The organism is Shewanella sp. S23-S33 (assembly GCF_043359565.1).
GTDB classification, from domain to species: Bacteria; Pseudomonadota; Gammaproteobacteria; order Enterobacterales; family Shewanellaceae; genus Shewanella; species Shewanella oncorhynchi.
Genome location: NZ_JBHFFD010000077.1, coordinates 1 through 57,671, shown reverse-complemented (window position 1 = coordinate 57,671; position 57,671 = coordinate 1). Strand labels below are relative to the sequence as shown.

The 57,671-nt window shown below is 45.0% G+C and carries 54 protein-coding genes, 2 pseudogenes and 1 riboswitch (1 of these 57 running past the window's edge); of the genes and pseudogenes, 30 read left to right on the top strand and 26 right to left on the bottom strand.

The genetic code is table 11. The features are described 5' to 3' along the window. Nucleotides 1-43, bottom strand: the start of a protein-coding gene (locus ACHA99_RS22380) for a response regulator (protein ID WP_105251061.1). The gene continues 644 nt to the left of window position 1, outside the view; 43 of the gene's 687 nt are visible here — the first part of the coding sequence; the start codon lies at nt 41-43; its stop codon lies off the left edge, out of view. Nucleotides 44-327: 284 nt separating this feature from the next. On the opposite strand from ACHA99_RS22380, the gene ACHA99_RS22375 reads away from it, so the two are divergent. From ACHA99_RS22375 to ACHA99_RS22360, 4 genes and pseudogenes are all read left to right on the top strand, one after another. Then, complete coding sequence (locus ACHA99_RS22375; protein WP_113941370.1) at nt 328-837, top strand: Spy/CpxP family protein refolding chaperone; 510 nt, start codon at nt 328-330, stop codon at nt 835-837. Nucleotides 838-888: 51 nt separating this feature from the next. Beyond that, on the top strand, nt 889-1,779 hold the full coding sequence (locus tag ACHA99_RS22370) for a cation diffusion facilitator family transporter (protein WP_131525141.1): 891 nt from the start codon (nt 889-891) through the stop codon (nt 1,777-1,779). 14 nt (nt 1,780-1,793) lie between these two features. Beyond that, nucleotides 1,794-2,246 (top strand): annotated as a pseudogene (locus ACHA99_RS22365) (hypothetical protein). 207 nt (nt 2,247-2,453) lie between these two features. Next, nucleotides 2,454-3,011 carry a porin family protein gene (locus ACHA99_RS22360; RefSeq protein WP_131525140.1) on the top strand — a complete coding sequence of 186 codons (558 nt, stop codon included), beginning with the start codon at nt 2,454-2,456 and terminating at the stop codon, nt 3,009-3,011. Between the two features lie 144 nt (nt 3,012-3,155). On the opposite strand, the gene glnG is transcribed toward ACHA99_RS22360, so the two are convergent. From glnG to ACHA99_RS22320, 8 genes are all read right to left on the bottom strand, one after another. Then, on the bottom strand, nt 3,156-4,568 hold the full coding sequence (gene glnG, locus ACHA99_RS22355; RefSeq protein ID WP_131525139.1) for a nitrogen regulation protein NR(I): 1,413 nt from the start codon (nt 4,566-4,568) through the stop codon (nt 3,156-3,158). 38 nt (nt 4,569-4,606) lie between these two features. Beyond that, nucleotides 4,607-5,653 carry a nitrogen regulation protein NR(II) gene (gene glnL, locus ACHA99_RS22350; RefSeq protein ID WP_393945055.1) on the bottom strand — a complete coding sequence of 349 codons (1,047 nt, stop codon included), beginning with the start codon at nt 5,651-5,653 and terminating at the stop codon, nt 4,607-4,609. A gap of 153 nt (nt 5,654-5,806) precedes the next feature. Next, on the bottom strand, nt 5,807-6,313 hold the full coding sequence (locus tag ACHA99_RS22345; protein WP_393945053.1) for a DUF4124 domain-containing protein: 507 nt from the start codon (nt 6,311-6,313) through the stop codon (nt 5,807-5,809). Nucleotides 6,314-6,517: 204 nt separating this feature from the next. Continuing rightward, nucleotides 6,518-7,144: a glutathione S-transferase family protein gene (locus tag ACHA99_RS22340; protein ID WP_168826402.1), complete on the bottom strand. Its 627-nt coding sequence runs from the start codon at nt 7,142-7,144 to the stop codon at nt 6,518-6,520. 133 nt (nt 7,145-7,277) lie between these two features. Then, the gene (locus ACHA99_RS22335) at nt 7,278-7,970 is read right to left on the bottom strand and encodes a type 1 glutamine amidotransferase domain-containing protein (protein ID WP_173242660.1); all 693 of its coding nucleotides are present in this window, start codon (nt 7,968-7,970) and stop codon (nt 7,278-7,280) included. Nucleotides 7,971-8,029: 59 nt separating this feature from the next. Further along, nucleotides 8,030-9,187: an iron-containing alcohol dehydrogenase gene (locus ACHA99_RS22330; RefSeq protein ID WP_173242662.1), complete on the bottom strand. Its 1,158-nt coding sequence runs from the start codon at nt 9,185-9,187 to the stop codon at nt 8,030-8,032. 172 nt (nt 9,188-9,359) lie between these two features. Then, on the bottom strand, nt 9,360-9,956 hold the full coding sequence (locus tag ACHA99_RS22325) for a TetR/AcrR family transcriptional regulator (protein WP_105251071.1): 597 nt from the start codon (nt 9,954-9,956) through the stop codon (nt 9,360-9,362). A 320-nt stretch (nt 9,957-10,276) separates the two neighbouring features. Next, nucleotides 10,277-10,588 carry a pyrimidine/purine nucleoside phosphorylase gene (locus tag ACHA99_RS22320; RefSeq protein WP_173242664.1) on the bottom strand — a complete coding sequence of 104 codons (312 nt, stop codon included), beginning with the start codon at nt 10,586-10,588 and terminating at the stop codon, nt 10,277-10,279. Between the two features lie 358 nt (nt 10,589-10,946). Between ACHA99_RS22320 and ACHA99_RS22315 the strand changes: the two genes are divergently transcribed. Continuing rightward, nucleotides 10,947-12,902 carry a methyl-accepting chemotaxis protein gene (locus ACHA99_RS22315; protein ID WP_113941358.1) on the top strand — a complete coding sequence of 652 codons (1,956 nt, stop codon included), beginning with the start codon at nt 10,947-10,949 and terminating at the stop codon, nt 12,900-12,902. A gap of 141 nt (nt 12,903-13,043) precedes the next feature. On the opposite strand, the gene ovoA is transcribed toward ACHA99_RS22315, so the two are convergent. Then, a complete protein-coding gene (gene ovoA, locus ACHA99_RS22310; protein ID WP_393945049.1) occupies nt 13,044-15,158 on the bottom strand; it encodes a 5-histidylcysteine sulfoxide synthase in 2,115 nt (704 codons plus the stop codon). Nucleotides 15,159-15,523: 365 nt separating this feature from the next. On the opposite strand from ovoA, the gene ACHA99_RS22305 reads away from it, so the two are divergent. After that, the gene (locus ACHA99_RS22305) at nt 15,524-15,919 is read left to right on the top strand and encodes a hypothetical protein (RefSeq protein WP_219234738.1); all 396 of its coding nucleotides are present in this window, start codon (nt 15,524-15,526) and stop codon (nt 15,917-15,919) included. Nucleotides 15,920-15,958: 39 nt separating this feature from the next. Here ACHA99_RS22305 and ACHA99_RS22300 read toward each other — a convergent pair whose 3' ends face one another. Then, nucleotides 15,959-16,141, bottom strand: coding sequence for a hypothetical protein (locus ACHA99_RS22300; RefSeq protein WP_105251075.1), 183 nt, complete (start codon nt 16,139-16,141; stop codon nt 15,959-15,961). A 361-nt stretch (nt 16,142-16,502) separates the two neighbouring features. Between ACHA99_RS22300 and ACHA99_RS22295 the strand changes: the two genes are divergently transcribed. From ACHA99_RS22295 to ACHA99_RS22280, 4 genes are all read left to right on the top strand, one after another. Further along, nucleotides 16,503-17,354 (top strand): PfkB family carbohydrate kinase, encoded by an 852-nt coding sequence (locus ACHA99_RS22295; RefSeq protein WP_393945047.1) that lies wholly within the window; start codon nt 16,503-16,505, stop codon nt 17,352-17,354. 315 nt (nt 17,355-17,669) lie between these two features. Next, entirely contained in the window at nt 17,670-19,130 is a 1,461-nt protein-coding gene (locus ACHA99_RS22290) for a diguanylate cyclase (protein ID WP_105251077.1), read from the top strand. Between the two features lie 135 nt (nt 19,131-19,265). After that, nucleotides 19,266-19,961 carry an MOSC domain-containing protein gene (locus ACHA99_RS22285; RefSeq protein ID WP_393945044.1) on the top strand — a complete coding sequence of 232 codons (696 nt, stop codon included), beginning with the start codon at nt 19,266-19,268 and terminating at the stop codon, nt 19,959-19,961. Nucleotides 19,962-19,997: 36 nt separating this feature from the next. After that, on the top strand, nt 19,998-20,354 hold the full coding sequence (locus ACHA99_RS22280; RefSeq protein ID WP_105251079.1) for a DUF4870 domain-containing protein: 357 nt from the start codon (nt 19,998-20,000) through the stop codon (nt 20,352-20,354). A gap of 76 nt (nt 20,355-20,430) precedes the next feature. Here the strand turns inward: ACHA99_RS22280 and ACHA99_RS22275 are convergent, their stop codons facing one another. Next, complete coding sequence (locus tag ACHA99_RS22275) at nt 20,431-22,347, bottom strand: methyl-accepting chemotaxis protein (RefSeq protein WP_393945042.1); 1,917 nt, start codon at nt 22,345-22,347, stop codon at nt 20,431-20,433. A 348-nt stretch (nt 22,348-22,695) separates the two neighbouring features. Further along, complete coding sequence (locus ACHA99_RS22270; RefSeq protein ID WP_393945040.1) at nt 22,696-24,345, bottom strand: electron transfer flavoprotein-ubiquinone oxidoreductase; 1,650 nt, start codon at nt 24,343-24,345, stop codon at nt 22,696-22,698. Between the two features lie 247 nt (nt 24,346-24,592). After that, a riboswitch (molybdenum cofactor riboswitch) is annotated at nt 24,593-24,726 on the top strand. Between ACHA99_RS22270 and moaA the strand changes: the two genes are divergently transcribed. The 7 genes from moaA to ACHA99_RS22235 all read left to right on the top strand — a co-directional run bounded on the left by moaA (nt 24,714) and on the right by ACHA99_RS22235 (nt 29,658). Next, nucleotides 24,714-25,694 (top strand): GTP 3',8-cyclase MoaA, encoded by a 981-nt coding sequence (gene moaA / locus ACHA99_RS22265; protein WP_105251082.1) that lies wholly within the window; start codon nt 24,714-24,716, stop codon nt 25,692-25,694. It overlaps the preceding riboswitch by 13 nt. 96 nt (nt 25,695-25,790) lie before the next feature. Then, nucleotides 25,791-26,267: a cyclic pyranopterin monophosphate synthase MoaC gene (gene moaC / locus ACHA99_RS22260; RefSeq protein WP_006079755.1), complete on the top strand. Its 477-nt coding sequence runs from the start codon at nt 25,791-25,793 to the stop codon at nt 26,265-26,267. Between the two features lie 23 nt (nt 26,268-26,290). Beyond that, nucleotides 26,291-26,542, top strand: coding sequence for a molybdopterin synthase sulfur carrier subunit (moaD, locus tag ACHA99_RS22255; RefSeq protein ID WP_105251084.1), 252 nt, complete (start codon nt 26,291-26,293; stop codon nt 26,540-26,542). A 1-nt stretch (nt 26,543) separates the two neighbouring features. Then, nucleotides 26,544-27,011 (top strand): molybdopterin synthase catalytic subunit MoaE, encoded by a 468-nt coding sequence (gene moaE, locus ACHA99_RS22250; protein WP_105251085.1) that lies wholly within the window; start codon nt 26,544-26,546, stop codon nt 27,009-27,011. 79 nt (nt 27,012-27,090) lie between these two features. Further along, entirely contained in the window at nt 27,091-27,894 is an 804-nt protein-coding gene (modA, locus tag ACHA99_RS22245) for a molybdate ABC transporter substrate-binding protein (protein WP_263196894.1), read from the top strand. Next, nucleotides 27,894-28,574: a molybdate ABC transporter permease subunit gene (gene modB / locus ACHA99_RS22240; protein WP_106648406.1), complete on the top strand. Its 681-nt coding sequence runs from the start codon at nt 27,894-27,896 to the stop codon at nt 28,572-28,574. Before modA ends, modB begins: the two co-directional genes overlap by 1 nt. Further along, on the top strand, nt 28,555-29,658 hold the full coding sequence (locus ACHA99_RS22235; RefSeq protein ID WP_393945036.1) for an ABC transporter ATP-binding protein: 1,104 nt from the start codon (nt 28,555-28,557) through the stop codon (nt 29,656-29,658). The genes modB and ACHA99_RS22235 overlap by 20 nt, the downstream gene beginning before the upstream one ends. Before the next feature lie 41 nt (nt 29,659-29,699). On the opposite strand, the gene ACHA99_RS22230 is transcribed toward ACHA99_RS22235, so the two are convergent. Continuing rightward, entirely contained in the window at nt 29,700-33,059 is a 3,360-nt protein-coding gene (locus ACHA99_RS22230) for a response regulator (protein ID WP_393945034.1), read from the bottom strand. A gap of 163 nt (nt 33,060-33,222) precedes the next feature. Between ACHA99_RS22230 and ACHA99_RS22225 the strand changes: the two genes are divergently transcribed. Beyond that, nucleotides 33,223-33,861 carry a response regulator gene (locus tag ACHA99_RS22225; RefSeq protein ID WP_393945032.1) on the top strand — a complete coding sequence of 213 codons (639 nt, stop codon included), beginning with the start codon at nt 33,223-33,225 and terminating at the stop codon, nt 33,859-33,861. Between the two features lie 2 nt (nt 33,862-33,863). On the opposite strand, the gene ACHA99_RS22220 is transcribed toward ACHA99_RS22225, so the two are convergent. From ACHA99_RS22220 to ACHA99_RS22205, 4 genes are all read right to left on the bottom strand, one after another. Then, nucleotides 33,864-35,111, bottom strand: coding sequence for a hypothetical protein (locus tag ACHA99_RS22220; protein WP_393945030.1), 1,248 nt, complete (start codon nt 35,109-35,111; stop codon nt 33,864-33,866). Continuing rightward, nucleotides 35,072-37,540, bottom strand: a complete 2,469-nt coding sequence (locus tag ACHA99_RS22215) for a CS1-pili formation C-terminal domain-containing protein (protein WP_393945028.1) — start codon at nt 37,538-37,540, stop codon at nt 35,072-35,074. The genes ACHA99_RS22220 and ACHA99_RS22215 overlap by 40 nt, the downstream gene beginning before the upstream one ends. A 104-nt stretch (nt 37,541-37,644) precedes the next feature. Further along, nucleotides 37,645-38,133, bottom strand: a complete 489-nt coding sequence (locus ACHA99_RS22210) for a CS1 type fimbrial major subunit (RefSeq protein WP_168826436.1) — start codon at nt 38,131-38,133, stop codon at nt 37,645-37,647. A gap of 21 nt (nt 38,134-38,154) precedes the next feature. After that, nucleotides 38,155-38,874, bottom strand: a complete 720-nt coding sequence (locus ACHA99_RS22205; RefSeq protein WP_393945026.1) for a hypothetical protein — start codon at nt 38,872-38,874, stop codon at nt 38,155-38,157. Between the two features lie 226 nt (nt 38,875-39,100). Between ACHA99_RS22205 and ACHA99_RS22200 the strand changes: the two genes are divergently transcribed. Then, nucleotides 39,101-39,838 (top strand): EAL domain-containing protein, encoded by a 738-nt coding sequence (locus tag ACHA99_RS22200; protein WP_393945024.1) that lies wholly within the window; start codon nt 39,101-39,103, stop codon nt 39,836-39,838. A gap of 42 nt (nt 39,839-39,880) precedes the next feature. Here ACHA99_RS22200 and ACHA99_RS22195 read toward each other — a convergent pair whose 3' ends face one another. Next, nucleotides 39,881-40,045, bottom strand: coding sequence for a hypothetical protein (locus tag ACHA99_RS22195; protein WP_105251095.1), 165 nt, complete (start codon nt 40,043-40,045; stop codon nt 39,881-39,883). A gap of 484 nt (nt 40,046-40,529) precedes the next feature. On the opposite strand from ACHA99_RS22195, the gene ACHA99_RS22190 reads away from it, so the two are divergent. The 4 genes from ACHA99_RS22190 to ACHA99_RS22175 are packed head-to-tail and all read left to right on the top strand — an operon-like array spanning nt 40,530 to nt 43,821. Then, nucleotides 40,530-41,051, top strand: coding sequence for a hypothetical protein (locus ACHA99_RS22190; protein ID WP_131524044.1), 522 nt, complete (start codon nt 40,530-40,532; stop codon nt 41,049-41,051). A gap of 60 nt (nt 41,052-41,111) precedes the next feature. Then, entirely contained in the window at nt 41,112-41,789 is a 678-nt protein-coding gene (locus ACHA99_RS22185) for a response regulator transcription factor (RefSeq protein WP_006079763.1), read from the top strand. 49 nt (nt 41,790-41,838) lie between these two features. Beyond that, complete coding sequence (locus ACHA99_RS22180; protein WP_263196907.1) at nt 41,839-43,095, top strand: HAMP domain-containing sensor histidine kinase; 1,257 nt, start codon at nt 41,839-41,841, stop codon at nt 43,093-43,095. 33 nt (nt 43,096-43,128) lie between these two features. Further along, a complete protein-coding gene (locus ACHA99_RS22175; protein WP_393945021.1) occupies nt 43,129-43,821 on the top strand; it encodes a TIGR01621 family pseudouridine synthase in 693 nt (230 codons plus the stop codon). A 26-nt stretch (nt 43,822-43,847) separates the two neighbouring features. Here the strand turns inward: ACHA99_RS22175 and ACHA99_RS22170 are convergent, their stop codons facing one another. Next, a complete protein-coding gene (locus ACHA99_RS22170; RefSeq protein ID WP_393945019.1) occupies nt 43,848-45,017 on the bottom strand; it encodes a GGDEF domain-containing protein in 1,170 nt (389 codons plus the stop codon). 259 nt (nt 45,018-45,276) lie between these two features. Here ACHA99_RS22170 and ACHA99_RS22165 point away from each other — a divergent pair, with 259 nt between their 5' ends. Next, entirely contained in the window at nt 45,277-45,444 is a 168-nt protein-coding gene (locus ACHA99_RS22165; RefSeq protein ID WP_006079767.1) for a YqaE/Pmp3 family membrane protein, read from the top strand. Between the two features lie 72 nt (nt 45,445-45,516). On the opposite strand, the gene ACHA99_RS22160 is transcribed toward ACHA99_RS22165, so the two are convergent. Further along, nucleotides 45,517-47,694 (bottom strand): TonB-dependent receptor, encoded by a 2,178-nt coding sequence (locus tag ACHA99_RS22160; RefSeq protein ID WP_168826443.1) that lies wholly within the window; start codon nt 47,692-47,694, stop codon nt 45,517-45,519. A 423-nt stretch (nt 47,695-48,117) separates the two neighbouring features. Between ACHA99_RS22160 and ACHA99_RS22155 the strand changes: the two genes are divergently transcribed. Further along, entirely contained in the window at nt 48,118-48,309 is a 192-nt protein-coding gene (locus ACHA99_RS22155) for a DUF2986 domain-containing protein (RefSeq protein WP_219234725.1), read from the top strand. Nucleotides 48,310-48,328: 19 nt separating this feature from the next. Here the strand turns inward: ACHA99_RS22155 and ACHA99_RS22150 are convergent, their stop codons facing one another. The 4 genes from ACHA99_RS22150 to ACHA99_RS22135 all read right to left on the bottom strand — a co-directional run bounded on the left by ACHA99_RS22150 (nt 48,329) and on the right by ACHA99_RS22135 (nt 51,680). Further along, nucleotides 48,329-48,841, bottom strand: coding sequence for a M23 family metallopeptidase (locus tag ACHA99_RS22150; RefSeq protein WP_168826445.1), 513 nt, complete (start codon nt 48,839-48,841; stop codon nt 48,329-48,331). A gap of 36 nt (nt 48,842-48,877) precedes the next feature. Next, on the bottom strand, nt 48,878-49,468 hold the full coding sequence (locus tag ACHA99_RS22145) for a hypothetical protein (protein WP_393945015.1): 591 nt from the start codon (nt 49,466-49,468) through the stop codon (nt 48,878-48,880). Nucleotides 49,469-49,480: 12 nt separating this feature from the next. After that, on the bottom strand, nt 49,481-50,101 hold the full coding sequence (locus ACHA99_RS22140) for a CHAP domain-containing protein (protein WP_393945013.1): 621 nt from the start codon (nt 50,099-50,101) through the stop codon (nt 49,481-49,483). 235 nt (nt 50,102-50,336) lie between these two features. Next, a complete protein-coding gene (locus ACHA99_RS22135) occupies nt 50,337-51,680 on the bottom strand; it encodes an anaerobic C4-dicarboxylate transporter (RefSeq protein ID WP_105251110.1) in 1,344 nt (447 codons plus the stop codon). A 264-nt stretch (nt 51,681-51,944) separates the two neighbouring features. Between ACHA99_RS22135 and ACHA99_RS22130 the strand changes: the two genes are divergently transcribed. Together ACHA99_RS22130 and ACHA99_RS22125 are read left to right on the top strand one after the other, a co-directional pair. Beyond that, on the top strand, nt 51,945-53,123 hold the full coding sequence (locus ACHA99_RS22130) for a monodechloroaminopyrrolnitrin synthase PrnB family protein (protein WP_105251111.1): 1,179 nt from the start codon (nt 51,945-51,947) through the stop codon (nt 53,121-53,123). Nucleotides 53,124-53,127: 4 nt separating this feature from the next. After that, entirely contained in the window at nt 53,128-54,249 is a 1,122-nt protein-coding gene (locus tag ACHA99_RS22125) for an aminotransferase class V-fold PLP-dependent enzyme (protein ID WP_263179382.1), read from the top strand. A gap of 165 nt (nt 54,250-54,414) precedes the next feature. On the opposite strand, the gene ACHA99_RS22120 is transcribed toward ACHA99_RS22125, so the two are convergent. Further along, nucleotides 54,415-54,672 (bottom strand): YceK/YidQ family lipoprotein, encoded by a 258-nt coding sequence (locus tag ACHA99_RS22120; RefSeq protein WP_251068942.1) that lies wholly within the window; start codon nt 54,670-54,672, stop codon nt 54,415-54,417. A gap of 558 nt (nt 54,673-55,230) precedes the next feature. Between ACHA99_RS22120 and ACHA99_RS22115 the strand changes: the two genes are divergently transcribed. The 3 genes and pseudogenes from ACHA99_RS22115 to ACHA99_RS22105 form a co-directional block, all read left to right on the top strand. After that, nucleotides 55,231-56,103 carry a hypothetical protein gene (locus ACHA99_RS22115; RefSeq protein WP_393945010.1) on the top strand — a complete coding sequence of 291 codons (873 nt, stop codon included), beginning with the start codon at nt 55,231-55,233 and terminating at the stop codon, nt 56,101-56,103. A 182-nt stretch (nt 56,104-56,285) separates the two neighbouring features. Continuing rightward, nucleotides 56,286-57,155 (top strand): hypothetical protein, encoded by an 870-nt coding sequence (locus ACHA99_RS22110; RefSeq protein ID WP_393945008.1) that lies wholly within the window; start codon nt 56,286-56,288, stop codon nt 57,153-57,155. A 160-nt stretch (nt 57,156-57,315) separates the two neighbouring features. Then, nucleotides 57,316-57,671 (top strand): annotated as a pseudogene (locus ACHA99_RS22105) (hypothetical protein); the annotation flags it as partial.

Sequence of the window (57,671 nt, the reverse complement as noted above, 5' to 3'; positions counted from 1 at the left end):
CAGATAACCCCAGATCGTCATCGATTAATAATATCCGACTCATACTGTTCCTTAATCTCAGTAATGTGGCCTCATGTGCCTGTTTATCATAGGCACTTTTAGCGCTTTGGCTGAGTATACCTGTTTTGATGTCAATTGCTGTGTAGCAATGTAAGCCAAAGTAAAGAATAGAGTTATTGCCGCAACTTTACAGTGATTTACTCAGGCAACGCCCTCACTTACATATAGGGGTTTAGACTGGAAGGGTCGAAAGTGACTCGGCTTAAAAGGGTCGTCACTGTGTCTTATTACTTGCCATATTAAAGTTGAACCATCGAGGTTAACACTATGAAAACATTATCACCTTTGAAAGCGAGCCTGTTTGCCATTCTAGCGAGTTCTGCGGTTTTCGCGACGGCAGTTAATGCTGCACCTAAGGATGCTGGCTGCGACTTCTCTAAATCTGAATTCCATAAAGGCGACCGCATGGAACATGGCGGCCGACATATGGACCACGGTGGCATGCATCGTATGTTTGAAGGGCTCGATTTAACGGATGCCCAGAAAGCTGACGTCAAAAAGTTGTTTGCCGATCAGAAAGCCACGCGCGCTGATAATCGTCCAACGAAAGAGGAACGCTTGGCACATCGCACTGAGATGCAGGCCTTAATTACCGCGCCTAGTTTTGATGAAACACAAGCAAAGGCACTGATGAGTGCGCAGCAAGAGCAGCGTCAAACTCAAGCCATTGAACGTATGAAGCTGCATAATCAAATATTTAATCTGCTGACACCAGAGCAGCAAGCTAAGTTTAAAGCGCGATTTGAAGCACAAGCTGGTAAAGAACCTCGCGGTTAAGCGTCTTAGCTGATATACAATAGGGTCATAGCTTCCCAAGATAGATCCCTTATGACTCAAACTTCCCAATACGATTTTTGGGTCAAACTGGCTAGCCGCGCTTCCGTGGCTACCGCTTTGATCCTTATTCTTATCAAGATGTTCGCTTGGCTTTATTCCGGCTCTGCCAGTATGTTGGCATCTTTGACGGATTCCTTTGCCGATGCTCTCGCTTCTATTATCAATTTTATTGCCATTCGTTACGCGCTTGTGCCGCCGGATCATGACCACAGATATGGCCATGGTAAGGCTGAGCCGTTAGCGTCTCTAGCGCAATCTGCCTTTATTATGGGCTCCGCATTTTTATTACTTTTCTATGGTGGCGAGCGTCTATTAACACCTGTTCCGGTTGAAAATGCCACCATAGGTGTAGTTGTTTCTATCATAGCGATTGTGATGACGTTAGCTTTAGTCATGTTGCAGAAACGCGCATTAGCGGCGACAAAAAGTACTGTGGTTGAAGCTGATTCGCTGCACTATAAATCAGATTTATTCCTTAATGGTGCGGTATTGTTGGCATTAGTATTAGCGCAATACGGTTGGTGGTGGGCTGACGGTTTATTTGCGGTAATGATTGCATTTTATATTGGTCATCAAGCCTTTGGCTTAGGTTATCGCTCAATTCAAGCCTTGTTAGACAGAGAGCTAGACGAAGAAACTCGCCAGCAAATCACGCAAATCGCGATGGAAGATCCACGGGTGCAAGGATTGCATGATTTACGCACTCGTCAAGCAGGCAAAACTGTTTTTATTCAATTTCATTTAGAACTCGATGGCAATTTGAGTTTGAATGAAGCCCACAGTATTGCCGATACAACAGGGATAAGAGTCAAAGCCGCCTTCGAAGATGCTGAGGTGATTATTCACCAAGATCCAGTCAAACCTGAAGTCAACGAAACATAAATTAAGGGCAAGCTATGGCATGGATGCAGAAGCAAAGTCACAGATGGGATCATTCCACTCGATTGATATGTCGCTATCATAGGCTATCGACTCGCTTTGAGTTGATAGCCGAATCTGTGATTTCTGACATTAGCATCCCTATGAGTACAGAAATCACGCTCCTGATGGAACAGAAACCTTCGATAGTAAATCAAGCGGATAGTACCGTATCTCCTGTGATAGCGGGGGCTTGGAGTCAGTTAGTCCTGCGTAAACATCTTTATTACTTACCGCAGAAAATTGATCTCGACATTGCTAACCAAGCTTATCGAGTCCATGTCTGGCCATTATTTCTTTAGCGTACACGTATTACTTGTGTGGCGTCTGGCAGAGTTGTCGTATCCGAATATTTGGATGTGAGAAGGCGTCGTTCCCTCATCCGTTGGCTATATGCGAGTTTTATAGGGCTGTTGCGGGTGTTAGGTTAAAGTTATTAATAGTTTCAATTTAAAAATAATACTTACAGTAAATATTATTTAGCCACATAACGAATAACAATAACTTCCATTTTCCGACTCAAGCTGAATCAATGCTGTATGATTTGTATTTTGATAATTTAAACCATGACACTTCTGAATTGCTTATTGTAATATCCGCGCCGTCTAATACTTTCGTTAAATCATTAGGGAATTATGATGAATAAATTATCAATTGTTGCTATCTCTTTACTATCAGCATTAGCGGCCACTCAAGTCTCTGCAGCAACCGACACTACTGGATTTTATGTGGGTGGTGCATTAAATAGAGTCACAGCTGATGCTTTTGATGGTTCAGAAACCGGTACTGGTGTAGGCGTATACGGTGGCTATAACTTCAATGAATGGTTTGGTTTAGAAGCTAACCTGTTTGCCACTGGTGACTTAGGCGATAAGGATGTTGATATTAGTGCAGGTGCATTAAGCTTCACACCTAAATTTACTGCACAAATTAATGATATTTTTTCTGCCTATGCCAAAGTGGGTATAGCATCTATGGCGGCGAATGTTGATGGCTATGGTTACGATGAAGACTTTACTGGTTTTGGTTGGACTTATGGTGTAGGTGTTAATGCCGCCGTAACAGAGCACTTAAATATCCGTGTAAGCTATGATGTCACTACAGGTGATTTAGATGCCGACCGTAGCTATTTAGGATTAAAAGATATTGACACTGATATTAAGCAATTCGCTGTAGGTATGCATTATCAATTCTAATTTTTTTAGATTTGGCATATTTAATTCATGCCAATGAAAATGAAATGAATTTCAAATAGAAAGGGATGTGAAGATATCCCTTTTTATTGTTTGATATGAATAAGCTTGTATTGATATAACGAGTAGTAACGTTATTTTATCTACTCAATCCATCGACAGTTCTTTTAATTTCCGCGTTAAAGTATTTCGTCCCCAGCCTAAACGTTTCGCCGCTTCCTGTTTATGGCCTTGAGTATGGCGCAGCGCAGTTTCTAGCAGTATGCGCTCGAATGCGGGCTGCACCTCAGTTAACAGATCGCTGTTTCCTTCCGAGAGTTTTTGGTCTATCCACTCAGTCAGTGCCGATTGCCAATCTTGGCTGCCTTTCGCCGTGTGGGTGACACTCACAGGGTCTTTCAGTAATTCTGGCGGTAAGTCTTGGGGTAAAATTTCTTGCCCCGATGCCATTACGGTTAACCAACGACAGGTGTTTTCGAGTTGTCGGACATTACCGGGCCAAGGTAATTGGGAGAGTTTTACCGCAGTCTCCTTGGCCATGATCTTAGTTTCCACGCCAATTTCCTTTGCTGCAGAGGCGAGGAAATGGGTAGCGAGCTGGGGAATGTCCTCCCGTCTTTGTGATAGTGGCGGCAAGTGCACGCGGATCACGTTGAGGCGATGGAACAAGTCCTCTCTAAAGCCACCTTTTTGTACTAATAATTCAAGATCTTGGTGGGTCGCCGCTATGATACGCACATCGACTTGTACCGCATTATGACCTCCGACGCGGTAGAATTGGCCATCGGCGAGCACTCTGAGTAACCGTGTTTGTACGTCTAACGGCATATCGCCGATTTCATCTAAAAAGAGCGTGCCACCGTTTGCTTGTTCGAAGCGACCTTGGCGCACATTGGCTGCGCCAGTGAAGGCACCTTTTTCGTGGCCGAATAGCTCAGATTCGATTAAATCCTTAGGGATCGCTGCCATGTTCAGCGCGATAAACGGCTTATCTTTACGTGGGCTGTGCTTGTGTAACGCGCCAGCCACTAACTCTTTTCCCGTACCCGATTGACCATTGATCAGCACGCTGATCGATGAGCGTGAAAGTCTGCCTATGGCGCGAAACACTTCCTGCATCGCTGGCGCTTCACCTATGATTTCGGGTGTTTTGACTTGGGCTTCCTGCGCGGGTGCAGGGCTCTGTTCAGTGGCATGGGTAAGTGCGCGCTCAACCAGAGAGATAGCCTCATCGATGTCGAAGGGTTTAGGCAGATACTCAAATGCGCCCGCTTGATAGGCACTCACTGCACTGTCTAAGTCTGAGTGCGCTGTCATAATGATCACGGGAATATGGGGATAATGCACCTGCAATCGTTCGAGCAGGCTTAAACCATCCGTGCCGGGCATACGGATGTCCGACACTATCACGTGCGGTTGCGATATTTCTAATGCCTGCCACAGGGATTCGGCGGCGGCAAAGCTGGCGGTGCTGAGCTTAGCACCTTGCAGTGCCTTTTCGAGTACCCAGCGTATCGAGCTGTCATCGTCGAGGATCCACACTTGTTCACTAATTCGCATCTTGCTTCCTCATACGGTAGGGGTAGGTACTCTCGAAATTATTTAGCGCTTAAAATCGGTAATGAAATGATAAATTCTGTGTGCCCAGCGCTGGAGAGGCAATCGATCCTTCCCGAGTGTAAACGGGCAATATTATGGGCAATCGAGAGGCCTAAACCTGAACCTTGCTCACGGCTTGTCACCATGGGATAAAATAATGTGTCCATTAGCTCAGGCGGTATACCGGGGCCGTTGTCGATAATCGATAGGGTTAACACTAGCTTGTGGCGCTGTGAACCTATGGTGACTTGGTGTTGAGTGCGAGTGCGGATCAAAATCTCGCCCCCCGTATGCTCAAGTGCTTGCACCGCATTTTGTAAAATGTTCAGCACAGCTTGCTGCATTTGGTCCGGATCCATCTCGATATCGGGAATGGATGGATCGTAATCCCGTTTGAGCAGGATGTTAGCGGGCAGCGCCATTTCAACTAACTTATAGACCTTTTGCACCACTTGATGGATGTTGTGCAGACTGTGCTGTGTCGGTCTTTGGGGGCCGAGCAGGCGGTCCACTAAATTACGCAGCCGATCGGCCTGCTCTATGATGAGCGTAGTGAATTCCTTCAGCGCCGGATCATCCAGCTCCCGCGATAATAGCTGCGCCGCACCGCGAAGGCCGCCTAAAGGATTCTTGATTTCATGGGCTAAGTTGCGCACTAAAAACTGTGCCGCTTGTTGCTGTGCATCTTGGCTCAGCTGCTGATGAATGCGTCTTTGTTGGTCGACTTGGCGCAGTTCGAGCAGGCTGAGCTCTGCCTCGTCATCGAGGGGAATAAGGGTTAAATCAACGGTATGATGTTGGCCATCGAGCGTGACTAGTGCTGCCGTATTGACCGTTAAGCCTTGGCCGGCTGTTACTGCATCCATTAATAGCTTGGCGTCGACACCGAGGATTTGATAATGCTCAGGCAAAGTTTGTTCTACGAGTCTATGGCTACCAACACCTAATAATTGCTCTGCTGCTGCGTTGGCATAACAAGGCTTGAGATCCTTATCTATGACAAGTACAGCGGTAACTAAATGATTGAGCAGTGTCTCTTTATCCATCGACCGTTCCTAGAAATAGGGTTGCACCACTATGGTGCACCAATCTGGTGCAAGCTGCAACTTGTCTTCATCAAACGGTTTAGTCAGGAGGTGTTAATCTAACTTCATGTATTTAAAGTTTTTATACTAACTTTTACTATACAAATAGTGACATTAACGCTTAGCTGCTTGATGAAGAAATATCTTTCTTGGTGAACTTGATGCAAAGACTTTGCCGTTTTGAGTCAAAGCGTCAACGACTAAGGTATGTTCACCTCTGTCGATGTTTTTGAGTTTGAAGGTACCGCCAATTTGCGGTTGACCGACGGGGTTGCCATCGAGCTTTAGGGCCATCAAATACTGACTTTTTAGCTCTGGGGTGATAGTCGCAACGACGTCGAAATCGCCATTGTTATCTCTGACGGTTTCCTCTTCGGCCGGAGAGGTAATATTGACTTGATATTTAATAGATTCAATTGCTTGATTTGAGCTGTTTAAGTCTGTTTTGGGCAGAGGAAGGGCAATTTGATTTAAGGTCTTATCTTTTAGCTCAACGACTTGGGCATTTGGCTGCGGCTCATCGGAGTAATGGACTTTGCCATCTTTATCGACCCATTTATAAACAGTCGCTTGCGCTAACATGCTAAATAGCACTAAGCCGATGAGTGTGAGTGAACGCATGCTAAAGTCCCTGTAGCCTTGAGATAGAGTTAATCAAGATTAGTCTCTTTTACATCAAAAATCATGGTGTTTGTTGCGCTAAGTGGTTAAGGATGTCACCACAGAGAAGGTATAAAGTCGACAGAAAATGGGGAGGCAGAAACAGGGGTTAGTTAAAGTGGGTTAAGCTCGGGCACTAACATGTGCCCGAATTCGATCCATCAATTACAGGCTTGCATCGAGTTGTTTCTCGATCTCACTCGCTTTGACCCAAGCGGCATGTTGGGATAATTGAGTGGCATAGCGTTCAATGTGTTCAAATTTCGCGAGATCGCCACTGTTCGCCAGTAGTTCTACAACAAAGGACATCATGATATCCGCACCCGTGAGCTTGTCTGCAACAAGATAGGTTTTATCGGCCAACATATCATTGAAGTAATGGCTTATCTTACTGACTTCTATCGCCGCATAACCTTCAAGGAAATTGGTTTTACAACCGTCCTTTTGCACGAACATACGCAGTAACAAAGGCAGCATGGCTGAGCTTTCGGCAAAGTGTAGCCATTGCAGATAACTGACATAGTCTGCGCTGTCTCTGGCGGGGGCTAAGGTATCCGCCGCATATTTTTCAATAAGATATTCGGTGATCGCACCCGATTCTGCTATCACTTGACCGTCCATTTCGATAACGGGTGATTTACCTAACGGATGAATTTGCTTAAGTTCGGGTGGCGCGAGAAAAGTCTGGCTATCACGTTGATAACTCTTAATTTCATAGGGTTGACCTAGCTCCTCTAGCAACCAGATGATACGTTTAGAGCGTGATTTATTGAGATGGTGCAAGGTGATCATGGGCTTTCCTTTGGACAGTGAGAGTACATTTTGGCTGTCGCACTATTATGGTGCGACAGCTCTTTTTAACGTATTTAGCACACTTGTGCGCCTGTCTTTGTTCATTTCAAGCTGAGCGTCGCGTATTTATCGCTTAGCCTCTCGCGTTCAATTGCGCAACTATGGTTTCGGCTACGGCTTCGGATGATCCCGGATTTTGGCCTGTGATCAAATGGCCATCTGCGACGACAAAGCTTGTCCAGTCATCGCCTTTGACATAATTGCCACCATTTTTCTGCAGCATGTCTTCAACCAAAAATGGCACGACATGAGTGAGTTGCACGGCTTCTTCTTCAGAGTTGCTGAAACCGGTAACCCGCTTGCCGCTGACCAATGGCTTGCCATCACTGGTTTTAGGGTGCAGCAATGCAGCAGGCGCATGACATACGAGCCCTAGGGGTTTATTGGCTTGATAAAACTGTTCAATCAAGACGATAGAATGTTTATCTTCGGCAAGATCCCACAGTGGACCGTGGCCGCCCGGATAAAAAACCGCATCATAATCGGCTGCGTTGATTTCACTTAAGCGAGTGGTATTCGCTAGCAGTGCTTGAGCCTCAGGATCTTTGCTAAAGCGTGCAGTAGCTTCGGTCTGAAAGTCTGGCTCATCACTTTTTGGATCGAGTGGTGGTTGACCGCCCAGTGGTGAGGCTAAGGTAATGTCAAAACCTTTATCTTTAAAAACATAAAAAGGTGAGGCGAATTCTTCTAGCCAAAAGCCGGTTTTTAAACCGGTATCACCGAGTTTATCATGCGACGTGAGTACCATTAATATATTCATTTTCATACCTTTACCTAAGTTGCTCACATCAATATGTGTGAGCTTTGGGTTTAGTTCATTTGACGTTATAGGGCTAAGGTCAAAATGTCACGGCTCATGGCTGGGTCAATATTGCCATGTTCGCCAAGTGCCACCATGCCGTGCAGTTCAAGCTGTTTCACTACAGTATCAACGTGGCTGGCATCGAGATCATAGGCAGATAAATGTGTCGGTATGCCCATGGCTTCGAAGAAAGCCTTGGTTTTTGCGATAGCGGCGTCGATACGCTCGTCATCTGTACCTGTGTTGATGTGCCACACACGGTCGGCGTACTGGAGTAGCTTTTCGCGTTTAGCCTCTTTTGTACATTGCAACAGGGCAGGCAGTACGATTGCCAATGTACGCGCATGGTCGATATCGTAAAGTGCAGTTAGTTCATGGCCAATCATATGGGTTGCCCAGTCGTGGGGAACACCGACGCCAATCGTGCCGTTGAGTGCCATAGTGGCAACCCACATTAAGTTCGCGCGAATGTCGTAATCTTCGGGTTGAACTAGCACTTGTGGACCAAGCTCAATCAAGGTTTGTAAAAGACCTTCGGCAAATCTGTCCTGCACGGCGGCGTTAACTGGGTAAGTGAGGTATTGCTCTGTGATATGTACAAAAGCATCGACAACACCGTTGGCCACTTGGCGCTCTGGCAGGGTGAAGGTTTTGGTCGGATCGAGTATTGAGAATTGTGGATAAACCAAATCATTACGGAATGGCAGTTTAGCCTGTAGTGATTTACGGGTCACTACGCTGGCGTTGTTCATTTCGGAACCGGTCGCAGGTAAGGTTAACACTGAGCCAAAAGGCATAGCTTGAGTCACATTGGCGCCCCAGCTAGTGAGAATGTCCCAAGGTTCACCTTCGAATACCGCTGCAGCGGCAACAAATTTAGTGCCATCGATAACCGAACCACCGCCAACCGCGAGGAGGAAGTCGATATTCTGCTCACGTACTTGGGCGACGGCTTTCATTAAGGTTTCATAGGTTGGGTTTGGCTCAATGCCATCGAACTCGACAACGAAACGATTACCCAATGATTGTTTAACTTCGTCTAACGTGCCTGTTTTTCTAGCACTGCTGCCGCCAAAGAGGATCATCACTTTAGCATCGCTCGGTACTAGAGAATCAATTTCGGTGATAGTGTCTTTACCAAAACGGATTCGGGTCGGGTTGTAATAGTTAAAATTTAGCATGGATGATGTTATTCCTATTATTACTTTAAATGAGCAGCGTTAATTGAGCTGCATTAATTAATCGCCCGTTAAATTAGTAGACCAGTCGTCTAATTTTGGGGCGTGAAAATGTATTCTTTAAAAATCTGGGCTGATCGATATCAGCAAATATTAGTTTTGAGTCGGTATTAGGTTAAAGGGCCGTTTTAGGCGTTAAAATGGATTCAGTCGTTACGAGTGCACGTTCGAGTGCCGCAGGGCTGTGGCCCAACTTGTTCATTAAGCTGGCGCCTAACCACATGTGATACAACATTTCAGCGGTTGATTGCGGATCTTGCTGGGCGATTGATCTATCGGTTATGCCCACTTGAACACAAGTCGTTAACCTCTCTATGATGCCGGCGGAGCCTTTAAGTAAGGCAACACGCATGGCTTCTGATAAATCGGCCACTTCGGCGCTGAGCTTAACGACTAGACACTTTTGATCTACGCAGCCATCGGCTTGTACGTGCAACCATTGTTGCCAGTATTGCATCAAGCGTTGATGGCCTGTCAGTGTTGAGTCATTGAATAATGCGTCTAAATCTAATTGATATTTTTCAAAATAATCAGTAATAAGCGCTTCACCAAATTGTTCTTTGGATTTGAAGTAGTGATAAAACGAGCCTTTTGGCACTTCGGCCGCCTGCAGCAGTAGGGATAAGCCGACGCTGGAGAAGCCTTTGCGTACGATCAGCTTGTAGCCGATGTCGAGAATATGCTGGCGAGTGGATTGAGTTTCAATTTTCATGGGGTTTAGGATAAATCAAATTAGACCGGTCGTCTAGTGTTGTTTTTTTCGGCGATATCAACGCATTCGATTTAGTATGCTTTGCATTGTGACTTTTGCGCTGCCTTGAGCCAAGTTAATAAAATTGCCAAATTGATAAATGTTAGACGGATAAGGCATTCTGATGGTGAAATGGTGAAATGGTGAAATGGTGAAATGGTGAAATGGTGAAATGGTTCGGTAGGACAACATACTCACAGTGCTGAGATAAACCGTCACTGTGAGCGTTCGATTAACGATTGATATGAAATATTAATCGCACTGTCACTTAATCGAGATGACTAGAGATAGCTACAGCAATATTCGGCAATGGCTGTGTTACGAATTTTAAAGCTAACATTTGCAGCCAGCTCAAATTGAGTGCCTTCTCTAAACTCCTGCCATACAGAGCTCTCCGGTAACAACACCTCAAAACGGCCACTGGTGACTTCCATTATTTCGCCTTGGGAGGTTGAGAACTCATATTCCCCTGGTAATACAACACCTAAGGTCTGCTTGCTGCCATCGGCAAAAAATACGCTACGGCTAGCCACTTTGCCATCAAAGTAGATGTTGGCTTTTTTAGATACTGACACTTGCTCGAGTAAACTCATTATTAATCCTCTATAAATTGGCTTGAGATGAATTTATATGCATATTTAATAAATTTCAATGCATCATTTGTCGCATGGATGTGCGCATTCAATATAAGTTGATGCTAACGTTCGGTTTATTGCTTATTTCCCACTATATCATTTTGTTTGAAATGGTCGGTATGGCTTGGCTGTCATTTAAAGTTATTAATCATTTTTCTACTTAAAAATAATGAGTTGTCGGAATTTTAGTGAACTTTTGATGAAAATAGTCGGCACCGCTTTGTTTAGCTGAGATTCTTCTCCTATAGTTTTAAGGCAGGTTTGATTCTGCAAAGATTGAAGGAATGGAATTCGACGCGCGACAAGGAGTCTCACCATGGGTTTTACTCGTAAAATTCAGCTTATCAGTTTATTGATTGTCCTATTACCCCTCATATTTGCCACCGCAATAGTGACTTACATTGCTCGGGATGAATTGTTTGCCGAGGCTCAGTCTCGTTTAGTGGCAGTGCGTGAGATCAAGCAACGGCAGATTGTTGGCATGTTTCAGGACTTTTCCGATAACCTGCAGGCCGTCAGCGCCGTAATTGCCAGCCAAAAAAGCCTCGATACTCTTACTGACATAGATCAAACCTTGCAGTCATTAAATAAATCCCTCGGTTTTTATGACCTATTTATTATTAGTGACGATGGCACCGTTTTATATACAGTGGCGAAGGAGTCTGATTTCGGTACCAATTTGCGTACTGGACCCTTCCATGATTCGGGATTAGCACAGTTATTCAATAAGGCATTGGGATCGGCGGGCACAGTATTACTACAAGATTTTTCCGCATACGCGCCTTCAAATGGTCAACCGGCGGCATTTATTGGCCAGTCGATTCAGTTTAATCAACAAAGATTGGTGGTGGCGGCTCAAGTATCAATCGATCGCATTAACAGAGTTATGCAAATTCGTGAGGGTATGGGGCAAAGTGGTGAAACTTATCTCATTGGCCCAAATAATCGCATGCGTTCTGATTCTTTTCTTGACCCCATTAATCGCACTGTTACGGCTTCGTTTGCGGGAACGGTAGCTCAGAATGGTGTTGATACGCTGGCGGTGAAGGAGGCGCTGGCAGGTAAATCGGGTGTGATGCAAGTGAATGACTATAACAATAATCCCGTTTTATCCGCTTATTCTCCTGTCGTTGAGCTTGGTTTGCGTTGGGGTTTGATGGCTGAAATTGATGTGAGTGAAATTGCTGCTCCCGCCTACCGTATGATGTTTATCGGCTTATCTGTTTGTGCAGTAGCCTTAGTGTTGGCGTTCGCTGCCGCTAAGTTAGTTACAGGGTTTGTATTAAAGCCGCTCGGCGGTGAGCCTGAGGACATGTGTAACTTGACCAGTATGATCGCCTCTGGCGATTTAACTCATAATTTACCGCATGTTCAAACGGATAATCACCTGATGAGTTGGTTGGCGCGGATGCAAACTAAGCTCAAAGAAATCATCAGTCAACTGGTGGGCGTTGGGCATGAACTTGAATCTGCCGCCGAACAAAACTCTGCCGCTATGACACAAGCCGATTGCAGTATTCAGATGCAGGCCAAAGAAACCGATATGTTGGCCACTGCAGTTGAAGAAATGAGTTATGCCGCAGCTGAAATCAGCACGAATACGATGAGATCCTCCGATGAAGTGTCCGCCTGTACCCATTCGAGTGAAATTCTTTCGCAAAACTTGGCCAGTACTCGTAAAAGCTTAAAAGTGACCTTGAGCAGTTTTGCAACTATTCATCAACAGGTGGGCAGTCTTGAGGCGGATAGTCAGAAAATCGGCTCAGTATTAGCTGTGATAAATGCGATTGCGGAACAAACTAATCTCTTGTCTCTTAATGCGGCGATTGAAGCAGCGAGAGCTGGCGAGCATGGTCGTGGATTTGCTGTGGTTGCCGATGAGGTGCGTCAGTTAGCGGTGAAGGTTCAGTTAGCAACTCAGGATATTGGGCAAGTGTTAAAAGGTATTCAGCAACAGTCAGGTGTGCTGGCGTTGCATAGTGTGACTTGTTCCACTGAAGCCTCTAAAACCGCAGAAGATGCCGATGGAATGCAGACCGCGGTGGATGATATTGCTTTGCGCTTAGAAACCTTAAAGGCATTAATGATTCAAACTGCAACCGCTGCGGAAGAACAAACAACGGTTTCGGCGACGATTGCACAGGGGATTGCTGGCTTAAGCGTGGCGGCGGAGGAAAATAGTGCGGCTATCAGCCAAGTAGCAGCAAGTACGCGGAGTCTGTTGGGGTTAGCAAATCAGCTTGGTTTAACAACGGCACAGTTTAAGGTGTAGATATTTTTCGCTGCATTTACAGTGTTCTCACCTTAGTTGGTGCTGTAAATGTGACTGAGCTGGATGTTACACATCCGCCAGAAATGGATTTCTGGCGGATATTTTTATCAGGACTTCAGTTGGTTATCCCATGAGTGAGCATTAACGTTTACGCCAAATTGTCATTTCTGAGATGGAATGTTGGAATTTACGTTTAGTCTCGCGGATCACGAAGGGAATTTCTTTCACTGCGACCAGCTCAAATTGGCCGATCAAGGTTTCGGTCAAACCATCTAAGGTGGTGAAGTTCTCTCCTTTGACTTTAACGCCACCTAACCATTTATCCTTGGGCGTATAATCTTCAAGCCAAGTGTATGGCGAGGCAACCACAAGGTATCCACCTTGATTAATCCGCTGGGCAATACTGGTTAAAAAGTGTTTAGGCTCGTTTAACCTGTCGATAAGATTTGAGGCATAAACCAAATCATAACCTGTGTAGATGGGCTTTAAATTACAGGCATCACCTTGCATAAAGTTGACCTTTTTCGCCTCAAGCTCATATCCCAGTTTCGCGAGACTCGCACTCTTAAATTCCTGTAAGTCGCCTTCGGTACGTATGGTGTAACGTTTTTCACCTTGTTCTGTCAGCGCATAGGCCTGTTGAATAAAGCGCGCCGAGAAGTCGATACCATCAACATGATCAAACATTTTTGCCAGTTCGAAACTCGCGCGACCAACGGAGCAGCCGATATCGAGGGCTTTAGCTGTATGAGTCAATTGAATTTCACTCAGCGCTTGCTGCACACCATTGACGCAGAAGTTAGCAACCCCGAAATATTCGGCGCCATAGTGGAATTCAAGGTATTGGGAAATCAGTTCATCCGTTTCGTACACATTGACCTCGGCCATTTGAGCTGGATTTTGGGTGGATTCCACATAGCGAAAGCCCGCGTGTTGATAAAAATGTCGACGAAACGCATAGCGTGATGAAGCAATTGCCTCATTACCCGTAGAGATCCACGATCCGCCTTTGATGAGATTATGTTTGCCATCGAAGGTTGGGGTGGAGAAATCATCATAAAGTGGGTGTACGGCGAAGCCGTCAAAACCGTCGATTGCGGTTTCTGTCCATTGCCAAACATTACCGACAATATCGAAAAAGCCATTATGTTCGAAGCGATTCACTGGGCAAGAAGAGGCGTAATAAGCCAAAGCAATATTGCCCGGCACTTCATGCCAATCGGGCGCATCGGCGGGCACATTCTCGCGTAAGATGTACCACTCAGCTTCAGTTAATAGACGTATATTGCTTTGCTTTTGTTCGGCTTTCCAATTGCAGAAAGCCTTAGCTTCGAGCTGATTCACTTCAACAGGCCAGTTTAATGGCAGCGGAATTTCTTCCACTAAGTTACGTTGCCACCATTTATCTTGTCTTAAGCGCCAAAAACGCGGCATTTGTGCTTGGGTATAGGCAAGCCAAGCTTGGCCTTCTTCATTCCAAAATTGGTGTGAGCGATAGCCGCCAGCCTCGACGAATGCGAGATATTCTTGATTCGAGACTAAGAATTTAGCAGCCTTAAAGTCGTTAACGTTAAATATTTTATGGCCGTATTCATTGTCCCAACCGTAGGTTTGGTCTTGTTCAGTTTTGCCTAAGGTCACTTTTTGCCCTTTTACAGCCAATAAACTGTTGGTCTCGGCAGGGGCGGTGTCTTGGCACGCAGGCCAGAGGTGGTTGGGCGCGACATATTCCAGCGGCAGTTGGCGGATGATCACCGATGAGGTTTCTAAATGAATACGCTCATGTTCAATGCCCATCAAAATGATCCAAGCTGGACTATTTTGAGTGATAGGTAACGCTAGAGGCATTTCATCGATAACACGATTGACGACAGCATTAACTTGTTGGCGATAGCTTCGCACCTCTGCCACATCCGGCCACGGATAATGTTTTTCGTTCAAATCATCCCAAGACATCTCATCGACACCAATGGCGAACATGGATTCGAAGTTGTCGTTTACTCGTTCATCGAGAAATTTACCGAGTTTGAGTTTGTTGATATAGAAAGTGGCCGTATGGCCAAAGTAAAAGATTAACGGATGGCGCAGCGGCTCGGCTTTGAGGTAATAGGCGCTATCTTCTTGGATCAAATCATACAGAGACTCGTATAAAGCCCATGTCTGATTAAAGTATTGCTTAAGCTCTTGACGCTTTCCGGCCTCAGTTTCACCAATGAGCTTAAGGGTTTGAGGGGGTTGCGTTATGGGCTTATCCATAGACAAGTAAACTCCGTATTTATCGGCCTGCGGTGCAAGCATGGGAAGATTAATCTATCGTGTGTGACTCTATACGCGATTACTGAGCTCAGGATCACTTTGTCAGCTTAATGTGTCGGTTTGAGGCAAAGTGTTTTACAAACTAACAGAAAGACCAATTGAGTCCAACATCAGTGCTGGAGCTTAAAGCATCTCAGGTATGACCCTCTGGTTTGGGATTATCTTACAAAGAAAGTGATGCGCTCAATTTAGTGATGCTACTCCTTACAGGGATTAAAATTATTTTATCCCTGAAGAGTATTTTCTCTGTCGGGGTTAAGGCAGAATGATCCCGTCCGTAAAATTATTATGCAGGATATAACGGGATGACAATTAACGCATTATGGATACCCGCCTGGTATGAGCTTGATCCGTCGATCGTAGTGGGTGTGACTGAGGAGTTTGTTTTTCACAAGACTGCCGCAAACGAGGCGTTAAAGTTTTACAGCGGTGCAAAGGAAAACGATGCCGTTAAGGCAATCGGAACTATTTCGGCCATTAAGCACAATGTCTTGGGGGACATTGAAAGTGTCGATGCGCAGGGGCTCGATTATACGCTTGTGTTGCAAGATGGACGGCGTTTGTTAGTCAACGCAGAGGAAAATCCTGGCTTGGTTTATGAGTGGGTTGATGACAGTTGGCAGCCTTCAGATATGGTCATTACAGATTGGACATTAACAGTACAATTTGCGTCTTTATCACCATTGACGCCAATAAAGTAATTGAAGGTTTATCGTGAGTAACTAGATGGCAAAGTGCAGTTAGCGCTCGGGATCCGAGGTTGACTGCACTTTTACTTGTTCAGCAAGTTGTTGGTATTCTTGTTTGATTTCTGCAATATAAACATCGTGAAAATTCAATTCATTAAATTCTTCTATACAGAGCTGATAACGGCGTAGCTGCTCAGATTTTTCTTCGGCGGTATCCCATATTTCCATTAGCATAGCGTTTGATTCCATTCATAAATTTAATATATGTATCCTGCATGCATTTTAACTATGTCTACTGATAATTAATCGAGTCGGCTTCAAAATGGTTACGCTTCATTTTGTCCTGAGACGTTATCTTTTCTATAAATCGATTTTAAACAAAGTGTTAGAGTTAACAGTTATGTTATACCGTATGGGTGTATAACTGTTTTCCTCGTCTTCTTCGGGACAAATGCTTACATCAAGGCGCTGCCATATCCTTATAGTGTTTCTATCTCGATGATTGGATTGTGCCTGTGAGCATTTTGCTCTAGATTGATATTTCTTTGTTTTTATCTTCTGGCCTTGATGCTTTTTTGCCCTTTGGAGCCTTGTAATGGCTAATATTCTGTTAGTTGCCAATCTCAACTGTGATCGGATCTTACTGCTTGATAAACCTTTAAAAACAGGTGGACGTTTCCATTATCAAGATGGCGGCCAAAGGCTCGGCGGCGGTGGGGCAAATACCGGATTAGGTTTAGTCTGGGCTGGGCATAGCGTCGCGCTGGTGAGTCAAGTGGGCCGTGATGACATGGGGGATTGGCTCATTGCAGAAGCCAGTACGCAAGGGCTCGATTGTCGCTTAGTGCAGCGCCGCACCGGCAATACATGCGAAATGCTGCTTGTAATGACGCCAGACGGCGAGCGCACCATTATTCGGCCACAAAGACCCATATTTGAATTATCTGTACCGCCGAAATGGCAGCCATGGGACGCGCTGTATTTTAATACTTCCGCAGAAGGCTCTGTCAGCTGGGCAAAAACAGCTTTAGAACATTGTCTTGTGGTCGCGCAATTAGCCAAGGACGACAGACAGAGACCTTGTCATATTTTATTGGCCTCCATGAGTGATATTCAGGGGCGTTGTGATGGCGCATCTTGGGAATATGGCAAAAGCATTGGCGGCGATTGTCTGCGTTACTTTATTGTCACCGATGGTATCAATGGGGCTAAGGTTTACACGCACGATCAAGTGCAGCATGTTGCCGCTATCCCTGCCACAGTTGTTGATACCACTGGCGCGGGTGATGCCTATGCGTCAGGGTTGATCCACAGTCTCTGCATCGGCCAGTCGATTACTGAGGCCATGGCAGAAGGGGCGATTTGGGCGGCATTTGCGGTGGCAACTGATAGTTCTATTCCGGGTGAGGCACTAAAACAGTATTTAGAGGCGAAGCAAATCGCATGATAAATCTGCGGGCGAGCAGTTTGAGTCATCTTTCTGTCATACGTCCTTGCTAGAGTATGTCTTGTGGCGCATAGCTTGTCCCTTAACGTTTTCTTGTACTTTTCTCCCATTTATTGGTTAGTATGTTTTTTGCCTCGTTTCCCCAACGAGGCATTTTTTTGCTCAAAATAAAGTTATTCCATCGTAGAACGCCAATACGACAGAAATCTTGTGCGGCCATGGCACAATTGCGTTAACATTTATTCAACTAAAATAGTTATCGTTAAATTAAAATAATAAGCCACTCAAGGTGTTCTGTAGTCTTTGGAGTTGAGAATGGGCAATAACGCTTGGAATGATAAAAATAAATTTATTTGGCTTCTGTCTGTTTTGCTTTTGGTCGCCTTTTTAGTGACCAGCGGTATCAGTTACAAAGTGGCTCATGATTCACTGAGCCAGCAAATAGAGAGCAATACCTTACCGCTCACAAGTGACAATATTTATTCAGAAATTCAACAGGATTTGTTACGACCCATCTTTATTTCATCCTTGATGGCGCAGGATACCTTTGTTCGGGATTGGACCTTAAGTCATGAGCAAGAGCCCGAAAAACTCATTCGTTACCTTAAGGAAATCCAAGAAAAATACGGTACAGTCACTAGCTTTTTTGTGTCTGAGAAAAGTCGAAATTATTACCATTCCACGGGCATTTTAAAACAAATTCAAGATGTAGAGCCTGACGATGCTTGGTATTTTCGAGTGCGCTCTTTACCCGAATCTGAACATTATGAGGTCAATATTGATGCCGATACGGCAGATCGCAGTAAGACAACCGTATTTGTGAATTATAAGGTTTTTGATTTTGAAGGAAAATTTATTGGTGTTACCGGTGTGGGGTTGGCGGTTGAAAAGGTTAAAGCCTTAATTGAGTTATATCAAAAGCGTTATAACCGCCGAGTGTTCTTTACGGATCGGCAAGGTAATGTCACTTTGCATGGCGATCAATATGACGGTACGGATTCGCTGCAAACGAACGTAGGGCTTGATAATTTGGCTACGCGTATTTTAACCAGCCCAAGTGCCGCCTTTAGCTATCAGAAAAACGGGAAAACGGTTTATCTCAATAGTCGCTTAGTTCCTGAGTTTAAGTGGTATTTGATTGTTGAGCAGGAGGATGCGCCACAAGAGCGGGAACTGTTAAATACGTTTTGGGGTAATTTGGCGTTAAGCCTAATGGTGACTCTAGGTATTTTATTCATCTCAAACATGACCTTAGGTCGTTATCAGCGCAAACTAGAAATTATGGCGTCTACCGATAAGCTCACTGGCGCCGCCAACCGTCAGGTGTTTGATGAGTACTTTAGGCAGGCGTTAGATAAAGCTAAGCTGACACAATCGCCTATTTCAATACTCTTGTTGGATATCGACCACTTTAAAAAAGTGAACGACAGTTATGGGCATGGGATTGGTGACTTAGTATTAAAAACCATGACTAATATGCTGCGTGGTTTACTACAACAACAGGATATTTTATGTCGCTGGGGCGGTGAGGAGTTTTTAATTTTACTCCCTGAGATGGATTTATCCCGAGCGGCAGAACTGGCAGAACAGATCCGTGACCTCATTTCCCAGCGGGAAATTAAAGTGAATGGATTGCACATTTCAATTACTGCCAGTATTGGTGTTGCTGAGCATCAAGTGCAAGAGCCTGCGGAGGACCTTATCAAACGTGCCGATCTGGCCTTGTATCAGGCAAAAGAAGCGGGCCGAAATCAAGTGGTGTTAAATCATTCATAGACTCTACTCGGTTCTTCTTGGCAGCAATGTTTAGCCTACCTTTGTGGGTTATGGCGCGGGTTGATTGTGTTATTGGCGTATCGCGGTTTACACTCTGACAGTAATGCGCGATAGGTCATTGATTTGGAGTTGCAGATGTCAAAGTTGTTGATTAATAAGTTGTCTGGATTGTACTTAGGAACTCATCTTCAAGAAATGTCCGGTGTTGCTACGGGGATTGATGGTAAGCAAGCGGCTCAACAACTGTTAGTGCATATCGACCATGTTGAAGGGGACGCGCAGGCCGATCCAAAACACCATGGCGGCCTTGATCGCGTGCTACATCATTTCCCCCGCGAGCACTACGGCCAATATCGTCGTTGGGACTTAATCACCCAGCTCGAAGATGCGCCCAGCATGGGAGAGAACATTAGCACAGTTGGACTGAACGAAACTCAAGTCAATATTGGCGATATCTTGCAAATTGGCGCAGTAAAAGTGCAAGTGACTCAGCCGCGTTCACCTTGTTTTAAATTGAATCTGCAATTTGGTCACAGAGAATTCGCCCTCGCTATGCAGCAAAGCCAATTATGTGGTTGGTTTTATAGAATCTTAACCCCAGGGATTATTCAGTTAAACGATAAGATTGAATTAGTTGAGCGTCGTACTGATATCAGTATTGCCGAGGCCATGTCACTCTATTTCTCGCCAACGTTTAATGCCAGTGCCTATGATCGTTTAGCTTCCTGCGAGGGATTAGCGCTGAGTTGGGTTAATAGCCTACAACGCCGCTTAGCATTGCAGACAGTAGAAGATTGGCAAATGCGTTTATATGGGCCGAGTGGAAAATAAGGCTTTATATTCAAAATGATAAAACAGGGATGACCTATGATTGAACCCGTTACAAAAAGTGATAAAGATTTTGGCTTACTGGTATACGCCTCAAGTTTTATTGGATACCTAGTGCCGTTGGGCTCTATTCTTGGTCCTTTGATCATTTGGCTGATGAAGCGTGAAGAGTCCGCATTTGTCGATCAATGTGGCCGTAGTTGTTTGAACTTTAAATTGAGCCTGTTGATTTATGTGATCATCAGTGGCGTATTAGCTTTGGTCGGCATTGGTTTCATCTTTTTAGCCATACTCGGCATATTCGATTTGGTGTGCACTGTGCTGGCGATTATTAAGGCCAGTGAAGGTAAAGTGTATCGCTATCCATTAACGATTAAATTTATTGCTATGGATTAATTACCTCTGCGAATTAAAGAAAAACGCCTTAGATGGAAACATCTAAGGCGTTTTTTATGGCGTAAGTTTTAAGGTTTTACACCTTAAACTTGGCCACTAAGGTATCTAAGCGGTGTGACAGTTGATTCAAGGCTAAACTCGCCTGTGCCGCCGCTTGTGCTGTATTGGCAGTACGTTGAGTAATGTCATTGATTTCAGTGACGTTACGGTTGATGTCCTCCACAACTGTGGATTGTTCTTCCGTTGCCGCAGCAACTTGAATGTTCATGTCGCTGATAAGACCAATGCGATCGCTAATGCCAATTAACGATTTGCTGGCTTCATCGACGGCCACAACGCCTTCGTGGGAGCGGGTACGACTCTGGGCCATCGCATTAACCGCGCGGCTGGCTTCCGATTGCAGTTTGTCGATCATGCCTTGCACTTCATTGGTCGATGCCGCAGTGCGTGAGGCTAAGTTACGTACTTCATCGGCCACGACAGCAAATCCGCGTCCAGCTTCGCCGGCACGTGCAGCTTCAATGGCCGCGTTAAGTGCTAACAAGTTAGTTTGCTCAGAGATTGCGCGGATCACATCTAAAATACCACCGATGGATTTAGTGTGGGTCGCGAGGGACTCAATCACTTCACCCACTTGGCCAACGTCTTTTGACAATTGGTTAATGGTATCGCGGGCACGGGTTACCACAACTTGGCCGCTGCTGGCTTCAGTATCTGCATCTCTGGCGGCAACCGCAGCTTGGGCGGCATTACTGGCAATTTCATTAACCGTCGCGCCCATTTCATTAATGGCCGTTACCACCATCATAGTGCGATCTTTCTGCTCGTGGCTGTCTTCTAAGGTTTGCTGTGCCTGATTCGACACATCCTTAGCCGAGAAACCGAGCTGTTCGCTGGTTTGTGCCACTTCGATGACAGATTCCTGTATCTTGCTGATAAAGCTGTTAAATCCCTTGGCGAGTTGCGCAATTTCATCTTCACCATTAACAGGTAAGCGTTGGCGTAAGTCACCTTCACCTTCGCCTATGTCGTGGAACATGGCGGCAACTTGGGCAATAGGACGACTCACTGAACCTGCCACCACGATGGCGAGTACAATAAAGCCCGCTGCAATGATTAGCGTCCAGATTAAGATCTGATAAGCCGCTTCGGTTAATAGTGCGAATACTTCGGCCTCTGGCACCTGTGCGACTAAGTACCAATCCATAGATGCGATATAACTACTGGCAACCAGCATGTTTTCGCCATTGATTTTGGTATTGATCAGATTGAAATCACTGCGGTTTAATAATGAGCTTGAACTCGCATCCTTGTATAAGTTGCTTAGGCTGCTCTTACCAATTTGGCTCGTATCTGGGTGGAGTTTTACCTCACCTTTAGCATCCACTAAGTAGACTAAACCAGTTTCTTCAATCTTAAACGAGCTCAGCAAACGCACCATGTCATCGAGTGATTTAGCAAGCCCGACTAAGCCGCGACCATTGGGTTGTTGGTAGTTGATGAAGAGTTTGACTTCGCCGTTGGCCTCAGTAAATACGTTCAACATACGTTCTTGGCCACTGTCTCGGTAACCAAAAAACCAGCCATCCTGCGCAGGAGTGAGCACTCGCAGAAAACCATCTTGAGTGTAGTAGGCGGCAGTTTGTCTATCTGCGTAGGAAGCTTGTGCTAGCTTATACTGACGAGTGATGTCTTTGAGTTGGGCTACGACTTGGGGTTCTTGGGCCTGTGGTCTACCGTCTTCTAGCCATTGCAGTAACATGCGGCTACTGGCCAATTGCTCTGCAGCATTCATCAAAGTGGAAATGTCGAGATCGATCTTATTGCGAATTTGCATCATTAAGCTCGGTAATTCCGAACCTAACATCCTTTGTTGTACGACATTTTTCGCGCTACGTTGGCTTAATACGCCGACGAGTATGGTCGACAACAGTACTGCAAATGTCACTGTTAACAGAATTTTCTGCTTAATGGTGAGGTTATTAAATATCATAAATATCAATATGCCTGTGTTGGACTATTTTGAGTTATCGGTCAACGCACTCTTGTACGGTAAAAGATTATCGGACAGAAATGTTAAAAGTTAACCTTAGTCTAGGCCGGTTGCCGAATAAAACAGCGTATAGAACACTTATTTGGCCTAACCTGTTGGTCTTGCTGTAGATCTAATTATGTAGAGTATAGATGGAAATGAGATGGTGATTGAAAACGAACTCTTTTTTGTGTGGCAATTGTGGCCAATGTCGCGAGTAAGGGCAAGCAAAAAAAGTGAACTATTCGTGTAAAAGGTGAAAAAAAGGCGCTCCACTGAGCGCCATTATTTACATTTATCATCCAAATGTTACATGTTGGGGTAGTTTGGACCACCACCACCTTCCGGTGTAACCCAAGTGATGTTTTGGCTCGGATCTTTAATGTCGCAGGTTTTGCAATGAATGCAGTTTTGCGCATTGATTACAAACTTGGGTTGACCCGCCTCTTCGACGATTTCATACACGCCTGCTGGGCAGTAACGCTGTGCTGGCTCATTAAACTGAGTCAAGTTAATGCCCAGTGGAATGCTGCTGTCCTTGAGACGTAAATGGCATGGCTGATCTTCCTCATGATAAGTGCTCGACAGATACACTGAGGACAGTTTATCGAAGCTAAGCTTGCCATCGGGTTTTGGATAATCAATCTTGCTGTAAGCGCTCACAGGTGCCATTTGCGCATAGTCTGGGTGCTCATCACGCAGTGTGATAGGGAACTTTCCGCCAAACCAGTTTTGATCTATATAGTTGAAGGCGCCGCCTAAATAGGTACCAAATTTGTGCATTGCTGGACCAAAGTTGCGGGATTTATGCAATTCTTTGTATAGCCAGCTTTCTTCAAGGTGGGTTTGGTAACAGTCGAGATCTTTACCGCCTTCAACCCCTGCCATCATGGCTTTACCTAAGGTTTCTGCTGCAACAATTCCGCTCTTCATCGCAGTGTGAGTGCCTTTGATTTTCGCAAAGTTCAACGTACCCGCGTTGCAGCCTATGATCAGCCCACCAGGAAAACTCATCTTAGGTAGTGAGTTTAAGCCGCCTTTAGTAATCGCGCGGGCGCCATAACTAAGGCGTTCGCCACCCTTTAAATACTTAGCAATCACAGGGTGGGTTTTATAGCGCTGGAATTCGTCAAATGGGCTCAGATGCGGATTTTTGTAGTTCAAATCAATAATAAGGCCGACCGCAATTTGGTTATCTTCCATGTGATAAAGGAAGCCGCCACCCGATGCGCCCTCGGTTAATGGCCAGCCACCTGTGTGAACGACTTTGCCTTGTTCGTGTTGCTCGGCGGGGACTTTCCAAATTTCTTTGAAGCCTAAACCATAATGCTGTGGTGTTTTACCATTATCTAAATGGTATTTTTCGATAAGTTGCTTGCCTAAGTGGCCGCGGCAACCCTCGGAGAAAACGGTATATTTAGCATGCAACTCCATGCCTGGCATAAAGCTGTCTTTGGGTTCGCCATCGGCACCCACTCCCATATCGCCAATCAAAATACCTTTAACGCTGTTATCGGCGTTAAATAGCAGTTCACTGGCGGCAAAGCCGGGGAATATTTCGACACCGAGTTCTTCTGCGCGATTGGCAAGCCAGCGGGACAGATTACCGACGCTGATAATAAAATTGCCGTCGTTGTGCATGGTTTTTGGCACAAAAGCATTAGGCATGACTCGGCCGTCGGTGGCTGAGCTGAGTAGGTAGATTTCGTCGTGGGTGACAGCGGTTTTTATTGGGGCATCTTTTTCGCGCCAGTCGCTGAATAGCTCGTCTAGCACTTTTGTCTCGAACACTGCGCCTGACAGAATATGCGCGCCCACTTCTGAGCCTTTTTCTACCACACAGACGGTAATTTCTTTACCTGAATCCTGTGATATTTGCATTAATCGACATGCCGTGGCCAAGCCAGCTGGACCAGCACCGACGATAACAACATCGAATTCCATTGATTCGCGTTCCATCAGTTCACCTCTTCCTTCACGTTTCCCCGATTTTTATCGAGTGTTGTAGTTTGTAAACGGGCGTTTTATTGCTTGCACCACCTTACCTGAAAATAAGATAAGGTCACAGTGGATTAAGCTGCTGTTTAGTCTAATTCAATACAAATCTTTAGGTGAGGACTGTCACAGATTATTCACGCTAGCGTGATCTAGGTTAATAAATACCTGTTTAGGGGTATAGCTAGTGAGTACTTTCGGCCTATAATCACCGACGACGGTTCTCCGAGCTTGCCTGCCTAAGTCGAAAGATATGGAGGTGTAGCCGTGGTAATAATGCCACCGGGGTGGGATAAGAAATGCTCTCACCTCCCACACTTGGAAAGGTGATCATGTCTCAATTACAAGACAGCTTTGGTCGAAAATTTCACTATTTACGGATGTCAGTCACTGACGTTTGTAACTTCAAATGCAGTTACTGCCTTCCTGATGGTTATCATCCTGAAGGTAAACCAAAATTCTTATCTCTCAATGAGATAGAAAACTTAGTCTCCGCATTTAGCCAAGTCGGCACCCAAAAAATCCGCATTACAGGCGGTGAACCTACCCTGCGTAAAGACTTTACCGACATCATTCGTGTCGTCGCTGATAACCCGCGCATTCATACTATTGCGACGACCACTAATGGATATCGACTCGAAAAGCATGCCAAAGAATGGTTCGATGCTGGCTTGCGTCGTATCAATGTGTCCGTGGATAGTTTAGATCCCAAAATGTTTTACCAGATCACCGGCGAAAATAAGTTTGACGAAGTGATGCGGGGGATTGATGCCGCTTTATCGGCAGGTTTCGAGCGAGTAAAAATCAACGCCGTACTGCTTAAAGGCTTAAACGATAAAGATTTGCCACGTTTTTTACACTGGATTAAACACACGCCAATCGACCTGCGTTTTATCGAGCTGATGGAAACGGGTCTTGGTCGTGAGTATTTTGAAGCCCATCACCTAGCGGGCGCCGACATCAAAGCACAGTTACTGGCAGATGGCTGGCAATTAGATACGCCAAGTGCCTCCGATGGTCCAGCCCAAAATTTCAGCCGCAGCGATTATCAGGGCCGTATCGGCTTGATCATGCCCTATGCCAATAATTTTTGTGCTACCTGTAACCGTTTACGGGTATCTGCTAAGGGTAAATTGCACTTGTGCCTCTTTACGGAATCCGGTGTCGATTTACGTGATCTACTACAGCATTCTAACCAGCAAGCGGAATTAATTGAGCGTCTGCACGGTCAATTAGCCCAGAAGAAAGAAACCCATTACTTGCATCAAGGCATCACAGGTGTCACTCAGCATCTTGCCTCTATTGGCGGCTAGACCTAGTTTTAGGTCTGTTGCCATAGCCAATTTAGCGCGAGTATAAGCTCAATTTCCCTTGTATCCTGTTTTGACCTCAATTAAAGGATCGCTCCGATGAGCAATGTATTTACCCATATTAATGCCGATGGCAATGCCCATATGGTCGATGTAACTGAAAAAGCCGTTACCGAGCGCGAAGCCCGTGCAGAAGCTTTTATTGAGATGGCGAGCACGACACTCGAGATGATCATGAGTGGCAGCCACCACAAGGGTGATGTGTTTGCGACCGCGCGTATTGCGGGCATTCAAGCCGCAAAAAAAACCTCAGACCTTATCCCTCTCTGCCATCCGCTGATGCTAACGAAAGTTGAAGTCGATTTAGAGGCACAACCTGAACATAACCGCGTGCGTATTACTAGCCTGTGCAAGTTATCCGGCAAAACGGGCGTAGAGATGGAAGCGTTAACTGCAGCTTCAGTGGCGGCGTTAACTATCTATGACATGTGCAAGGCTGTGCAAAAAGATATGGTGATCTCCCAAGTCCGTCTGTTGGAAAAGCGTGGCGGCAAGTCGGGACATTTTAAGGTTTAGCGGATCAAAAACGAGAGAAGACTATGATTAACGTGTTGTTTTTTGCTCAAGTTCGAGAATTGTTGGGCACAGCTAAATTAAGTCTAGAGGCGAGCGAGCAGACACAAACTGCCGAAGCATTACGGGCAACGCTGGCGGCCACCGACGACAAATGGGCTAAAGTATTAACCTCTGACAAATTGCTGGTGGCGGTAAATCAGACCATTAGCCAATGGGATACACCTGTAAGCGATGGTGATGAAGTCGCCTTTTTCCCACCGGTTACAGGAGGTTAATATGCGTTTATTACCCGCAGTTCGAGTGCAAGAGGTCGATTTTAGTGTTTCTGACGAATATCGCCAGCTAGCTCAAGATGATAGCGATGGTGCCGTAGTCACTTTTGTCGGCAAAGTGCGTGATTTTAACGATGGCGCCGCGGTGACAGATTTAACCTTAGAGCACTATCCGGGCATGACCGAAGCCGTGTTAGAACAAATCGTTGCCGAGGCGCGTAGCCGTTGGCCGCTTAATAAAGTTACGGTTATTCACCGTGTCGGTACTATGGCTTTGGGTGAGCAGATTGTGTTTATCGGCGTAACCAGCGCCCATCGCAAGGCCGCTTTTGCTGCCTGTGAATTCTTAATCGACTTTTTAAAAACCAAAGCGCCATTCTGGAAATTAGAAGCGGGCGAGCAAGGTAAAAGTTGGGTTGAAGCGAAAGATGCCGATGAACAAGCGGCTAAGCTATGGCAACACAAAGACTAGTCGCGTGGCAGAGATACTCGTAGTCGCAACGCAGCTTGCCAGTTTAAGACCCGCGCGAATATTGCACTAAGGTGACCCAATGCAGAGTTTGACCCGTTTCTTCCATACCTGTGTTTTTGCATTACTCTGGTGCTTGGCGGTCGCGCCATCTAGCAGCCGAGCGGCTGATAATACAGCGATTCCCGCAATTGCCGCTGCCTCTGATTTACGTTTTGCCCTCGATGATATTAGCCAAAAATTTACCAATGAAACTGGGCTAAAAGTAAAAATATCCTATGGGTCATCGGGCAATTTTGCTACTCAAATCCAAAATGGTGCGCCCTATGAATTATTTTTATCTGCGGATGAAAAATATATTCAGCAATTGCATAGTGCTGGCGTTGCCCGCGATGCTGGCGTTCTTTATGCCCAAGGGCAACTCGCTATTGTTGTACCTAAAACAGGTCGTTTGTCCGTTGATCCTGAACTTAAGGGGTTAGCCGAAGCACTCGCTGCAGGAAAAATTACCCGTTTTGCTATTGCTAATCCTGATCACGCTCCCTATGGCGAAAAGGCCAAAGAAGCATTGCAGTTTGTGCAGTTGTGGGATGCGATTCAACCTAAATTGATCCTCGGGGAAAATGTGTCCCAAGCAGGGCAGTTTGCGATTAGTGGTTCAACCCAGGGCGGGATTATTGCGCTCTCTTTAGCTATGTCTCCTACTTTTGCCAAACATAGCGATTACGCCATAGTGCCAGCAAAAATGCATAGTCCACTGTTTCAGCGTATGGCATTAATGGCCAAGGCGGGTGAAACTGCTCAGCATTTTTACGATTATTTAAGAGCCGATAGTGCTCGTCGTGTTTTGGCCGATTATGGTTTTTCATTGCCAGAGCAACCATGATGGATTGGCAGGCACTGTGGTTATCGGTCAAGCTGAGTGGCATCACAGTTTTAGTGTTGATTCCTTTAGCTATTTTGGCTGGACGGGCATTAGCCTATCGTCAATTTGTCGGCAAATCTTGGGTCGAGGCGCTGATCATGGTGCCCTTAGTATTACCGCCAACTGTGATTGGTTATTACTTGCTGGTGGGGCTTGGCAGTCAAAGTTGGCTCGGACAATGGATTGAGCAAGTCATGGGTCAGCAACTGGTGTTTCACTTTTCTGGTCTGGTTATCGCCTCTGTTTTAGTCAATATTCCCTTCGCTGTGCAGCCGATACAACGCGCCTTCGAAGCTGTGCCGAATGATGTTCGCGACGCAGCGGCTTGTTGCGGCATGAGTCGACTTAAAATTCTACTTAAAATTGAATTGCCTATGGTGTGGCCGGGTGTGCTAACGGCATTAGTTCTGTGCTTCTCCCATGTGCTTGGGGAGTTTGGCGTTGTGCTGATGATGGGCGGTAATATTGCTGGCGAGACTAAGACGATTTCGATTGCAATTTATGACAGTGTGCAATCATTCGATTTTAATGCCGCTGGCACTATGTCATTAGTCTTATTGCTGTTTGCCGTGACGGCGTTAGCACTAACAACCAGTCTATCGCGGCGTTTAGGAGGTCAGCGTGGCGCAAATCATCGCTGATCTGCAGTGTCAGATCCAAAATCATAAACACATTAAACTCAACGCCGATTTTCGCTGTAAAGCGGGTGAAGTACTTGCTGTGGTCGGGCCGTCTGGCGGTGGAAAAACCACGCTGCTACGGATGATCGCTGGGTTAAATCATCCCGATACGGGACAAATCCACTTTGGCGATCGGCCTTGGTTTGATGATAAAGCGCGTATCGCCTTAAGCCCGCAGCAACGCCATATCGGTTATATGCCGCAGCATTTTGGCTTATTTCCGAATCTCACTGCCTTAGAAAACGTAGTCGCTGGACTTGACCATATCCCCAAATCGGAGCGCATACCGCGCGCGAAAGATTGGCTCGAACGGGTCAATCTACAGGGATTACCCGATAGATTACCGGCGCATTTATCGGGCGGCCAGCGCCAGCGCGTTGCGCTTGCCAGAGCGCTTGCCCGTGAACCGTCGGTTTTGTTGCTGGATGAGCCTTTTTCTGCGGTGGACAGGGAAACTCGCGAGCGTTTATACCTTGAACTTGCGCGCCTCAAAGAGCAGTTACTTTGCCCAGTTATTATGGTCACCCATGACTTAAATGAAGCCTTGCTGCTGGCTGATTCGATGATTTTGATCAGCCAAGGCAAGATGCTACAGCAAGGTGCACCTTTCGAGGTGTTATCGCAGCCACGAAATGAAGCTGTGGCTAGGCAGATGGGGCTAAGAAATATTTTTGATGGTGAAGTGGTATTTCAAGACAGCACTAAAAATCTCACTTGGCTTAAATTTGGTGAGCAGCTAATTGCCTGCGACTATGGCAAAGATCGCCCTGTGGGAAGTCGAGTCCGTTGGGTTATCCCCAATCAAGGTATTCGTTTTAATTCGATATCCAAAGGGCGTTTATGCCGCAGTTTTAATAAATTAGATGTCACGATCGACGCTATGCTGGTGATGGGCGAATCTGTTCGGCTTATCTGCTACGTCACTGGCACTCCGTTACAACTTAACACTGAAGTCTCGCTGCATTTTGCCCAAAAGCTTGCTCTTACTAAGGGGATGCAAACCACAGTGGCACTCAAATCAGAACAAATTCATATTTTGGAATAGCTTAGTCCACCATGATAACTTTGAGTAAACCTGCCACCATATTAGGTGCGATTTCGCATTATTGCGTCTAGCTCAGTTATCAATTGGGCTATTGTCGTTTGAAATTGAGCCAATTCTGCTTCAGCATTATTATTTCCCTGTTGCCTCATTTTTTCTTCGAGTATCCAAGCGTGCTCTGCTATTGATGTGAGCCCTAACATACTGATAGTTCCAGCACATCTATGGATCTTATCCGCAAGTTGAGGTGTTTTAAGTTGAATATCCTGAAGTGAGGTTTCGAGCTCAGTTTTAAACATTAATAACATTTTGCTTAATGTCTCTTCGCGACCAAAGGCATCCTCTAATATTTTTATATCGATAAGTGCTGGTTTTGCAGACGGTAGCCATTTCAAAAGCATTTCATACAGATCATCTAAGTGCAGTGGTTTTGCCAGTAAGTCATCCATCCCAACTGCGATGCACCTTTGCTTCTGCTCATTTAGCACGTTGGCCGTGAGTGCGATGATGGGAATATGTTGCCCCTCGATTTCCTGCGATCTCACTTGTTGGCAAAAAGTGTAGCCATCCATCACTGGCATGCGGCAATCACATAACACTAAGTCATATTGAGTCTTTTGCATGAGAGCGAGCGCTTGGGCACCGTTATCTGCGATATCGCATGTTAGGCGTAACTGTTTCAGCTGTCGCTGCACCAATATCTGATTAAGTTGATGATCTTCAACTAATAATATTTTGCATTCTGGCCAGTTAAACTTAAATTGAATATCCCTTTGCGGGGTTGAGACGATAGTATCAATCCACCCCATGTTGATGTAACACACATCCTTCACAGCCTGTGATGTTAAGGGGTTAGCATTCAATAAACATTGCTCATTTTGATATCTATAACCCAGTGCTTCATTAAAGTGAGTGCAGAGTATGTGTTGCCGATCATCCGAAGTATTATCAGTAAACAACAGGTCTGCATTGGCTTTATTCTCTGTTAATACAATGCCTAATGAAGCTACATGCCAAGATAAAGTGTGACGTAGTTTTATATCGCCGATGGCGATATATGCTTTTAATCCCTGTAATTGCTCATCAAATTCATTCTGAGCCACCACAGGTAAGCGAATGCGTAAACCAATAAATGTGCCTAAATGAGGGGCGCTATTCAGGATGATGTCGCCGCCCATCATTTCGGCGAGTGTATGGCTAATGGCAAGGCCCAAACCTGCACCACCATAGCTACGTGTTGTCGAGACGTCAGCTTGCTCAAAAATATTGAATATTCGCGCTTGAGTCTCAGTGTTCATGCCGATACCCGTATCTTGTACGCCAATGAGCAGTAATTGTTGACCTTCTTGTTCGGCTTCAAGCTTGACTGAGACTTCAATAAACCCGCGTTCAGTGAATTTAATGGCGTTATTTACCCAGTTGAATAGGATTTGCTTTATGCGAAGACTGTCTCCTGTTACCCGTGCTGCTACGCCTTGGTCAACGTGTAAGTAGAGGCTTAAGCCTTTAGTGCGTAAATCATTCATGACCATATTAAGCGTACTATCGAGAACTTCACGCAATAGAATAGGGGTTGATTCTAAGCGCATTTTCCCCATGTCTATTTTAGAAAAATCGAGAATATTATTAATGATTTGGAGGATTTCTTCCGCGCCATTACTAATGATTTGCACCATTTGTTTTTGTTCTATACCAAGAGGGGTAAAGCTGAGTTGCTCTGCCATACCCACGAGTCCATTCATGGGCGTGCGGATCTCATGGCTCATGGCTGCGAGAAATTCAGCTTTTCTTTTAGTGGCTTGCTCGGCGTTTTCTTTTGCGATGGCCAGAGCATTTTCGACGATGCGCCGTTTATTGATTTCTTGCCTGAGTTTTAAATAGGCTATGGTTAAGCCGCCAATGAAAAGCAGTAAACCTATCGCAATTGGCAGTAGTGTTTTGAGTAAGGTGTGCCAAGAGATGCCTTCGCTGTAATTTACGGCTAGCCAAGTATTGCGGATCTGCTGTTTTTCTTTCTCACTCATACTGGAGAAAACACGGTTAATTAATGGGATAAGTGGCCAATAAGGTTCACGAACGGCAACAGCGAGTTCATCTTTATAAGGTGTTGGTGCCGCTACTCGTAATTCATCGTCAAATTTGTCGTCGATGAGCATAGTCACAACGGCCAAATTACCTATGTAAGCCGCTGCTTTGCCCTTTGCGACTAAGGTCAGACCTTCGTCGGGATTGGCAGAAACTACAACATCGATATTCGGATAGGCTTTTTTAATGCTTGGCAGCAGTAGATTATCTGTGATGACCACGCGTTGAAAGTTCAGTTCTGACAGCCCCGCGATTCGCGGACTGTTGCGGGCAGTGGCTATAACAATAGGGAAAGACGTAAACACTTCGCTCATGTGCCAGTCTGGATATTGTGCTTTCAATCGCGTTGGAATAATGGCGAGATCAATCTCATGGTTAACAAGTGCGCTTTGGATTTCATCCCACGTTCTGGTTTTTTGTGCCGCATAATCTAGCCCTAGCTTTTCTCTGAATTGTTCAAGATAATCAGCAAGTAAACCAACCAAGATGCCTTTATTGTTAACCGAAGAGAATGGCATCCAATGACTTACAAATCCGACTCTGAGTGAAGGTAAACCTGCCAGCCATTCGCGTTCATTGGGTCTAAGTAGAAAATTACTGTGGCCTAAAAAATGAAGATCGCCCATACCTAGCCAAGTCACTTCGAGAGCATTGCGCTCTTCTACACTCAGAGCCATTAAGGCGTTATCGAGTTGTGTTACAAGCAGGCTATTGTTCTTCGTGATCCCTAAATGTAAGTTTTCCATCATCAGGGGGGCTTGGGCAACGATAAGAAGTTCAGGGTGTGCACTAATGTATTGGTTTGCAACATGAAGATTACCGATATAGGCATCGGTCGTTTTATCAATGACGGAGGAAAGTGCTTGTTCTGTATTAGAAAATGTTACTTCTGTTACGGTTGGATAATGCAGTTTGACTAATTTCTCAGTCGAGAATCCTTTTTCAACGGCGATCCGAGCTTGGCCAAATTCACTCACATCGCGAAAAAATCGGCTGTCGTAACGAATAACGACAACAGTAGGGGAGGTGTAGTATGAGCGGCTAAACATAAGGCATTGAGTACGTTCAACAGTACGAAAAGCGTCAAGCAAGACATCGACTTCCCCATTACAGCCAGCAGAATAGAGGCTCATCCAATTGGGATAAACCTTCCAGTCAATTTGATAATTAAGATTTTTGGCGAGCAGTTGTATGAGTTCGACACTAAATCCCGTTGTTATCTGGTCATTAATTTGTTGAAAAGGTCCCCAGCCGTTGGCGAGTACGCCTACTCTAATTGTTGTGGTTTTGGGCTGTTCGGCATGTGTGATAAAAGTCATGCATAGCAGGGATAAGCAACTGAAGATGCAAAGAAGTTGGTAACGCATTTTTTGAGTAGCACTCATCTCTATGACCAAAGTGTATTAAGTCTCGAAAAAAACACCGATGCCAAGTAGTATAGATAAGGCATCCATAAGTTCACATTATCACGAGGAGTTATATATGGCTTTTAAGATCATCCTTGCCGACGATCACCCTATTATACTCACTGGCGTGCGTAGTTTGATGGCTGAAATGCAGCCAAGTTGTGACATTGTTGCTGAAGCAAATAATGTTTCCGAATTATGGCGTACATTAGAGCAACATGAATGTGACTTATTGATCACAGACTTTAGTATGCCTAATGATGACAATGTCGATGGTATGGCCATGATTAAACAGCTAAGACGAAAATATCCAAATTTACCCATAATAGTGTTGACTCAAGTACATAATTTAGGTGTATTACAAGCGCTGTTACAGATTGGAATACAAGGCTTATTATTAAAAAAATCAGTCATTGCCGAATTAGAAAAAACAGTTAAAAAAGTATTATTAGGTTCTGTTTACATAGGTGAAACCGTTCGTGAACTGTTAAATGAACAAGGCATTAATCAATATGTCACCCCAGTCGAACTTTCATTGAAAGAACTAGAAGTGGTACGTTTACTGGCAAATGGCATGTCAGTGACTCAAGTTGCCAGTTATTTACACCGCAGTGTAAAAACCATTAGCACCCAAAAAACCAATGCAATGCAAAAGCTTGGTTTAAAAAGTGACAGTGAGTTGTTTCATTATGCACAGCAACAGGGCTTGTTTTAATGTTAAAGTGGAGGGATTTCAGCCTCGAACATAATCGTCACATCCCCTTGGTAAGTGCTTCCTGGATATTTCATCATTTCAGTTAAGTTGGTTTTGCTAATTTCAAACAATAGCTTTCTTGCAACATTGATATATGCTCCATCAATATTTGTAAAATGGTACTTTGATGTTGATAGCAGTATTGATTTTCCTTCACCATTGATATAACTGATTTCAATATTTGTTTTGTGACTGTTTTTAATGTTGTTGAGTTGGCACTGGCCATTGTTTTGATATTGGCAATAACTCAATGAAACATCAAATGGTGCGCTAAACCAAAGCTTAAACGGCAATTCAGCTTTCAAGTTTGGGGGTGTTTTTCCACTATTCATCCATTGAAACCAGCCCTTGGGCGGTTGCAATATCACTTTATTGCTGCCAGCAGGGAATTCGACTTTAAGTTGATGCGTGACCCTTAAAGAAAATTCTATCGTTACGTTTGAGTCTGAATAGGTCGCATCGCCAAAATCGAGATCTTTATTGCGTCCAAGGCTCAACGTTAAGCTGCCCTTATAAGTGCCATTTTCCATTTTTAAAGGATCGGGGGGTTGCAGCTTATAGCCAATATAAATTCTTCTAAGAGTGATTTTGTCTGAAGAGAAAGATGATTGGAATTTATTGTAATAACACACTCCACCAGATTTTTGATTGGCATTTTTTATGTCGTAGAAATAATCCAATGACCAAGCGCCTGCCCATATGTTTAGTCTAAAGTTACAATCACCTTGCACATTATGTTCAGGCCAGTACGTTCCAGTTGTGCCAGCCTCTTTTATTATATTGGGTGTTTGAGCTGAACCGATTTGCGTTAATTGAAACTTCATTTTATGGACTTTGCCACTTCCTACCTTAGTTAATTCAATAGTTTTCTCTCCGGTAAATTTTTGATATGTGATCGCATGTTCTAATTTACCATCATTACTAATGAGCCTTGAGGTGATGTTTGTCGGTATACTAATAGCTTGTTCTTTGTCTAATGAGGCTGTACCTTTGCACCAAAAATCACCGTTCGTAGCTTCAGGCACTGAACATGGTGTCGTGTTAATAAACTTACTACCATTAATATCATAGGGTGCAGGTTTATATTCAGCAGTAACTTGAATTGTAGCTGCCTCTGTTAATGGGCTGAGTAGTAGATGTCCCATCAAGGCATATAAAGCGTAACTATAATTCACTTGGCTAGGTTCTCTGTTAATGTTTGTTGTGCCCATGTTTGGGCATTACAAGTGATATTGCCTAATAGCAATAGGTTCTGTTCACGTTTTACTCGGTGTAAATCGAGTTCAAGGTTGCACTCTTGTATACCTTGATACTCCACTTGCAAGCTCGGATGGTGTTCACTCATTTCGACGGCAAAAAAGCCATCGGCCTCACTCAAGCTTCGTCCCGCATGGTTGGCGATAAGCGCGCCTTTAAGTGGCAATCCCTGTTGATTCACTAAGCGGCCAATCACAGTGACAGTCTTCATGACTCTGATTTGTTGGTAACTGACTCCTCCCTTATTGAGGTGGTAGTGCAATACGCTCGGTTGGATGACTGAAGGTGTGTCATCAAAGTCCTGTATGGCGAGTTGTACGCTACCACTGCGATAGGCGGTCACTGGCACTAAGTTGCGCCCAGGCTTTAAGGTGACACTGCCACCGTGCTCATCTTCTGCTTGTAAAATGATGTCTGGGGTATCAGCCATGACATCGATTATCATGCCCGCATCGTGGTTTTGGCTTTGGCCTGAGATACTGAGTTCACCTTGTTGCCCCAGTGCAACCATACTATCGAGGTTTATGCCGCCTGTGATGCCGCTGTTATAGGACGATGACTGTGCATAGGCATCCCCGCTAACAATATCGTTGCTAAAGCGGCTATTGGCGGTTGCACCAACCCCATAGCTATCCGTATTTAGCCCCATCCCTATGGTTTCAATGCCACGCCAGTCTAGTTGCTGTTGGTAATCAACATAGGCATGCTGTTCTTGCCCGCCAGAACGTGAAGTTCTGCTGCCTAAACCACCACCCATTCGACGCGTTTGATCGCCTAAGTTCATACTGAAATAAAGTGCTCCGCCTTGGTCGCGCTGGCCTGAAGTGTTAATGCTGCCGGGACGATCGAACGCATTTAAACTCCAGCTCATTTGGCGTCCCCAGAGTTTGCCGTTGTACTGCCAACCTAAGTCAATACCTTGACCTTGCTCAGATTGATGTGACAAATAGGCGGAAATAGAGTGACCTCTCCCTAGGTTATGTTGCAGCGATGCACTCGTCTTTTGGGGATTAGAGTTCGTAATATCACTGCTTTGCGATTGGCTGAGTTGTTGCTGATGGCTGAGTACAAAACTACCTTGCCTGTAGCTATAAACTGCTTGCAAATCAAAATCGCTGCCCTGTTGCTCATTCATCACCCAGTTACCAAAAAAGCGCAGTTGTTGGTTCCAGTCCCAATCAGCCGAAACGCTGTAGTGCCAACCTTTATCCATAAATTGAGCCGCAGCGCCAAGGATGATCGCCGATGTTAATAAGTAGTTTGCGAGTACCCCCGTGCTGAGTCCGCGTCTGCTTTCATCATCCCAATTCGTTATATCTTGTAACTTTTCTCCAGCAAACAAGTTCACCCGAAAGGGTTCTTCAGTGTTTTGCCATTGAATGGGTTTGTTAATGATTTCTCGACGACGTTCAGTGACTTGGCCATCTTCTAGAATCCGAATTTCAACTTCATATATGCCAGATGGTAATACTTTTGTATCAATGGCTTGTAAGCCCGCGTTAATTTGTTGCGAGTTGATCAATTGCCCATTTTGGTAGATTTCTACCATACCTGCACGATTCGGAGTGACATAAATCGGTGTGGCACTGGCATAGGCTTGATCGACCAATAACTGATTAGAGTCACCCAACATCACGCCCATCACAGCTTGTGAGCTGCCGCTATAAATGATGGGCTGACGAACTAAACCTTGGGCATAAGGGGAGAAATACCCGAGTCGATAGAAGCGTCCTTCGTTTTGACGTTCTGTATACAACTGTTGAATAGTCGAGTTGAGTGTCTCTTCATTATTTTGAGTGACTTCACCTTCAAGTAGTGTGGTCCACTGGCCTAAACTTGCTTGGGCTTGCAAATTATAACGGCCTGCGTAATCGCTCTCATTGGATTGACTCCAATTGAGTTGTTGTCGAAATAGTGCACCGTAGCTTCCCTGTTCAGGCAAGGCATAGTAGTGCGAGCTTGATGGCTGCTTTTCGATATTGGCCGTTAAAATAGATAATTGAGAATTCTCCAAATTATATTCAATCGCTAATATGCCGCCCTGACAGCCTTTTGGGCACAAACCCAATTTATGTTTCTGGTTTAATTGCGCTATCCATAATTGTTGCTGACGTTCGTCAAGATCGCTTTCGCTCACGTCAACGAGTTTTAATAGTTGCACACTGGTATCGAGTCCTAACACTATTTCACCTTCGCCAAGCAATTTATTATCGATGGTGATTCTTACTGTTAATGGGGCATTAAAAAAATGCTCAGAAAATCCATCAGGCAAGTCTTGATATTGCTTTAGCAGCTTGAGTGAGTCTGACGGCGTGCTATTAGCCAAAGAGCAAGAGCTAAAGATTAGCGTTGCGATCAGAATAGTCAGGATCAAAGATGACAAGTGTGTTGCCTCATATCGAAAAAATGAAAAGCATGAGTCGTTAACTTGAAAATTAATAAAGCTCCCTTTACGGGAGCTTTTTTGAAATTTAACTTAATAAATCTCTATGGTTTTTTAATTGGCGCTTCCGATTCGAAAATCATATTGACCATGCCTTGGTAGTTACCTGCTACATAGCCGCTTGCTGGCGCAGTAGGAATGATCTCTAGTGCAAGGGTTTTACCCGTTTTAGCATTGTCGACATCGACTAATTCAGTCGCAGATGTCTTCAGTTCAATACCGCCCACTTTAACTGTTAGTGCAATATTATCATTGCCACTGGCGATAATGGCTGGGTTTGATAAGTAACCCGTAATAGCACCAATAGTACTTTTAACTTCTAGTTGCTTATTTAATTGATCTAGCTTTTTTGTATGGGCGTTATATGCTAACTTTTGCTGGCTGTTGATCCAGTTATCATTGCCTGTTGGTTGCACAAAAAAGTTCTCTGACGGAATTTGTGCAATCACAGTGACTTGATGTTCAATCTTTTCAGCCGCAAATGAGTTCATGGCCACTAATAAGGTTATTGGGGCCGCTTTCCATATTTTCATTACAGTCTCCTTTAGGATGCATTAGTTACCAATAACTATGCTTTTGGTTTTATCACCTTCAATCAATTGAAAGTGATAGCTTTCGTTACTATTTTTTACCAGTTGCTTTTTTGAGCCGGGTAAGATGTGCAATTTGGTCGCTGTGGAACACTCTTTGGTTTTTTTGTTACATGATTCAAAAAAATCTAAAACAATAGTCGTATTCCCGTTATTTTTTATTTCTGCGCTATTTTTGTCTTCCGTTATTTCAGTCGAGTATTTAGGTTCTTCTGGGGTGATAAATAAAAATGCCCCATAACCTGTTAGTATTTGTATTCCGGCAGTGAGTTCTTCACGCGTTTGTTCATTTTTTTGCTCATCAAATCCATCATTGTTTTTTGGCTGCACTGGTACAAAGCGAACTCTAAAGTAACGTTCTGTGTCTTTTTTATCTAAGAATAATAATCTCGTTGCTTGTACTCCCTTGGCTGGAATAATTAAGCGAGACGGGCTAGCTATCAAGGCGCGGTTTTCTGCGTATTGTTCAGGTACTTCGTATGGCAGACCATGTTCATCATATTTTATTTCATTGATAGATATTTTAATAAATGCGGTTGAATTGCCCATGTTCATTATTTTTTTCAAATAAGTGGTTTTATTGCTAGGCATGTAGTCAAATAAGGTGCCTATGCTTATTTCTGCCGCAGCATAAACTTGAGAGCTATAAAAAATAATACCAAACAGCGCTAAATATAATCGCATTATTATTGAGTTACCTTGTATTGAGTTGCCTTGGTTTCATTTTTGGTTGATGTTGCTGTTCGATTGGAACAACATTTTAGCTGTATTTTATATGGGTGATTTTTATGCGTTAATAGGAATAGTCCTATAATAAAGTTAGTGATTTTTTGTTTTTAGGATTTATCTGATAGAAGCGAGTGCCAATTTAGTTAAAATAAATCAGATTATTAATATTCTGTAGGTATCTATGCTGTCAGTTAAGCGTAAAAAAGTGAGTGAAGATATTGCAAGCTGCATTATGTCTGATGTGGTTATGCCTTTTTATCAACCTATTATCGGGGTTGATAAAACCGTTATAGGATATGAAGCACTTGCACGCCGTTGGGATGCCAAGCGTCATGCATATACAGGTATTGATTTTTTATTGTTAGATAAAAATGCTTCTTTGCACATTGATATATGGATGTTGAGGTCGATTATCAAAGACTTACCTCGATTGGCCGATCAAGGCGTTGGCATACTGTCCATTAATTTAAATCCCATGCCATACAGTGTGACTTATCAAAATTTATTACAAATGCTGTTGCTTCAAGCAAAAGTGCTGTGCATCAAAATTTGGTTTGAAGTGTTAGAACACACTTTATTAGATGATAAACAGCATGAATTGATTGAAATGTTACGGGCACGAGGAGCCAGCATCGTACTGGATGATTTTGGCACCCAAGAATGTAATTTCTTGCGTATGATGGTATTGCCCTATGATGTCATCAAGTTAGACCGTTCCCTTTTGCTGCAAGCTTGTCGCTCTTCACATTCAATGCGTATGTTGACGAGCTTAGTTGAGTATTTACAGCGATTAGGAATGCAGGTTGTTTGTGAAGGTGTGGAGACTTTGACGCACATTGATGTGGCAACCTTATTGGGATGCGATTATCAACAGGGGTATGCCCATGCTATGCCTGCGCCGATTTCACACTGGGGATAGTTAGGACGAATCACGCACTAGATGCAAATTAACTGAGGCTGTTTATTTTGTTTTTCGCTTACCGAGTAATCCAATCCAAAATGTCCCTTCCAATAGCATGCCTAAGATGATGAACACCAATGCACTGGTGGCGCTGCCATAGGCATAAGCGCTTAATGCTGCTATTAGTAACAAGCTTAAGCTTATCCATCGTATGACTGGTTTCATTTTCGCTCCGATTAAAAAATACCGTTACCTGATGCTAAGTTATCTGACTTTAGTCGAGGGCGATTTATTTGCCAATCCCACTTTTTAATGACACAGATAGACTAAAATACCCGCTAAAATTCAATCCTCTTGATTCTAAATGGCGAAATTGAGTGTTATCACTGAAAATGTCATGTTTAAAAATCCTCAGATGATCAAAGCTTAATCTTGTTTCCATCGGTGTTTAAGCTGGTATTAGGTAGACTTAACACATTAGCCACAAAATGATTTAGTGTTTGGCTTATCAGCGATTTAGGTTCTGTTGACGTTGGATTTCAGATCAATTGATGGCCGAACCAGAATTAATGCTGACACAGTGTGATTCTATATCCAGTGGTAAATTGTGAGGGATTAGCTTGGAATTGCATACAGGCGCAATAGGTCCATCGACTTCTAACTGATTGTCTCATAAGATACAAACTTAGCTGATTTATATGGAGGGGCCATGAGACTATGGTTGCTAGGATTCATGTTGGTATCTGGTGTCGCAACGGCGGCTCAGAGCATGTATTCGATGTTTGCGGGTGGAGACTATGTACCGCCGTTGAGCGTTATGCAGCAGATTGAAAAAGGGTTCTCCGGTGTGATTGCCGAATTTCATATGGAAGAGCAAGAGGGTGAATTAGTCTATCAATTTGAGTTAATTAATCCTTTAGCAAACTCTATAACGCGGTTTGAATATCGTGCCCGTGATGGTAAGTTACTGAAACAAAAGGCGAGTAAAGTAAGCGCCGATGATCTGGGTGAGGTTGAGGCAACGCGTATGATCGCGGCAAAAGATCAAACCTTTTCAGGTCTAATCATTAAGGCCACTAAAGATCATAAAGCCTTCTTAACCGAAGCAAAATTAGACCACGACTTAGGTATCAGTTACTTAGAACTTAAGCTGCTAGACGATACGGGTAAGTTTAAGTTGGCCTTTGATGTCGAAAATTTACGACCGTTACCTTTACTCAAGTGGGATTGAAATATCTAAGTCAATCGAGTGCTCACACGAGTGCTTAAGATTGAGGAGCGCAACATACAGATGAAAATACTTTTAGTTGAAGATGATGCGACGACGATTGATTACATCGTCAAAGGATTTCTTGAGCAGGGCCACAATATCGAAACAGCGAGCGATGGCCATCAAGGTCTGTCACTCGCGACGAGTAGTCAGTACGATCTCGTGATCCTCGACCGCATGTTACCTCAGCTCGATGGCTTAAAATTGCTGGCCGCCTTAAGGGCAACGGGTAATCAAACACCAGTGCTGATTTTATCCGCTTTAGCGCATGTCGATGAGCGAGTAAAAGGCTTGCGGGCAGGTGGCGACGACTATATGACTAAGCCCTTTGCTTTCTCCGAATTATTAGTCCGCGCTGAAAAACTGATGCACCGTGGCCAATCTGTGCCTGTGACAACTGATCTCGTTGTTGGTGGTTTGAAGATGGAGTTACTGACCCGTAATGTCACTTTAGACGGGCAGGAGTTGATGCTACAGCCGAAAGAGTTTCAGTTACTTAAGTATCTGATGGAACATGCTAATCAAGTTATTAGCCGCACCTTATTGTTCGAAGCAGTGTGGGATTATCACTTCGATCCGCGCACTAACGTCATCGATGTGCATATCGCAAAATTACGCCGTAAATTTGAAGAGTTAGGCCATGGCGAGCTTATCGAAACCGTGAGGGGAGCGGGTTATCGCTTACGACAAAGGCATTAAGCCTTACCAAAGCAGCGCCTGGCGCATCACAATCGTTTTTTCGACCTTAGTGATAGTGATCATCGGGGCGTTGCTATTTGCCCTTTATCGACAGTTGATTATTGAGCAGCAGTATCAAGTGACTCAATATTTAGAGTCAGAGACCCAACGTTATCAGCAACTTGCCCTAACGGTTGATCGCCGTAGTTTTGCCGCTCAAATTCGCGCCGCTGATCCACAAACGGCCCTGATCGCTTGGCGTAATAGCTACGATATGGTCGGTGCCTTGAGCTTTATGCCAGAAGGCATGCCTATGCTGCCGCAAACGCGGGATTTCCCCATCTTAACCGGTGGCCCAGATAAGCTGCATATTCTTACCGGCGGCCTAGTGATGACCCGTTACGGCCCAGTGTTGATTGCGACCCGTACCGATAACTTAGCGACGTTAATTGATAAGTTTATCAGTGCCGCCGCGACGGCCGTCATGCTTACCGTAGTGTTGACTTTAGCGCTCGGCTATCTATTTTCTAAGGCGATTTTACGTCGATTAGTGCAATACAACCGCTTGAGTGAACAGATTGAACGCGGTCATTATGACACCCGCTTACCCTTGAGTTGGCGTCAGGATGAGTTCGATATGTTGGCGCTGCAGTTTAATAATGTGCTAGATATTCTCGAAAATAACCTGATGGCAGTGCGTGGTGCGACCGATAATATCGCCCATGATTTACGTACTCCACTGTCACATATCCGTATTGGTATTGAAGAGTTGGCGAGTAAGCCGAGCAATGAGATTAGCGAAGGTTGCGCCATTTTGACCGAGGAACTCGATCATTGTTTAGCGACGTTTGATGCCATGTTATCGCTCACGCGTATCGAAGAAGGTCAGCAGACGCTCGATTTGCAGGAGTTAAGCCTAGCGCAACTGTGTACTGACTTATTGGATATGGCCGATGCTGTGGCTGAATCTAACGAGCAAACCTTGAGTTTATCGCTGCTGGCTGACCATAAGGTTTTTGGGGACAAATACTTATTATTCCAAGCCTTATATAATCTTGTCGATAATGCGATGAAGTATTCTGGCCAAGGTGCGCGGATTGAGATTATTCAGTCAGGCCCACAAATACAGATCCGTGATAATGGCCCTGGTATTCCAGACGAGAGTAAAGAAAGAGTGTTCGAACGTTTAGTGCGCCTCGACCCTAGCCGGCATTTACAGGGCACTGGTTTAGGATTATCTATGGTCAAAGCGATTCTCTCACGGCACAATGCCAAAATTAATCTCACGGATAATCATCCTGGCTTAGTCGTCACTATTCAGTTTTAAGTCGATGATCCGCATTACAACGCCGAGTACTCCATGTATCGAATCATAGCCGATGAGGCTGATTTTATTGTTATTTCCAAATCAGCCAAAGTGCATTTCCACAGTCAGGATGGGACTGCAGGCGTGGTGGCGCAGGCTGAGCAAGATTTAGGGATTAAGCTTTTTGCCGTGCATAGATTAGACACGCCCACGTCCGGTCTGTTGATTCTGGCCAAGAGCGCCGTCGCCGCTAAGCAATTTACTGAGCTATTTACCGCCCATAAAGTGCAGAAATATTACCTCGCCCTCGCGAAAGGCAAGCCGAAGAAGAAGCAAGGCTGGGTGATTGGTGACATGGCAAAGTCGCGTCGTAGCATGTTTAAGTTACTACGGACTAAAGAGAATCCAGCGATTACGCAGTTTTTCTCCTTGAGTGTTGGTGAGGGATTGCGTTTATATTTGCTTAAACCCCACTCAGGTAAAACCCATCAATTAAGAGTCGCCTTGGCGAGCTTAGGTGTACCCATTTTAGGGGATGATTTATACGGCGGAGATGCTGCGGATCGGTGTTATCTGCATGCCTATTGTCTGCATTTTCGCTATGGTGATGATGTGACAGGTTGGCGTGATTACGCTTATCGGGATTTGCCGACTCAAGGTGAGCATTTTGACGCTGAAGGTGCCACTGAGGCGCTAGTTTCATGGCGTGAGCCCGATACTTTGGCTTGGCCTGCGAAAGGAGATTAATCTTTGCAGCGTTATGTTGCAAAAGCCTAGCAAGCTTGGCAAATACGGTCTCTGCCCTCAGATTTTGCGCGGTACATAGCTTGGTCTGCTTGAATGAGTAGTTTGTCAGGTTGGCATCCTTGATAAATCGTGGCGTAACCTAAACTGGCATGGATTTTAATCGTAACACCTTGCCAGATAAATGAATTTTCCTTAAGTACTTGATGCAATTTCTCGGCGACGACTCTGGCCGCGGGTGCATCAGTCGCGGGTAAAATCACCAGAAACTCCTCTCCACCGTGACGACATAGGGCGTCATTTTCTCGCAATACCGATCCAAACAGTCTCGCCGCCGTCAGCAGGGCGAGATCGCCCGCATCGTGCCCATATTGATCGTTTATGTCTTTAAAATGATCAAGATCCAATAAAATCATACTGTAAGGTACTTTATCCCGCAGCCAGCGTTGATGGATATTGTTTAAAAACTTATGCATAGCACGGCGATTCCACAGGCCTGTGAGTTGGTCTCGCTCCGCTAACAGGCGGATTTTACTGACAAGCCGCGTCATGGCATTACCTATCATCACGATATTGATCAATAGGGCCAGAAAGACATAGAACCAAAGCACAGGTATGGCTTCTTGCGTGTGCATGGCGATAAACATCGGACTTTCTTCGGGAGAGAGTAAGGCGATAAAGATACGAATGATAAAAATACCCACCATGGCGACTAAGGGCATGACCATAGCGATGGCAACTCGATTTCCCGTATCGCGTTTGATGGCAAGATAGTTATCTCGAGTCAACATGGCGAAAATGAGCGCGGCGCAGGCTGAGAATGCGATGGCCAAAATGCGTTCGGAGCTGAAATTAGGTGGAACCAAGAGCATCACACTAGCGGTGAGTGCTAAAAGAATAAGATCCGATTTTACGCTGGGCTTGAGTCTAAAAAGCGCCTTCGTTCCCCAACGCGCTAGAATGAAGCCAAATAAAATCGCCATATCCGAGCAGAACCAAAAAAAGTAACTGGAGGCTTCGGTGCGTTGGCTGTTGAGTATGATGCCAAGGAGGACGAACAAGTTCGCCAGAGAAAAGCGCATACTGGCTTGAGTGGCAATTTTTAACGGTTGTGCAATGAGTCCCCATGCGACGGCAGCCGTGCTAGTCAGCAGGCAAATAAACTTGATGAGTAATAAGGCTTGGGGATCAAATATCATTCTTTTACTTCATATTTTTCTTTAACTATAGATGCTTTTAGGGATTTTCGGTTGGAGTTTACTGGATATCTTAGTCTACTCTGGACAGATAATGGGTTGAATATCCCTTTTCATTTTAGGAAATGGTAAGGACCTTCATTTAGGCTGCTACTGGGATTATTTACGCCTTGCAAACTAAAAGGTTTGCAAATTCTGAGTCTTCCTGCGAAGTTAGATCTTGTTGATTTGCCTACAATCTCCGTTTTGAGGATGTTCTGTTATGGATACAAATAAACTACTTTTAGTCATTATTGCGATTTTATTGCCGCCAGTTGCTGTATTTTTGAAGGCGGGAGCGGGTAAAGATCTGCTAATAAACATAGTGTTATGTTTACTGTTCTGGTTCCCTGGTTTATTACACGCACTCTGGGTCGTGACCAAGGCATAATTTGCTTTCTTCCACACAATAAAAAAGCGCAATGTAATTGCGCTTTTTTATGTTTCAAAATGGGCCTTTCACTTAGAAAGGCAAGGTGTAGCCTATTGTTGCAGTACGCCCCATCCCTTTGAAATAACGATCATTTGTACCCATGGTTTGTGAGTAATAATTGAAATAATCCTTATTAAATAGATTTTGCAAACCTAGGCTCAGGGTGCCAGTGTAAAGCGGCATTGAGAAGGAAGCATCTACTGTCGTGTAACCATCAAACTCTGCATACTTATTGCCCGCCGCGTTTTTAAAATCGCGGTCCATGTAGTAATTGGCTTGAACGCGGGTCGACATTTCATTATCGAAGCTATGGGTCCAGAACAGGTTGATACGGTTTGGTGAAATATTTGCACCATCGAGATCGGTATCGACTTGGCTATCACCATTTGAATCGTATTCGCCCTGCTGGAAGGCGATATTCATGCCGAGATCATCATTGCTGGTAATGTAGGCGGTGACATTGGCTTCAATACCATCGATCACACTCTTTTCGCGCTTCACGTCGTAGAAACCATCACTATTTAAGGCCAAACGTGAGCCAAAATCAGTGGCGGAACGATAGTAAGCTAGCTTAGCGCTTAAGTATTTACCTTGGTAATCGGCGCCGACCTCAACGTTATCTGTGACTATCGGCGTGAGCGCCAGTGAGCCATCTATGCTGGGATTGTCGCCGGGGAAGCTTTTACCATCACGCAGAATTCGGCCGATATCCGGCATGCCAAAACCTTGGTTATAACTGGTATAAACGCGAATGTCAGGAGTGATTTTATAAGAGATACCGACGTTAAATAAGGTTTCATCGAAGGTGGCTGAACCTCCCGCAATTTGCTTATTGCCTGCACCCCATAGGGTTTTGTAGTCATCGACACTTAACTCGGCATGTTCGTAACGAACACCGGTCGATAAGGTTAAATTTTCAATTAAGTCATAATCTAACTGCAAGTATGGCGCAACGTTGTCATAGGTACTTTCGGGAACCCATGAAAAGCCAGTTTTTACTAAATCTTGCTCAGTGGTATCGCGAAAAAGGTCGACACCGTAGGCCGCATCAATTCCTGAACCGGCAATATCCTTAGCGATCAAGGCGCTTTTTAAACCCCATTTAACCGAAGAGTTACGCGATTGCTCGTAGTACAAGCTTTCACCTTTACTGCCGACACCGCATTGGATGACTTGGTCGCTGCCTTCGAAGGATGGATCGTAGAAGCTATCGAAACAGCCACCGCCATAAACCGCTTTAAAATCTTGATTAAAGAGTTGTAGGCTAAGTTGCTGGCCACCAATATTGGCGTGGGTGTAAGTCAAACTTGTGGTGGTCACTTGGTTGTTGGCGGCTTCCCATGGCTGAGTTTCTTTAACTGCACCTGTGGGTACACCATTGGGCTTGTCACCTGCAACGGGCATCCAATCGCCATTGTTGTCTGCATTGTAATGGTTAACCATTAATTCAAGGCGAGACTCATCGAAGTTATGGCCAAGCTTGATGAAGAAGTCTTTACTCTGACTATCCATCGACTCGCCTTGAGTCGTGTCGACACCCACTACGTTATGATTGGCATCGTAATAGACGCCATTATTGCGGTAGCTAACCGAACCTATCATGTCGATAAATTCTGATTCGCCAGAAAACGCATAGCTAGCACCAAAGCTTAAGCCATTGGATTTCATTGAATCAGGCACTGTGACATCGAAACTAGCAACCTGTTCGCTGTCGCCTGTTGGCTTTTTAGTGATGTAGTTGATGATGCCGCCTTGGGCACCGAGACCGTGCATTGCATTGGCGCCGTGAATGATTTCGATGCGCTCAATCATGGCAGGATCTATGGTTTGTCCTTCTCTACCACCACTGCGAAGTGGGTTCGATTGAGGCACGCCGTCGATCATAATCAATGGCGGACGACCACGCAGGGTTTCACCTGTGTTACTCATCTTCTGGCGGCTCGGTGAAAAGCTAGGCGCTAAGTTACCGATAATCGTCGATAAATCTTTAGTGGTGCGGAACTGTTCTTCTAATTGGGCACGGTCGATGATAGTGACAGTATTGGGGATCGAGCTGGGGGATTTATCCATTCGACTCGCGGTGACAGTGATTTTTTCTATGTCTTTATTTTTGTTGTTTGGACTGTTGTCGGTGGCATCTTGGGCCGCAGCGGATTGGGTTAACGCTGCCAATACGGCTAAAGCAACAAACGAGGTTTTGAATGTCATATAACTTCCTGCTAAGGGCGAATGAGTTTGTTACACCGGCTCCCTTGGCATAGGTTAATATTCCATTAAATTGTATTGCAAATGATAACGATTTTTATTATTCGCGATTTTAGGGGAGGAATTACAGCTTGTCTAGTCACGCCATACAGGAAATTGCATGATTTGACGACAGTATGAATAAATTGCGACACAGCACTCGGTATCGAGAGATTTTACCGTAAAGGCCATACATATAATGCGATTTCATGTCGGTAAGGCATTACCTTTTTTGGCATTTGTCTTTGATTTAGGAGATCTATGCTTAGTCGCATGTTTGATTATTTGATTGGGCTACGCGTTTGCCTTAGTGCTTTCGATTGTCTGGCGTGTTGATGGAAGGCTATAATCGCACCCCTTTATACCGTATCTCGCATTGGTACTCTGATGAACCGTAAAAAGAAGATTAATCAAACCTTGAAGAGCAAAGCAAAAAAGGCCAATGCCAAACTGCAATCTAGCAATAAACCTAAATATATTGCGAAGGCAGAGAGAGAAGCATTAGCTGCGGCAGTTGAGCATGAAATCCCATCAAAAACCGCAGAACCTCAGCTTGATATTGGACTGCCAATAAGCTGATTAAAGTAAGTAGTTAAGCCTATAGTGCAGTTAAATACTCGATAGGGTTTTGATAAAAGGCCTTTTTATAACCTTGGGTTGAAGTATCCATCAGCCAAGGTTTAGGCAATAAGCTCAAAATGGAATAGTGCAAATGGGGCGGTTTACCTTGTGCATTGCCCGTATCGCCGACAGTACCCAAAGTGTCACCTTGGTAGGCAATCAATCCCGTGGCTGATTCAATTTGTGCTAAATGGGCAAAGTAATGAATTTGCCATTTCGGACCTAAACCAACCACCACATTTCCTCCTTTGAAGAAGTCACCTCGATACAAGATCAGCATAGGCGTTGGCGCAATCACTGCGGTGTTTTTGGCGGCGAAAATATCTATCCCCTTGTGAACGCCCGATGGACCCCAAGGTTCATACCAAAAGGTTTGGCTGTTCCAATCTTTACTGCTGGCACCTTTTACTGGGATCGCGGGTGACTCAGGGATCAGATAACCACCAAGTAGCAGTAACGTCAGTGCTAATCCAACATATTTCAATTTCATTTTTTATCCTGCATTAAGTGTTTGCGTACTTAAGTTTTAATGAAACTCGCTAAATTCCCGCCAACTTTCAGGATATTGCAAGCGCTCGACTTCTGAAAGCGATAGCCAATATGGGCGCCAAAAATAGCTGCACCAAAAGTCAATATTACCTTGAAGACTGCCGAGGGTATCGGGATCGATATTGGGAAAGCTTTCCCATGGATTGGGCGGGGCGGATTTGAATCTGATTAATGCTTCTAGCAAGGGTTTGTCATTGGTCACTAAGGTTATGCACACACCCGCAAAATCGTCATATTGGTTCAGTAATACGCAGGTCGCTTGGGTTGGGTGTTCGATAAAACCGTTAAAGTTGACCGTTTGCTCGGGCAATGTGTTAAAGCCTGCCTGGCTAAGTAAAGTGTTTAAGGCCTCTTTCCCTTGGTAAGTCAGCAAGCAATGCAATTGATAAGCAAAAATATTTTCTCTGTTCATAGGTACAACGAGTGGATAGGTTTGTATGATTGGCAAGCTGATATTGGGCATCTGGGTTTGATGAAAAACAGTGCGTAACTCAGTTTGTGGCCTAGATTGCTTGAGGCTATCACTATTACGTGCAAGGCGTTGTTTAATCCAAGTTAATACTGACATTATTGTTATTTCTCAGTGAACCTTACTGGGGAATGGCGTATTTGCGGATTCTGCAATCGGGGATGTTGTGATTTCCTGGGCCTGCCATCTTAACCAACCTTTTACTCGAGGCGCATCAATATACCAGAGGCCGTTTTGTTGAATTAATGCCAACCGTTCGCGTGATGGGCCAAAGGGGCCGGGATTTTGCTGGGCAATTTCAATACTGCTATCGGTAACTGAGGCAATGATCGCAACGTGACCATAGGGGTTAAATATCCATGGAGAAAACACGAGTAGATCATCCTGCATAGGTTTGGTCTGACTCGCATTAGTGTATTGCCGCATAGCGCGTTTTTCATTCCACATGCCATCGCTTAACTTGTTATCAAAAAAGTCTCTAGCATGGCCTAAAGCGTCAGGCATTTTATGCTGGTAGCGTTGGTAAAAGTAGCGCTTAACAAATTCAACACATTGATATTGAATACCTAAGTTATAACCATCTATAGATAGGTTGCGTCCTGAATGGGCATTAACTCCTCCGTTATAATAGATATTAACCCCGTTTAGAGTGTCGATGACTTCTCCTACTTGATGGTGGGAATTAAAGTTAATCCGAGTTATCAGACTGCAGGCACAGTATACGAGCCCCATCAGTATCGTGAAAAATGCTAATAGAATGGATAAGCGTTTAATCATCTTTAGTACGGCAAGCTAAAAAGAGTTGTTGAGTAAGATACTTATCTCACTTTCGGGCTGCGTATTTTATGTTCTGAAGAACATGGACGTCTAGGGTATGGGTTTTATATTGGCACAGGTTAATACTTTTGTGTGATCTAAGGTTATCTAAAACAAAGGCCGCATCAGCGGCCTTTGTTATTTGTGGAGGTTAGAGTAAAGCGGTTGCGAGTAGATAACCGACAGCCGATGCTGTCGCTACACCGATAAAGCCTGGAATGATAAAGCTGTGGTTAATTATGAACTTACCTATTTTAGTCGTACCTGAACGGTCAAAGCCGATACAGGCCAGATCACTTGGATAGGTTGGTAGCACGAAATAACCGTAGCTTGCAGGGAGGAAGGCGATTAAGAGTTTTGGATCGACCCCTAAGGCGAGTCCCATAGGTGCGATTGCTGTGAGTGCTGCCGCTTGGCTATTAACAAGCTTAGAGATGAGAAACAGCACTAAGGCATAGGTCCAAGGCTGGCTTTGTACTACATGGGACAGGTTTTCCTGCAGTACATCCATATGGCTGATGAAGAAAGTATCGCTCATCCACGCCACACCAAATACTGAGAAAATTGCCACCATGCCCGCTTTAAAAACGGGACCGTTAGAGATGTTAGTCGGTTTGACTTTACAGGTCATCAGGATAAAAGCACCTGCAATTAACATCATCATCTGGATCACTAAGTTCATCGAGAGCAAGGTCGACTTACCTTTAACGTCAAAGGCGGGACGCAATTCACTAAATGAACCTAACAGTACCACAGCAGCGATAGCGGTGAAGAAAATCCCCGTTGCCCAGTAAGCTTCCTTCGGATATTTTTGATTTAACAGGGTTTCGCTCTTGTCATAGATAAAGGCTCTTTGGACTGGATCTTTAATGCGTTCTTGAAATTCTTCATCTTTATCTAAATCTTTACCACGACGCAGACTCCAAAGTGCAGCAGCCATGACACCGCAAAGCGATGCTGGCACTGACACCATTAAAATTTCGAGCAGATTGTAAGCACGGCCTACACCCTGTTGTGATGCCAGAATCGACACCATAGACACCACAGCTACCGACACGGGCGAAGCACAAATTGCCATTTGCGAGGCGACAGATGCCACCGCCATTGGGCGCTCTGGGCGAATATTTTTCTTCAGCGCGATATCGGAAATAATCGGGAACATGGTGTAAACCACATGGCCAGTACCGCAAAGGAAGGTCAGCGTCCACGTGGTCAGCGGCGCTAGAATCGTGATGTATTGTGGATGACGGCGCAGTAAGCGCTCGGCATACTGCATCATCACATCTAATCCACCCGCGGTTTGCAATACGGCTGCACAGCCAATGACTGCAAGTATGGTTAGCATAACTTGTACTGGCGGTTGTCCCGGCGCTAAACCGAAAACAAAAATCAGTAAAAATAAGCCAATACCGCTGATGAGGCCGAGTCCCATGCCGCCGTAGCGGGTACCTAGCAGTAGGCAGCTAAGCACTACTATAAATTCCATTAAAATCATTCGATTTACCTCTGCGGAACTTACCGCTTAGCTATTAGTTGAGTGATGAGTGTCTTCAGGAACATTCTGCGGAGTAAAAGTGTTTGAAAAATTGCGCTGGCGCATGGTGTAAATAAAAAATGGCATTAGTTTTTTCGGAAATTTGACCTAACGCTAGAAACACGTGGCGATAAGTTGCATTCTGGTTACGAGTTTTACGGATTGGGCTAACGCTTTGAGCTCACTCCGTTTAAAAGAACGATAACAATACTCAAGGATAAGCCCGTGAAACCTGCCACCTTTAATACCGAAGCCTTTGATGATTGGATCCGCAGCCGCTTTGTGGAACTCAATTCCGAGCTAGAACAGCTTTACTACCAACAAACAGATCGGGCCAATGTGCTCGATATCGGCGCAGAAGCTAAGTTGGCGCTGGAGAGCGAAGGGCGAGAGTTGATTAAGACCTTGCTCGATGAGGGGAATACTGATGAAGGTTTCGACAGTGCCTTCGATTTACTCGGCAATGTGGGCTTATATATGGCGGCCTGTCGGCGCCATGAAATTACCGAGCCCTCGCGGGAAACGACATCGCCATTAGCTGAGGCTTCTGCGCTCGCCATGCATATTGGCGCTTCAATAGGCGTCACGCCGCGCTTTGCCACCGCACATTTAACCACGCACAATCGTGCCCACAATGGCATTTATAAGCGCTTTACCGATCTGAGCGCCGAAAAGCTGTTTGTGGATTACAACACTAAAGGCATTTTGGCCTATAAACGCGCCGCCGATGCGCTATTGAAGATCCAGCCTTTGGGCATTTCCCATCCCATCAGCCACGATTTACTGCGAGTCGCTAAACAGGCATTACAAGATGTGATTGAGTCGAATACTCAATTATTCAATCGATTAGATACGGATCGTTTCTTTTACTGTGTTCGCCCTTACTACAAACCTTATCGGGTGGGCTCAGTCATTTATCGCGGCGCTAACGCCGGGGATTTTGCAGGAATTAATGTCATCGATTTAACGCTAGGTCTTTGTTTCGCCAATGAAGCTTCCTACTCGCAAATGCTGGTGGACAAGTTTTTGTACATGATGCCAGAGGATCAACAGATATTGCGTGAGTGCATGCGTCGGCCGAATTTGATGGATGACTTCCTGCAGGCAAAAGACTGCTCAACCCAAGATTGGTATCAAGAAAACTTGCGACTCTTTATCGAAGTCTGCGAATTACATGGCGAGACTGCGATTCAGCATCATAATGAGTTAGTAACTAAATATATTGCTGAGCCTTCGACAAGTATGGAGCAGCAGCATTTAGCTAAAGTTACCGCGAGTGGTCCGCCACTGCATGTGCTACTCGGCTCATTGGAGCGACTCAGAGACAGACGCGCCGCCGCTCAGCGCAGCGATATTCGGACTCGTTATTGTGATATTAAAAAACTAAAAGAGAGTTTGAGATAACACTATGTTTGAAGATTTTAAAAAGGACTTTTACCTAGCAGGTCCAGGATATCTATTAAACCATTCCGTTGGCCGGCCATTAAAATCGACCGAGCAGGTCTTTAAAGAAGCCTTTTTTGCGCCTTGGCAGGAGTCGGGGCGTGAACCTTGGGGCCAGTGGCTGGGTGTGATTGATGATTTTACCTTTGCTTTATCTAAACTATTTAACGGCCACCAAAAGGATTTTTGCCCTCAGGTCAATCTTTCCAGTGCGCTGACTAAAATTGTCATGTCCCTCGACAGATTGAACCGCGAACACGCCGTTGTGTTAATGAGTGAGATTGATTTTCCCAGCATGGGTTTTGCCCTTAAAAAAGCGCTGCCTGCCAGTTGCGAAGTACGCTTTATTCCTAAAGGGCTCGATATCACCGACCCTAATGTGTGGGATGCGCATATCAGCCGCGATGTGGATCTGGTGTTTGTCAGCCATGCTTACTCGAATACGGGGCAGCAGGCGCCATTAGCCAATATTTTCACCATAGCCCGTGAGCGAGGCTGTTTGAGCTTAGTGGATGTAGCGCAATCGGCGGGGATTATTCCGCTGGATCTCGCGCGCCTACAACCCGATTTTTTAATCGGTTCGAGTGTGAAATGGCTCTGCGGTGGCCCTGGTGCTGCCTATCTTTGGGTTAATCCCGCCATATTGGAGAGTTGTCAGCCTAAGGATGTGGGTTGGTTTAGCCACGAGAATCCGTTCGAATTTGATATCCATGATTTTCGTTACCAGCATTCCGCACTGCGCTTTTGGGGAGGGACACCATCAATCGCGCCTTATGCCATTGCCACCCATAGCATTCATTATCTTGCTGGTTTAGGTACTCCGTTGCTGCGTAAATACAATCAGCAATTGATTGATGCCGTGGCACAAGAGCTCGACCATGAGTTTGTGTCGCCGCGGGATACTGAAAAGCGCAGCGGCACGCTTATTCTGCAGTTTGGTAAACAGCAGCATCAAATGATGACGGCATTGGCGAACGCGAATATTAGTGTCGACGCCCGCAGTATGGGGATCCGGATTTCTCCGCATATTTATAACAATATGTCCGATATCAAGTTGTTACTTGATGTGATTAAAGCAAATCGCTAACTTAAATGATTTAAAATGGCTTACTAGGCTAGGTTGTACTACGTAATTACAACTAACAAGGCACAACACTCATGGAGGCAAACCGCGACATGGTCGTTCCCGTATGTCGGCGTTAATTCACCGCCACACAGGCAACTTGAGGTTATTTATTGGGTGCGATCATGCTTAAATCTTGTAGTCATAGCGGCAGACCATGGGGCGTGGGGTGTGGAGCTTTGGATCGCTGGGCGTGATCGCTAAATCTGCAGGTAGCATAACAGTATCGATGATCAACGCACTGCTCATATCAACGAGTGTCAGCGGGATGGTAAAGAGCAGCAAGGGCGGGGCCGCCAACGCGGAGATAATCATACACTCCTCGCCATTATCAACAGCCGTTTGCACACTTGAGAAAGAATGACCCCAAGTTGAATCTTCTCCCATCCTCGACGTTATCGTTGCACATCCCGTGAGAGAACAGCACACGACCAACCAAGTCAACCAACGCATAACCACTCCATTGTTTATATGTGAAAAACTGTATTGCTTCGGTATGACCTACTCACTTGATCAACTGAGAGCGTTAGTGATGTGGAACCAGATCTGGTTTCATTTGACGCCAACCTGTTCTGTTTCAACAGCTTGGCATTCTAACTATATGATTATATCTGTCAATTATTCATCAACAGAAACGAGATACAGCCAACCTCAATAACCTAGTTGTTAACGGCGACTCTTGTTTTGGATTGGTATTAATCATTGAGGTTTGTATGCCGTGCTCTTGCAGAACTCAGATGAGTTTTGAACATACTCTTTAAAATCAGTCTCCACTTCCCTCGCTGGCCATCTAGCTACTTTTATTACTTTCCTTAAAACTGTTTCAGTAAATATTCGCTTGAGGGTAGGCCGAGAGCATATTATGTTGCTGATTTAAAATGGATGACTGGATTTACTGCTTGGCGATGACCACGCTACAAGTAGAGTCTACCGAGAGGTTACAGGATGAACAATAAAGCAGCGCAGCAGCAGTCGGCGTCGACAGAGCAAGACACACAACCGTTGGACGACAGCCGGTATGAAGACCTGCCGCGCAGTGAGTTCCTGCAATTACCCCAAGAGGAGCAAGACCGGCTCAATAAGCTACGTCAGCAGCGGGTACGCGAGGCACCGACCCTCTATGAGTGGGATATTAAGGTAGCGACTGTGTATGGCATGGGGTGGCTCGTTGTCATTATTCCCTGCGTGATAATGGTGCTGATTGGCTTGGTGGCGCATTGGTATGAGTCTGACCAATGGTATGGTTTTTTTTTCATGGCACTGATTTTTGCGCCATTTATCCGCTACCTCTGGTTGGCCGACAAACAGTACCATTATCGGCTCACCACCGAGGGGTTAGTTACCACCTATCATGACGCGATTCCGGATGCCGCCTACGCGGTAGTGCGGGGACTGGCTTGGTTTGGGGTGGTGGTTTGTATTGTCGGAGTGGCCTTTTTAGGCCCAGCAGCACTGATTGGTGCAGGCGGAATGGCTCTGGGGGCATTTTTCTTCACAGGTTTTAAAAATATAGAGACAACTTATGAGAGTCCTATAAAAAATGGGCATCGTCATTTGATTAAGGTAACGCGGAATCGTCCATTTATTGCCTGCCAATCGGATGTACGAACAATGGGCTTACGTGCAAGTATCCGTCTTCATTGCCCATTGGATAAGATGCACATTATCTTGTCATTGCTGATGACGCAGTTACCTGATTCTGAAATCCGTGTATTTAAAAATGAGCGCGTGTTAGATGACGTACCATTTGCGTCATTTGAGTCAGGCGAACCTGCCCAACTGTCAGATTTCGCCCCTGAGAATACCCATGCCGTCTAACGCTTTCTTTCGCGCCTGTTATTGGCGTGAGATTCGGTGTCATCAGTGGCAGCTTTGCCACCAAGATGCTAACAGGCCTTATAGCGGCAAGATCGTCAAGAGTGAGAAAACATTAAGTGCGAGCTGTGTGGGTAGGTTAACGATGACCGTGCAGTCCGTGGGCACAGCAAAGGAATAGCTATATGAATAAGAGAGCAGCGCCGCAGCAGTCAGCGTCGACAGAGCAAGACACACAACCGTTGAACGACAGCCGGTATGAAGATTTGCCACGCAGTGAGTTCCTGCAATTACCCCAAGAGGAGCAAGATCGGCTCTATCAGTTGCGTCAGCAGCGGGTACGCGAGGCGCCCACGCTTTATGAGTGGGATATTCGGGTGGCGACTGTCTATGGTCTATTTTGGTTAACCTTCCTGATCCCGTGTGGTTGCTTAGCACTTATAGGGTGCTATTTGCTATCTGGCGATACTAGCTTGGGTATAGGGTTAATCATCATGGCTCTAATTATGTGCCTATCTGCTCGTTATCTCTGGTTTGCAGACAAACAGTACCATTATCGACTCACCACCGAGGGTTTAGTTACCACCTATCATGATGCGATTCCGGATGCAGCCTACGCGGTAGTGCGGGGGCTGGCTTGGTTTGGAGTGGTGGTTTGTATTGTCGGGGTGGCCTTTTTAGGTCCCGCAGCGCTGATTGGTGCAGGCGGAATGGCTCTGGGGGCATTTTTCTTTACTGGTTTTAAAAATGTAGAAACCACCTCAATAAGTGCTATCAAGCGTGGACACCCCCATATGATAAAAGTGACCCACAAGAGGCCATATATATCGTGTGATACAGACAGGTTTTATTTCGGATATTATTCAAATCTCGACTGTTATTGCCATCCCGAAGATATGCATAAAGTGTTGTCGCTACTGATGAAGCAATTACTGGGGTCGGAACTCTTTTTATTGAAAAATGAACGAATAGTTGGCCTCTCTAAAGTTGGCATCCGTGACGGCGAACCAGTCCAATTGTCAGATTTTGCCCCTGAGAATCCCCTGCCCAGTTAACGTTTTTTTCTCGCGCCTGTTACTGGCGCTAATTACGACCATTATCTGGATACAGGCTAACAGACCTTTAGCGGCGAGATCGTCAAGGGTGAGAAGACATTAAGTTCGAGCTGTTAACGATGACCATGCAGTACCGTGGGCACAGCAAAGGAATAGCTATATGAATAAGAGGGCAGCGCCGCAGTCGGCGTCGACAGAGCAAGAGACACAACTGTTGGACGACAGTCGGTATGAAGACCTGCCGCGCAGTGAGTACCTGCAATTACCCCAAGAGGAGCAAGACCGGCTCTATCAGTTGCGTCTGCAGCGGGTGCGAGAGGCGCCCACGCTTTATGAGTGGGATATTCGGGTGGCGACTGTCTATGGTCTATTTTGGTTAACCTTCCTGATCCCGTGTGGCTGTTTAGCACTTATAGGGAGCTATTTGTTATCTGGCGATACTAGCTTGGGTATGGGGTTAATCATCATGGCCCTAATAATGTTCCTATCTGCTCGTTACCTCTGGTTTGCAGACAA

Excerpts from the sequence above, each read along its gene's own strand:
- ACHA99_RS22315 (WP_113941358.1), top strand. The coding sequence starts at position 10,947 with ATGGGTTTTACTCGTAAAATTCAGCTTATCAGTTTATTGATTGTCCTA.
- ACHA99_RS22220 (WP_393945030.1), bottom strand. The coding sequence starts at position 35,111 with ATGGGCACAACAAACATTAACAGAGAACCTAGCCAAGTGAATTATAGT.
- ACHA99_RS22170 (WP_393945019.1), bottom strand. The coding sequence starts at position 45,017 with ATGATATTTGATCCCCAAGCCTTATTACTCATCAAGTTTATTTGCCTG.
- ACHA99_RS22375 (WP_113941370.1), top strand. The coding sequence starts at position 328 with ATGAAAACATTATCACCTTTGAAAGCGAGCCTGTTTGCCATTCTAGCG.
- ACHA99_RS22205 (WP_393945026.1), bottom strand. The coding sequence starts at position 38,874 with ATGCGATTATATTTAGCGCTGTTTGGTATTATTTTTTATAGCTCTCAA.
- ovoA (WP_393945049.1), bottom strand. The coding sequence starts at position 15,158 with ATGGATAAGCCCATAACGCAACCCCCTCAAACCCTTAAGCTCATTGGT.
- ACHA99_RS22225 (WP_393945032.1), top strand. The coding sequence starts at position 33,223 with ATGGCTTTTAAGATCATCCTTGCCGACGATCACCCTATTATACTCACT.
- ACHA99_RS22325 (WP_105251071.1), bottom strand. The coding sequence starts at position 9,956 with ATGAAAATTGAAACTCAATCCACTCGCCAGCATATTCTCGACATCGGC.
- modA (WP_263196894.1), top strand. The coding sequence starts at position 27,091 with ATGCAGAGTTTGACCCGTTTCTTCCATACCTGTGTTTTTGCATTACTC.
- moaE (WP_105251085.1), top strand. The coding sequence starts at position 26,544 with ATGCGTTTATTACCCGCAGTTCGAGTGCAAGAGGTCGATTTTAGTGTT.
- ACHA99_RS22185 (WP_006079763.1), top strand. The coding sequence starts at position 41,112 with ATGAAAATACTTTTAGTTGAAGATGATGCGACGACGATTGATTACATC.
- ACHA99_RS22125 (WP_263179382.1), top strand. The coding sequence starts at position 53,128 with ATGTTTGAAGATTTTAAAAAGGACTTTTACCTAGCAGGTCCAGGATAT.
- ACHA99_RS22370 (WP_131525141.1), top strand. The coding sequence starts at position 889 with ATGACTCAAACTTCCCAATACGATTTTTGGGTCAAACTGGCTAGCCGC.
- ACHA99_RS22230 (WP_393945034.1), bottom strand. The coding sequence starts at position 33,059 with ATGACTTTTATCACACATGCCGAACAGCCCAAAACCACAACAATTAGA.
- ACHA99_RS22280 (WP_105251079.1), top strand. The coding sequence starts at position 19,998 with ATGATTGAACCCGTTACAAAAAGTGATAAAGATTTTGGCTTACTGGTA.
- glnL (WP_393945055.1), bottom strand. The coding sequence starts at position 5,653 with ATGGATAAAGAGACACTGCTCAATCATTTAGTTACCGCTGTACTTGTC.
- glnG (WP_131525139.1), bottom strand. The coding sequence starts at position 4,568 with ATGCGAATTAGTGAACAAGTGTGGATCCTCGACGATGACAGCTCGATA.
- ACHA99_RS22335 (WP_173242660.1), bottom strand. The coding sequence starts at position 7,970 with ATGAAAATGAATATATTAATGGTACTCACGTCGCATGATAAACTCGGT.
- ACHA99_RS22285 (WP_393945044.1), top strand. The coding sequence starts at position 19,266 with ATGTCAAAGTTGTTGATTAATAAGTTGTCTGGATTGTACTTAGGAACT.
- ACHA99_RS22340 (WP_168826402.1), bottom strand. The coding sequence starts at position 7,144 with ATGATCACCTTGCACCATCTCAATAAATCACGCTCTAAACGTATCATC.
- ACHA99_RS22295 (WP_393945047.1), top strand. The coding sequence starts at position 16,503 with ATGGCTAATATTCTGTTAGTTGCCAATCTCAACTGTGATCGGATCTTA.
- ACHA99_RS22290 (WP_105251077.1), top strand. The coding sequence starts at position 17,670 with ATGGGCAATAACGCTTGGAATGATAAAAATAAATTTATTTGGCTTCTG.
- ACHA99_RS22160 (WP_168826443.1), bottom strand. The coding sequence starts at position 47,694 with ATGACATTCAAAACCTCGTTTGTTGCTTTAGCCGTATTGGCAGCGTTA.
- ACHA99_RS22320 (WP_173242664.1), bottom strand. The coding sequence starts at position 10,588 with ATGAGTTTACTCGAGCAAGTGTCAGTATCTAAAAAAGCCAACATCTAC.
- ACHA99_RS22150 (WP_168826445.1), bottom strand. The coding sequence starts at position 48,841 with ATGAAATTGAAATATGTTGGATTAGCACTGACGTTACTGCTACTTGGT.
- ACHA99_RS22110 (WP_393945008.1), top strand. The coding sequence starts at position 56,286 with ATGAATAAGAGAGCAGCGCCGCAGCAGTCAGCGTCGACAGAGCAAGAC.
- ACHA99_RS22195 (WP_105251095.1), bottom strand. The coding sequence starts at position 40,045 with ATGAAACCAGTCATACGATGGATAAGCTTAAGCTTGTTACTAATAGCA.
- ACHA99_RS22120 (WP_251068942.1), bottom strand. The coding sequence starts at position 54,672 with ATGGGAGAAGATTCAACTTGGGGTCATTCTTTCTCAAGTGTGCAAACG.
- ACHA99_RS22155 (WP_219234725.1), top strand. The coding sequence starts at position 48,118 with ATGAACCGTAAAAAGAAGATTAATCAAACCTTGAAGAGCAAAGCAAAA.
- ACHA99_RS22200 (WP_393945024.1), top strand. The coding sequence starts at position 39,101 with ATGCTGTCAGTTAAGCGTAAAAAAGTGAGTGAAGATATTGCAAGCTGC.
- ACHA99_RS22305 (WP_219234738.1), top strand. The coding sequence starts at position 15,524 with ATGACAATTAACGCATTATGGATACCCGCCTGGTATGAGCTTGATCCG.
- ACHA99_RS22210 (WP_168826436.1), bottom strand. The coding sequence starts at position 38,133 with ATGAAAATATGGAAAGCGGCCCCAATAACCTTATTAGTGGCCATGAAC.
- ACHA99_RS22115 (WP_393945010.1), top strand. The coding sequence starts at position 55,231 with ATGAACAATAAAGCAGCGCAGCAGCAGTCGGCGTCGACAGAGCAAGAC.
- moaA (WP_105251082.1), top strand. The coding sequence starts at position 24,714 with ATGTCTCAATTACAAGACAGCTTTGGTCGAAAATTTCACTATTTACGG.
- ACHA99_RS22275 (WP_393945042.1), bottom strand. The coding sequence starts at position 22,347 with ATGATATTTAATAACCTCACCATTAAGCAGAAAATTCTGTTAACAGTG.
- moaC (WP_006079755.1), top strand. The coding sequence starts at position 25,791 with ATGAGCAATGTATTTACCCATATTAATGCCGATGGCAATGCCCATATG.
- moaD (WP_105251084.1), top strand. The coding sequence starts at position 26,291 with ATGATTAACGTGTTGTTTTTTGCTCAAGTTCGAGAATTGTTGGGCACA.
- modB (WP_106648406.1), top strand. The coding sequence starts at position 27,894 with ATGGATTGGCAGGCACTGTGGTTATCGGTCAAGCTGAGTGGCATCACA.
- ACHA99_RS22175 (WP_393945021.1), top strand. The coding sequence starts at position 43,129 with ATGTATCGAATCATAGCCGATGAGGCTGATTTTATTGTTATTTCCAAA.
- ACHA99_RS22300 (WP_105251075.1), bottom strand. The coding sequence starts at position 16,141 with ATGCTAATGGAAATATGGGATACCGCCGAAGAAAAATCTGAGCAGCTA.
- ACHA99_RS22360 (WP_131525140.1), top strand. The coding sequence starts at position 2,454 with ATGAATAAATTATCAATTGTTGCTATCTCTTTACTATCAGCATTAGCG.
- ACHA99_RS22165 (WP_006079767.1), top strand. The coding sequence starts at position 45,277 with ATGGATACAAATAAACTACTTTTAGTCATTATTGCGATTTTATTGCCG.
- ACHA99_RS22140 (WP_393945013.1), bottom strand. The coding sequence starts at position 50,101 with ATGGGGCTCGTATACTGTGCCTGCAGTCTGATAACTCGGATTAACTTT.
- ACHA99_RS22190 (WP_131524044.1), top strand. The coding sequence starts at position 40,530 with ATGAGACTATGGTTGCTAGGATTCATGTTGGTATCTGGTGTCGCAACG.
- ACHA99_RS22145 (WP_393945015.1), bottom strand. The coding sequence starts at position 49,468 with ATGTCAGTATTAACTTGGATTAAACAACGCCTTGCACGTAATAGTGAT.
- ACHA99_RS22330 (WP_173242662.1), bottom strand. The coding sequence starts at position 9,187 with ATGCTAAATTTTAACTATTACAACCCGACCCGAATCCGTTTTGGTAAA.
- ACHA99_RS22135 (WP_105251110.1), bottom strand. The coding sequence starts at position 51,680 with ATGATTTTAATGGAATTTATAGTAGTGCTTAGCTGCCTACTGCTAGGT.
- ACHA99_RS22345 (WP_393945053.1), bottom strand. The coding sequence starts at position 6,313 with ATGCGTTCACTCACACTCATCGGCTTAGTGCTATTTAGCATGTTAGCG.
- ACHA99_RS22270 (WP_393945040.1), bottom strand. The coding sequence starts at position 24,345 with ATGGAACGCGAATCAATGGAATTCGATGTTGTTATCGTCGGTGCTGGT.